Annotated in this window: 47 protein-coding genes and 7 pseudogenes (1 of these 54 only partly in view); 28 read left to right on the top strand and 26 right to left on the bottom strand. The window is 71.8% G+C overall.

Going from position 1 to position 51,171, the window contains the following annotated elements; all coding sequences use genetic code 11:
• Positions 1–228: 228 nt before the first annotated feature.
• The 3 genes from ACFVFH_RS29005 to ACFVFH_RS28995 are packed head-to-tail and all read left to right on the top strand — an operon-like array spanning position 229 to position 2,746.
• The gene (locus ACFVFH_RS29005) at positions 229–561 is read left to right on the top strand and encodes a hypothetical protein (protein ID WP_383773948.1); all 333 of its coding nucleotides are present in this window, start codon (positions 229–231) and stop codon (positions 559–561) included.
• A gap of 52 nt (positions 562–613) precedes the next feature.
• Positions 614–2,176 carry a helix-turn-helix domain-containing protein gene (locus ACFVFH_RS29000; protein WP_383773946.1) on the top strand — a complete coding sequence of 521 codons (1,563 nt, stop codon included), beginning with the start codon at positions 614–616 and terminating at the stop codon, positions 2,174–2,176.
• Complete coding sequence (locus tag ACFVFH_RS28995) at positions 2,177–2,746, top strand: transcriptional regulator (protein WP_383773944.1); 570 nt, start codon at positions 2,177–2,179, stop codon at positions 2,744–2,746. It begins immediately after the preceding gene.
• 56 nt (positions 2,747–2,802) lie between these two features.
• On the opposite strand, the gene ACFVFH_RS28990 is transcribed toward ACFVFH_RS28995, so the two are convergent.
• From ACFVFH_RS28990 to ACFVFH_RS28980, 3 genes are all read right to left on the bottom strand, one after another.
• The gene (locus ACFVFH_RS28990) at positions 2,803–3,567 is read right to left on the bottom strand and encodes an SAM-dependent methyltransferase (protein WP_383773942.1); all 765 of its coding nucleotides are present in this window, start codon (positions 3,565–3,567) and stop codon (positions 2,803–2,805) included.
• A gap of 508 nt (positions 3,568–4,075) precedes the next feature.
• Entirely contained in the window at positions 4,076–5,656 is a 1,581-nt protein-coding gene (locus tag ACFVFH_RS28985; protein ID WP_383773940.1) for a PH domain-containing protein, read from the bottom strand.
• A gap of 161 nt (positions 5,657–5,817) precedes the next feature.
• On the bottom strand, positions 5,818–6,825 hold the full coding sequence (locus tag ACFVFH_RS28980) for a GntR family transcriptional regulator (protein WP_383773938.1): 1,008 nt from the start codon (positions 6,823–6,825) through the stop codon (positions 5,818–5,820).
• A 157-nt stretch (positions 6,826–6,982) separates the two neighbouring features.
• On the opposite strand from ACFVFH_RS28980, the gene ACFVFH_RS28975 reads away from it, so the two are divergent.
• Positions 6,983–8,092, top strand: a complete 1,110-nt coding sequence (locus ACFVFH_RS28975) for an FAD-dependent monooxygenase (protein WP_383773936.1) — start codon at positions 6,983–6,985, stop codon at positions 8,090–8,092.
• A gap of 127 nt (positions 8,093–8,219) precedes the next feature.
• Here the strand turns inward: ACFVFH_RS28975 and ACFVFH_RS28970 are convergent, their stop codons facing one another.
• A complete protein-coding gene (locus tag ACFVFH_RS28970) occupies positions 8,220–9,272 on the bottom strand; it encodes a GlxA family transcriptional regulator (RefSeq protein WP_383773934.1) in 1,053 nt (350 codons plus the stop codon).
• A 160-nt stretch (positions 9,273–9,432) separates the two neighbouring features.
• Here ACFVFH_RS28970 and ACFVFH_RS28965 point away from each other — a divergent pair, with 160 nt between their 5' ends.
• Positions 9,433–10,023, top strand: a complete 591-nt coding sequence (locus ACFVFH_RS28965) for a cysteine hydrolase family protein (protein WP_383773932.1) — start codon at positions 9,433–9,435, stop codon at positions 10,021–10,023.
• Positions 10,024–10,060: 37 nt separating this feature from the next.
• On the opposite strand, the pseudogene ACFVFH_RS28960 reads toward ACFVFH_RS28965, so the two are convergent.
• The 3 genes and pseudogenes from ACFVFH_RS28960 to ACFVFH_RS28950 all read right to left on the bottom strand — a co-directional run.
• Positions 10,061–10,289 (bottom strand): annotated as a pseudogene (locus tag ACFVFH_RS28960) (LysR family transcriptional regulator); the annotation flags it as partial.
• A 364-nt stretch (positions 10,290–10,653) separates the two neighbouring features.
• On the bottom strand, positions 10,654–11,193 hold the full coding sequence (locus ACFVFH_RS28955) for a GNAT family N-acetyltransferase (RefSeq protein ID WP_383773930.1): 540 nt from the start codon (positions 11,191–11,193) through the stop codon (positions 10,654–10,656).
• 137 nt (positions 11,194–11,330) lie between these two features.
• Positions 11,331–11,674: pseudogene (locus tag ACFVFH_RS28950) on the bottom strand (LysR family transcriptional regulator); the annotation flags it as partial.
• 79 nt (positions 11,675–11,753) lie between these two features.
• Here ACFVFH_RS28950 and ACFVFH_RS28945 point away from each other — a divergent pair.
• The 4 genes from ACFVFH_RS28945 to ACFVFH_RS28930 all read left to right on the top strand — a co-directional run bounded on the left by ACFVFH_RS28945 (position 11,754) and on the right by ACFVFH_RS28930 (position 16,194).
• The gene (locus tag ACFVFH_RS28945) at positions 11,754–12,341 is read left to right on the top strand and encodes a cupin domain-containing protein (protein WP_383773928.1); all 588 of its coding nucleotides are present in this window, start codon (positions 11,754–11,756) and stop codon (positions 12,339–12,341) included.
• Between the two features lie 460 nt (positions 12,342–12,801).
• Entirely contained in the window at positions 12,802–14,061 is a 1,260-nt protein-coding gene (locus ACFVFH_RS28940) for a sensor histidine kinase (protein WP_383773926.1), read from the top strand.
• Positions 14,046–14,693, top strand: coding sequence for a LuxR C-terminal-related transcriptional regulator (locus ACFVFH_RS28935; protein ID WP_383773924.1), 648 nt, complete (start codon positions 14,046–14,048; stop codon positions 14,691–14,693). Before ACFVFH_RS28940 ends, ACFVFH_RS28935 begins: the two co-directional genes overlap by 16 nt.
• A 271-nt stretch (positions 14,694–14,964) precedes the next feature.
• On the top strand, positions 14,965–16,194 hold the full coding sequence (locus tag ACFVFH_RS28930; protein WP_383773922.1) for a PQQ-binding-like beta-propeller repeat protein: 1,230 nt from the start codon (positions 14,965–14,967) through the stop codon (positions 16,192–16,194).
• A gap of 84 nt (positions 16,195–16,278) precedes the next feature.
• Here ACFVFH_RS28930 and ACFVFH_RS28925 read toward each other — a convergent pair whose 3' ends face one another.
• Positions 16,279–17,766, bottom strand: a complete 1,488-nt coding sequence (locus ACFVFH_RS28925; RefSeq protein ID WP_383773920.1) for an alpha/beta hydrolase — start codon at positions 17,764–17,766, stop codon at positions 16,279–16,281.
• 168 nt (positions 17,767–17,934) lie between these two features.
• On the bottom strand, positions 17,935–18,429 hold the full coding sequence (locus tag ACFVFH_RS28920; RefSeq protein ID WP_383773918.1) for a DUF4190 domain-containing protein: 495 nt from the start codon (positions 18,427–18,429) through the stop codon (positions 17,935–17,937).
• 138 nt (positions 18,430–18,567) lie between these two features.
• On the opposite strand from ACFVFH_RS28920, the gene ACFVFH_RS28915 reads away from it, so the two are divergent.
• Entirely contained in the window at positions 18,568–19,872 is a 1,305-nt protein-coding gene (locus ACFVFH_RS28915; protein WP_383773916.1) for a sensor histidine kinase, read from the top strand.
• Positions 19,869–20,579 carry a response regulator gene (locus ACFVFH_RS28910; protein WP_383773914.1) on the top strand — a complete coding sequence of 237 codons (711 nt, stop codon included), beginning with the start codon at positions 19,869–19,871 and terminating at the stop codon, positions 20,577–20,579. The genes ACFVFH_RS28915 and ACFVFH_RS28910 overlap by 4 nt, the downstream gene beginning before the upstream one ends.
• An 89-nt stretch (positions 20,580–20,668) precedes the next feature.
• Here the strand turns inward: ACFVFH_RS28910 and ACFVFH_RS28905 are convergent, their stop codons facing one another.
• The 4 genes from ACFVFH_RS28905 to def form a co-directional block, all read right to left on the bottom strand.
• Positions 20,669–21,646, bottom strand: a complete 978-nt coding sequence (locus ACFVFH_RS28905) for a GNAT family N-acetyltransferase (RefSeq protein ID WP_383773912.1) — start codon at positions 21,644–21,646, stop codon at positions 20,669–20,671.
• 164 nt (positions 21,647–21,810) lie between these two features.
• The gene (locus ACFVFH_RS28900; RefSeq protein ID WP_383773910.1) at positions 21,811–22,728 is read right to left on the bottom strand and encodes an RNA polymerase sigma-70 factor; all 918 of its coding nucleotides are present in this window, start codon (positions 22,726–22,728) and stop codon (positions 21,811–21,813) included.
• Positions 22,729–22,890: 162 nt separating this feature from the next.
• Positions 22,891–23,364, bottom strand: a complete 474-nt coding sequence (locus ACFVFH_RS28895; protein ID WP_383773908.1) for a carboxymuconolactone decarboxylase family protein — start codon at positions 23,362–23,364, stop codon at positions 22,891–22,893.
• A 166-nt stretch (positions 23,365–23,530) separates the two neighbouring features.
• A complete protein-coding gene (gene def, locus ACFVFH_RS28890; protein ID WP_383773906.1) occupies positions 23,531–24,193 on the bottom strand; it encodes a peptide deformylase in 663 nt (220 codons plus the stop codon).
• Positions 24,194–24,297: 104 nt separating this feature from the next.
• Here def and ACFVFH_RS28885 point away from each other — a divergent pair, with 104 nt between their 5' ends.
• From ACFVFH_RS28885 to ACFVFH_RS28875, 3 genes are all read left to right on the top strand, one after another.
• On the top strand, positions 24,298–24,918 hold the full coding sequence (locus tag ACFVFH_RS28885; RefSeq protein ID WP_383773904.1) for a helix-turn-helix domain-containing protein: 621 nt from the start codon (positions 24,298–24,300) through the stop codon (positions 24,916–24,918).
• Between the two features lie 146 nt (positions 24,919–25,064).
• Positions 25,065–25,475: a VOC family protein gene (locus tag ACFVFH_RS28880; RefSeq protein WP_383773902.1), complete on the top strand. Its 411-nt coding sequence runs from the start codon at positions 25,065–25,067 to the stop codon at positions 25,473–25,475.
• 121 nt (positions 25,476–25,596) lie between these two features.
• Positions 25,597–26,223: a glyoxalase gene (locus tag ACFVFH_RS28875; RefSeq protein ID WP_383773900.1), complete on the top strand. Its 627-nt coding sequence runs from the start codon at positions 25,597–25,599 to the stop codon at positions 26,221–26,223.
• A 57-nt stretch (positions 26,224–26,280) separates the two neighbouring features.
• Here ACFVFH_RS28875 and ACFVFH_RS28870 read toward each other — a convergent pair whose 3' ends face one another.
• Positions 26,281–27,525 (bottom strand): MFS transporter, encoded by a 1,245-nt coding sequence (locus tag ACFVFH_RS28870; protein WP_383774095.1) that lies wholly within the window; start codon positions 27,523–27,525, stop codon positions 26,281–26,283.
• Between the two features lie 256 nt (positions 27,526–27,781).
• On the opposite strand from ACFVFH_RS28870, the gene ACFVFH_RS28865 reads away from it, so the two are divergent.
• Positions 27,782–28,489 (top strand): alpha/beta hydrolase, encoded by a 708-nt coding sequence (locus ACFVFH_RS28865; RefSeq protein WP_383773898.1) that lies wholly within the window; start codon positions 27,782–27,784, stop codon positions 28,487–28,489.
• 40 nt (positions 28,490–28,529) lie between these two features.
• Here ACFVFH_RS28865 and ACFVFH_RS28860 read toward each other — a convergent pair whose 3' ends face one another.
• Entirely contained in the window at positions 28,530–29,564 is a 1,035-nt protein-coding gene (locus tag ACFVFH_RS28860; RefSeq protein WP_383773896.1) for a hypothetical protein, read from the bottom strand.
• Positions 29,565–29,656: 92 nt separating this feature from the next.
• On the opposite strand from ACFVFH_RS28860, the pseudogene ACFVFH_RS28855 reads away from it, so the two are divergent.
• Positions 29,657–30,216 (top strand): annotated as a pseudogene (locus tag ACFVFH_RS28855) (TetR/AcrR family transcriptional regulator).
• A gap of 286 nt (positions 30,217–30,502) precedes the next feature.
• Here the strand turns inward: ACFVFH_RS28855 and ACFVFH_RS28850 are convergent.
• Positions 30,503–30,955, bottom strand: a complete 453-nt coding sequence (locus ACFVFH_RS28850; RefSeq protein ID WP_383773894.1) for a winged helix-turn-helix transcriptional regulator — start codon at positions 30,953–30,955, stop codon at positions 30,503–30,505.
• A 108-nt stretch (positions 30,956–31,063) separates the two neighbouring features.
• On the opposite strand from ACFVFH_RS28850, the pseudogene ACFVFH_RS28845 reads away from it, so the two are divergent.
• The 4 genes and pseudogenes from ACFVFH_RS28845 (at position 31,064) to ACFVFH_RS28830 (ending at position 34,236) form a co-directional block, all read left to right on the top strand.
• A pseudogene (locus ACFVFH_RS28845) lies at positions 31,064–32,303 on the top strand (MFS transporter).
• Positions 32,304–32,434: 131 nt separating this feature from the next.
• Entirely contained in the window at positions 32,435–33,202 is a 768-nt protein-coding gene (locus ACFVFH_RS28840; RefSeq protein ID WP_383773892.1) for a class I SAM-dependent methyltransferase, read from the top strand.
• 102 nt (positions 33,203–33,304) lie between these two features.
• Complete coding sequence (locus ACFVFH_RS28835) at positions 33,305–33,697, top strand: helix-turn-helix domain-containing protein (RefSeq protein WP_383773890.1); 393 nt, start codon at positions 33,305–33,307, stop codon at positions 33,695–33,697.
• A 128-nt stretch (positions 33,698–33,825) separates the two neighbouring features.
• Positions 33,826–34,236 (top strand): VOC family protein, encoded by a 411-nt coding sequence (locus ACFVFH_RS28830; protein ID WP_383773888.1) that lies wholly within the window; start codon positions 33,826–33,828, stop codon positions 34,234–34,236.
• Positions 34,237–34,562: 326 nt separating this feature from the next.
• On the opposite strand, the pseudogene ACFVFH_RS28825 reads toward ACFVFH_RS28830, so the two are convergent.
• Both ACFVFH_RS28825 and ACFVFH_RS28820 read right to left on the bottom strand, forming a co-directional pair.
• Positions 34,563–34,748, bottom strand: a pseudogene (locus ACFVFH_RS28825) (IS630 family transposase); the annotation flags it as partial.
• A gap of 58 nt (positions 34,749–34,806) precedes the next feature.
• Positions 34,807–36,150: a tetratricopeptide repeat protein gene (locus tag ACFVFH_RS28820; protein WP_383773886.1), complete on the bottom strand. Its 1,344-nt coding sequence runs from the start codon at positions 36,148–36,150 to the stop codon at positions 34,807–34,809.
• A gap of 141 nt (positions 36,151–36,291) precedes the next feature.
• Here ACFVFH_RS28820 and ACFVFH_RS28815 point away from each other — a divergent pair, with 141 nt between their 5' ends.
• The 3 genes from ACFVFH_RS28815 (at position 36,292) to ACFVFH_RS28805 (ending at position 38,188) form a co-directional block, all read left to right on the top strand.
• Complete coding sequence (locus ACFVFH_RS28815) at positions 36,292–36,495, top strand: hypothetical protein (protein ID WP_383773884.1); 204 nt, start codon at positions 36,292–36,294, stop codon at positions 36,493–36,495.
• 428 nt (positions 36,496–36,923) lie between these two features.
• A complete protein-coding gene (locus ACFVFH_RS28810; protein ID WP_383773882.1) occupies positions 36,924–37,823 on the top strand; it encodes a radical SAM protein in 900 nt (299 codons plus the stop codon).
• A 26-nt stretch (positions 37,824–37,849) separates the two neighbouring features.
• Positions 37,850–38,188, top strand: coding sequence for a hypothetical protein (locus ACFVFH_RS28805; RefSeq protein WP_383773880.1), 339 nt, complete (start codon positions 37,850–37,852; stop codon positions 38,186–38,188).
• Between the two features lie 166 nt (positions 38,189–38,354).
• On the opposite strand, the gene ACFVFH_RS28800 is transcribed toward ACFVFH_RS28805, so the two are convergent.
• Both ACFVFH_RS28800 and ACFVFH_RS28795 read right to left on the bottom strand, forming a co-directional pair.
• The gene (locus ACFVFH_RS28800; protein WP_383773878.1) at positions 38,355–38,861 is read right to left on the bottom strand and encodes a VOC family protein; all 507 of its coding nucleotides are present in this window, start codon (positions 38,859–38,861) and stop codon (positions 38,355–38,357) included.
• Positions 38,858–39,445, bottom strand: coding sequence for a DinB family protein (locus ACFVFH_RS28795; RefSeq protein ID WP_383773876.1), 588 nt, complete (start codon positions 39,443–39,445; stop codon positions 38,858–38,860). Before ACFVFH_RS28795 ends, ACFVFH_RS28800 begins: the two co-directional genes overlap by 4 nt.
• 62 nt (positions 39,446–39,507) lie before the next feature.
• Between ACFVFH_RS28795 and ACFVFH_RS28790 the strand changes: the two genes are divergently transcribed.
• Positions 39,508–40,524 carry a helix-turn-helix transcriptional regulator gene (locus ACFVFH_RS28790; RefSeq protein ID WP_383773874.1) on the top strand — a complete coding sequence of 339 codons (1,017 nt, stop codon included), beginning with the start codon at positions 39,508–39,510 and terminating at the stop codon, positions 40,522–40,524.
• A 22-nt stretch (positions 40,525–40,546) separates the two neighbouring features.
• Here the strand turns inward: ACFVFH_RS28790 and ACFVFH_RS28785 are convergent, their stop codons facing one another.
• Positions 40,547–41,296: a dienelactone hydrolase family protein gene (locus tag ACFVFH_RS28785; RefSeq protein ID WP_383773872.1), complete on the bottom strand. Its 750-nt coding sequence runs from the start codon at positions 41,294–41,296 to the stop codon at positions 40,547–40,549.
• A 195-nt stretch (positions 41,297–41,491) separates the two neighbouring features.
• Between ACFVFH_RS28785 and ACFVFH_RS28780 the strand changes: the two are divergent.
• Together ACFVFH_RS28780 and ACFVFH_RS28775 are read left to right on the top strand one after the other, a co-directional pair.
• Positions 41,492–41,692: pseudogene (locus ACFVFH_RS28780) on the top strand (DUF3626 domain-containing protein); the annotation flags it as partial.
• 162 nt (positions 41,693–41,854) lie between these two features.
• Entirely contained in the window at positions 41,855–42,568 is a 714-nt protein-coding gene (locus ACFVFH_RS28775) for a DUF3626 domain-containing protein (RefSeq protein ID WP_383773870.1), read from the top strand.
• A 241-nt stretch (positions 42,569–42,809) separates the two neighbouring features.
• On the opposite strand, the gene ACFVFH_RS28770 is transcribed toward ACFVFH_RS28775, so the two are convergent.
• The 4 genes and pseudogenes from ACFVFH_RS28770 to ACFVFH_RS28755 all read right to left on the bottom strand — a co-directional run bounded on the left by ACFVFH_RS28770 (position 42,810) and on the right by ACFVFH_RS28755 (position 48,881).
• Positions 42,810–44,024: a beta-ketoacyl-[acyl-carrier-protein] synthase family protein gene (locus tag ACFVFH_RS28770; RefSeq protein ID WP_383773868.1), complete on the bottom strand. Its 1,215-nt coding sequence runs from the start codon at positions 44,022–44,024 to the stop codon at positions 42,810–42,812.
• A 349-nt stretch (positions 44,025–44,373) separates the two neighbouring features.
• The gene (locus ACFVFH_RS28765; protein ID WP_383773866.1) at positions 44,374–46,146 is read right to left on the bottom strand and encodes an ABC transporter ATP-binding protein; all 1,773 of its coding nucleotides are present in this window, start codon (positions 46,144–46,146) and stop codon (positions 44,374–44,376) included.
• Positions 46,147–46,571: 425 nt separating this feature from the next.
• Positions 46,572–48,302 (bottom strand): annotated as a pseudogene (locus ACFVFH_RS28760) (ABC transporter transmembrane domain-containing protein); the annotation flags it as partial.
• Between the two features lie 81 nt (positions 48,303–48,383).
• Positions 48,384–48,881, bottom strand: a complete 498-nt coding sequence (locus tag ACFVFH_RS28755; RefSeq protein WP_383773864.1) for a winged helix-turn-helix transcriptional regulator — start codon at positions 48,879–48,881, stop codon at positions 48,384–48,386.
• 103 nt (positions 48,882–48,984) lie between these two features.
• On the opposite strand from ACFVFH_RS28755, the gene ACFVFH_RS28750 reads away from it, so the two are divergent.
• Complete coding sequence (locus tag ACFVFH_RS28750) at positions 48,985–49,629, top strand: dihydrofolate reductase family protein (protein WP_383773862.1); 645 nt, start codon at positions 48,985–48,987, stop codon at positions 49,627–49,629.
• A 143-nt stretch (positions 49,630–49,772) separates the two neighbouring features.
• The gene (locus ACFVFH_RS28745) at positions 49,773–50,741 is read left to right on the top strand and encodes a dimethylarginine dimethylaminohydrolase family protein (RefSeq protein WP_383773860.1); all 969 of its coding nucleotides are present in this window, start codon (positions 49,773–49,775) and stop codon (positions 50,739–50,741) included.
• Positions 50,742–50,912: 171 nt separating this feature from the next.
• On the opposite strand, the gene ACFVFH_RS28740 is transcribed toward ACFVFH_RS28745, so the two are convergent.
• A protein-coding gene (locus ACFVFH_RS28740; RefSeq protein ID WP_383773858.1) for a class I SAM-dependent DNA methyltransferase crosses the window boundary here: on the bottom strand, positions 50,913–51,171 show its final stretch. Its footprint extends 431 nt past the window's final position; 259 of the gene's 690 nt are visible here — the last part of the coding sequence; its start codon lies off the right edge, out of view; the stop codon is at positions 50,913–50,915.

The following is a 51,171-nucleotide window of genomic DNA, read 5'->3' as shown; positions in this document are numbered from 1 at the left end:
GGTGGGGGGTGGGGGGGGGGGTGGGGGGGGGGGGCGGGGCGGTGGTGGGTGGGCTGGCGGCGGGGGCGGCGGGGCCGGGCGGCGGGGGCGGCCGCGGCGGGCCCCCCCCCCCGGCCCGGCTCCTTCATGACGCGCCGAAGCGTCCACCACCGCCCGTCCCGCCCCACTCAGACGGCGTGCATGGTAACTTTCCAACAAGTTGAACAGTATTCATCAGGGGGCGGACGGGTGCTACAGATCCAGATCGGCCCCGAGCGCGCGGCACACCCGGACGACCGTCTGATGCGGACCACCCTGGGCTGGCGCCGGGGCATGAGCGAGGACGAGGCGTGGGAGGCCGGACGGGGCATCTGGAAGTTCAACGCCGACCGGGCCCTGTCGCAGGACGAGGTGCAGATCATCAACACCGAAGGCACGGTCCTCGCGGTCGCGAGGATCATCGGGATCTCCAAGCACGGTGACCGTTACGCCCTCGAAGGCGAACTCCTCCGTGCCGACCCGCGCGTCGGCCGCCCGACCAGCAGCCCGCATCTGTCCCGCAACCCCGTCTCGTACATCTGACGGCCCCCATGGCACCTCATGACACCGCCATCGCCGCGAAGGGAGCGCTCCGATGAGTGACTTCGACGCCATCGACGCACTGCTCGCGGCCGTCGGCCCGCAGGCCGAGCTTCCGCCGCCGGACGTCCGCCGGGAGCTGAGGGAGCGGGCCAGGCTCTCCAAGGCCCAGGTGGCCCGCACGCTCGGCGTGAGCCCCGGCACGGTCGGCGGATGGGAGAACGGCCGCGACCCGGCGGACGAGATCCGTACCAAGTACGCGTATCTGCTGGAGGGACTCGCCGCCAAGTTCGGCAGCGGGGCGGAACAGGACGCGGCGCCCGAGGAGCCCGTCGAATCGACGGCGCCCGAGGAACCGGCGGAGCCCGCCGGGGCCGACGACTCCACACCGCCGCCGGTGTCCGGGGCGTACGACACCGGGGACGACGTGGAGTCCCTCACCACCCCCGAGCCGTGCGTGTTGTGCGGATCACCGGCCGAGCACCGGGTGGCGGGCTTCGCCCAGCACCTGGACCCGGCCGACTGCCGACCCGCTCCCGCTGCCGCCGCCGACCCTGTCGGGACCGACACCGGCACGCGGCCCGCCCACCCGACCGGGCCCGGCACCCCACGGCCCGCCCGGAGCCCGGCCAAGCGCGCGTTCCAGGAGCGGTCCGGTCCGGGCGACCTGATCGGGCGGACGGTCCGGGCGGCGCTCGCCGAGCACCGGGGCGATGTCGACGCGGCCCTCGCGGCGCTGCTGAAGCGGGCGATCCCGGACGCGATGCGGCTGCTGGACGAGACCCGCAAGGGAGCGCGGTACGACATCGTCGCGCACCCGTGGATCCCGGACATCCTGCGCAAGCAGACCGCCAAGGGCGCGGACCGGATCTGGGAGGCACGCCCGAAGTGGACCCGCCACGAACTGCCGCCGGGCCGCCACGAGGTGACCGCGCTCGACATCAACGGCGCCTACCTCTCCGCCCTGAAGACCCACCTCCCGCTCGGCCAGCTGGAACACACCACCGGCTTCGCCCACGACCGCCGCCGCGCCGGTGTCCACCTGATCACCCCGCCCGCGTGGGAACACGAGGCGGTGCTGCCCAATCCGATCGGCAACCGCGACGAGCCCGGCCCGCTCTGGGTCACCGAACCGACGCTGCGCCTCCTGCTGCGCCTCTCCGGCCCGAAGCACGCCCTGTGCGCACCGCCGGAGATCCACGAGTCCTTCACGTCTGGTGCGACGGAGAACCTGCTGGAGAAGTTCCGGGTCGCACTCAAGGACGCCCGGGACACGGCCATCGCCGAGGACGACGAGGTGACGCTGGAGTACGTGAAGGCGATGTACTCGAAGTTCGTCTCCACGATGGGGGAGTCCAACTACAACCGGGAGCTCTACCGCCCGGACTGGATGCACATCATCCGCAGCCAGGCGTTCGCCAACCTCTGGATGAAAGCGCTCAAGGCCCACGACGAGGGCCTGACCGTCGTACGCGCTATGGGCACCGACGAGCTGCACGTCATCGGCGACTGGCACCGCGTCTTCCCCGAGGGCCGGGGCGTGACCGAGGTCAAGACGAAGGACACCTACACTGCGGGCAGCGACGACACCGAGGACCTGGCGGGGGAGGACGAGTAGATGCCCGAGAGGACCATCGACTTCGGGAAGTTCGGCGCCCGGGGCATCAAGGGCAGCGACGCCGTCGCCCGCAAGCTCGACGAGCTGTCGGGCGGCATCGTCACCCCGGTGACCGTACGGCGTGGCCTGATGGCACGCCTGCACTACCTGACCAGGACGGAACACAGCCGCAGGGCGGCCAGGGACGCCGGGCTGACCGTGACCGACCGCACGCTGAAGGCGTGGCTGGAGGAGAAGCGCCGGCCGTCCCACGCCAACCTGGCCCGCATCGACGCCGCCTACCGCCAGGTGCGCCGCCACAACGTCGCCCGCCATCTGCTGCGCCGCCTGAACGCGGGCGGGGGCACCCGCGTCGAGATCCATCCGCTGAACCAGTCGCAGGTGCCGCGCCCGCTCCAGCGGATGGTGGAGTACCGCACGATGAACGTCCGCCGCTGGGACCGCATCGTCGAGGCCTGGGAGACCGGCGACCAGCAGGGCCTGGACGACTCCTGGGAGGACGTCATCGTCGACCTCGGCTCGCAGTGGGGCCAGTACGAGTACGTCACCAACATCGGCTTCGCCGCGTAGCACGACCGCCCGGCCACCGAGGAGGGAGCAGGCCGGGGCGATCGCGTCCGGCCGGGTCAGCCCACCGGGACCAGCGTGAGGTAGGCCATGCCGAGCACTCCGCGGTAGCCCCGCAGCCAGCTCGACCGGTGCCGGTCGACGCGCTCGCGCGTCTCCCGCGCCAGCGGGTGGTCCGGATGGGCGGCCAGCCACTCCTCCGCGTCCGCCTGATAGCCGGACTCGAAGTCCTCCCACTCGTCGCCGTCGGCCGTCTCGATCCGGAGCGGACGGAACCCGGCCGAGATCGCGACGTCCACGAGTCCGGCCAGGTCATGGAACTCGTCGGCACGCGCATCCGGCCACATCGCGGCCAGTTCGGCGGAGGTGGGGGAGCGCTGCCAGAAGCCCTCGGCGAGCAGGACCCGCCCTCCGGGCGCGACCATCCCGCGCAGCGCGCGCAGGGCGGCGGCACTGTGCTCGGGCGGCTCCGCGTCGCTGAGGGCGTGACTGGCCCCGAGACACAGGACGAGGTCGGCGCTTCGGTGCGACGCCTCCTGTGCGGACCCCTCGACGAACTCCACGCGCCCGGTCAGCCCACGGGCCTCGGCATTCGCGCGCCCCCGGGCGAGGTCCTCGGCGTTGAGATCGATCCCCGTGCCGGTCGCCCCCGGCACCGCGTCGAGGACCCGGAGCATCAGCTCGCCCCAGCCGCAGCCGATGTCCAGGACCCGCGCCGGGGCGGCCCGGCGGAGCCGGTCGACGATGCGGGTGGCCCGAGCCTCGGAAAGGGGGCCGTGGAAGGTGAGCCCGGTCAGACGCGGCGGAAGATCGGCTTCGGTCATGCGGCGCACGCTAACGCGAGGGCCCCGCCATGGAAACCGGGTTTCGCTCCGGCCGCGCACCGCACCGCCCCATGCGCCCCGTACGGCTCTGCGCGTACGGCTCTGCGCCCGCGCCTCTTCGCGTACGCCCCGGCCGTTGTCCGGCGTGCGTGCCTTCGGAGCACGACCCGAGGCCGCGAACGGCCCATGAGGAGCCAGGACATGCCCGGTCGCCCGCGCACGCGTCGACACCGCAGGCCGAAACGGCGTACCCCGCACCGCTCATGACATCGCAGCGCCCCGGCACGGGGGAGTGACCGGGGCGCTGCTGTCCGTGTGCCGACGCTGCTGCGCGTGCGGGGCCCGGGGCCATTTCGTACGACGCGGTCGGCTCGACCACGTTGCCGGGTACGGCAGTTGGTCTGCCCGCAAGCTTCGGCCCCGCCACTGTCGTTCCACTGACGTCCGGCTGACGTACCGCTGACGTGCGCTCGTCAGCCCCGGCCGGCGGTGGGCCCCGGGCCGCGGCTCACCCCGCCGCCGGGCGCAGCTCGCGGATGATGCGGGTCAGGTCGGCCGGGGCGGCCGCGAGGCGGACCGGGCTGCCCGCGTCGTCGAGTTCGGCGATGTGCCAGCCGCCGGGGACGGCCTCGCCGTCGCTGCCCCGGACCCGCCGTACGCCCGTGACGGTCAGCCGCTCCACCGGGATCGGTCTCGCCGCGTATCGGCCGGGGCCGGAGTGCGGAGTCACCGCGGGCGGGCCGTCGCCGAGGACGATGTGGGTGCCGAAGAAGTGCGGGTTGTAGTCGGTCTGTTCCAGGAAACGGGCGGCCACGAACACCTCTTCTGCCGCCTCCGTCTCCCCCCGCCGCCCGGCGGACTCCGCCACCGCCCGGGGCGTACGCACCCGGGTGGCCCGCCAGGCCAGGGCGAACAGCCCCAGCGTGGCCACCGTGCCCGCGGCCGCCCAGGCGACCGTTGCCGGAGAGGTGAACGGGTCCGTGGGGTGGCGGTAGCAGAACGGCAGCAGCCACAGGGCCGTACCGACGAGCGCGCCCGCGAACGGAAGCGCCGACGGGAGCACCTCGTCGTCGGGCAGCCGACGCCCGCGCAGACGCAGCAGCACCCGGGCGCCGGGGTAGCCCGCGACCAGGGCCAGAGCGGCCGCGAGAACGGCCATCTCCCCGGCGGCGGAGACATGCTCACGCCACACGTGGTGCGCCCCGGCGACCTTCATCACCCGGCCCCGCCAGAACGTCACCTCGACCCTGTCGCCCGGCCCGAACTCTTGCGCACCCTCGCGCGAGACCGCGAGCCGCTCCAGCGGCCGGCCCTCGGCGAAGTACAGCCAACTGGACTGCTTGGGCCTGCGGACCTCGGCCTTCGCGATCACGGCGGGCACGGTGGTCAGACAGTCCTGGCGCTCCGTGGCACCCCTGCCGGACGCCGCGCCTGCCCCGGCTCCCGCGTCCGCCCCGGCCGCCGCGCACGGAACGGCCGACCGCCATGCCCGCGCGTACGCGGTGGAGCCCGGCACGGCCCACGCGGCAGCCCCCGAGGCCGCCAGCAACAGCGCGCACACGACCAACGTCCCGGTCACGGGGCGTCCGGCGGTGCGGTGCGAGATGACGGGGACGCGGTCCGAATCCGGGTTCCCGTGGCGGACGTGCAGCGCGCGGAGCGCCGCCAGCTCCGCCTCGAACTCCGCACCGTCCTCCGGCGTCCAACTGCGCGGCAGGGGCAGGGGCCGCCTACGTCCGTCGCGGAGCACCAGGGCGACCCGCCGGACCTCCGGTATCCGGTGGGTGTCCTCGTACTTCAGGAGGATCCGCAGCCCGGAAACATCGCTCCAGGGAACACTCAGGCGACGCAGCGGCGTGCGGCTGCGCACGCCGTACGCGTCGGCGCTCACCCGGGTGGTGACCACGCCGAGCGCCAGGACGCCCAGCAGGGCGAGCAGTACGCCGACGCCCAGCCACACGTCCAGGAACGTGCCCCGGTACGCCCCGCGCACCACGGCCAGCAACGCCCCGGCACCACCGAGCCCGGCCATGAACCACCAGGCACCTCTTCTACGGGGGCGGAAGATCACTTCCCGGACATCGCTCATGCCGGAATCCTGTCACCAGGCGGCCGCGCCTTCTTGTGCGCTCTCCGGCAACGCTGCCGGCCGCCACACTGCCGACCTCGCGCCGGTTCCCCGCCCAGTGCGTTTCGGGCACGACGTCCAGCTGATCCGGTGCCGGGGCCCGGGGCGGACCGGGGAGGGGTTCACAGGCCCGTGGTCTTCCGGTCGGCGGTCTCCCGGCCCTCGACGATGGGTGTCAGACCGTCCAGGAGCGCCGTGAGACCGAACTCGAACAGGGCGTCGAGACGCAGGTCGTAGCCGTCGCCGAGGGCTCCGACGATGCGGGTGAAGGCGGGAAAGCGGCCGGACTCCACCAGCTGCCGGAGGGCGGGGGCCCGGCTGTCGATCCACTCCTCGTCCGACTGGCCCGTGGCCGCCTCGGCCTGTGCCTCCCGCTCCAGGTGCACCGCCAGGCCGTGGGAGTGGCTGTAGATCAGTATGTGGATGTCGAACAGCCTGATGGGGTCGAGGCCATGGCCTTCGAGGGCGCTCAGTACCCATTCGCCGTGGACCATGAGGTTCGGCAGCGGCAACGGGCGTGAGATGGGACCGAGTTGGGCCAGCCACGGGTGCTTGCAGTACAGGGACCAGAGGGTCCGGGCCCCCAGCTCGACCCGGGGTCGCCAGCCCTCGGGCGCGTCGGCGGGATAGGACTCCTCGCCGTACGCCGCGTCGGCCATGAGCAGGACGAGGTCGTCCTTGCCGGTGACGTACCGGTAGAGCGACATGGCGGCCACTCCGAGACGGGCCGCGACGCCGCGCATGGAGAGGGCCGACAGCCCTTCGGAGTCCGCGATGTCCATGCCCGCGCGGACGATCCGTTCGAGGGTCAACTCCTGATCCTGCCCCGCCTCCTGCCCCTGCCCCGGTCCCTGCTCGGGGGAGGGAGGGGCCGGGGGCGCGGCGGCCTGCCGAGGGGTTCTGGCGACGACCGTTCCGGCCCGGGGCCGGGTCTCGACGAGCCCCTCCAGGCGCAGCGTGGTCAGGGCCTTGGTGGCGGTGGCGAGCGCGACGCCCCACTCCCGGGCGATCTGACGGGTCGAGGGAACCCGGTCCCCGGCCACGAGCCGGCCATCGGCGATGCGGCGGCGGATCGCGGCGGCGATGCGCAGATAGGGCGGCTCGGCGGATGCGGCTGTGGGCTTCGTCACGTCCTGCGGCCTTTCTGTTCTGTACTAGTGCGGAGAGGAGCGGCGGGAATGCCGTCGGGAGCCCAACTGCCCTAGTACAGGTGGTGTGTTCGGTCGGTTGAAGGGGGTGCGCGTACGTCGTACGTTCAGTTCGGTACAGCCTATCGAAGGAGTTCCCATGCAGACCGTTCTCATCTCCGGCGGCGGAATCGCCGGGACCGTGCTCGCCCACTGGCTGCACCACCACGGCTTCGCGCCCACCGTCGTCGAACGCGCCCCGGGTCCGCGCCCCGGAGGGCAGGCCGTGGACATACGCGGCGTCGCTCTCGATGTCATCGGGCGGATGGGCCTGATGGAACAGGCGCGGGAGGTGCGTACCCGGATGCGCGGCATGTCGGTCCTCGACCCCGAGGGGCACGAGATCGACCGCTCCACCGAGTCGGTCCTCAGCAGCGGCCGGCTCGACAGCGACGACATCGAACTGCTCCGCGAAGACCTGGTGCGGATGGTGCATGAGCACACGCGCGAGGATGCCGAGTACCTCTTCGGCGACAGCATCACCGCGCTCCAGGAGGACGGTGACGGTGTGCGTGCCGACTTCGTCCACGGGGCGTCCCGCACCTTCGACCTGGTGATCGGCGCCGACGGGCTGCACTCGGCCGTACGGCGTCTGGTGTTCGGCCCCGAGGAGCGTTACGCCCGTCACCTGGGCAGCTACCTCTCGGTGTTCAGCGCGGACAACTTCCTGGGGCTCGACGACTGGCAGGTGTGGCTGCGGGACGGCGAGGCGGGCTTCGGCATCATGTCCGTACGCGACAGCACGGAGCTCAGGATCGCCTTCGGTTTCGAGTCCGGTCCGCTCCCCAGCGAACTGCGCGACCAAGCCACCCTGCGGCAGCTCGTCGTCGGCAAGCTGGCATCCCTGCGCTGGGAGGGGGCCCGTCTGGCCGAGGCAGCCGCGAAGGCGCCCGACTTCTACTGCGACGCCATGGCCCAGATCCGGATGGACCGCTGGTCCCACGGCAGGGTGGCCCTGGTCGGGGACGCCGGCTACTGCCCCTCCCCGCTCACCGGGCAGGGCACCAGCCTGGCGCTCGTCGGCGCCCATGTGCTGGCCGACTGCCTCGCCCGGACGCCCGGCGACCACCGCGCCGCGTTCTCCCGTTACGAACGCCGGATGCGCCCCTTCGTCACGCTCAACCAGGGCCTGGTCGACGACAACCCCGGGGGGCCCGCCGGCGAGGCGTCGATGGCCCGCGCCAAGAACGCGCTTTCACTGGACGACTGATCCGTGGGGCCCCGCGTGCGGGGCGGAAAGGCGGGGCGGGTAGGCGGGGCGGGTAGGCGGGGCGAACCGCTCGTCGGGTCCTCGCCGTTGGGAGCGGAGCGACGGCGCCCGGGGTGCGCCACGCGCCTCAGCCCGTACGGGGCGGGGCGCTCCGGTTCCTCCGGCCCGATCCGGACGGAAGGCCCTGGGCTCCGGAGCCGGACCGGAAGCGGAGCCGGTACTCGGTGGGTGTGGTGTCGAGCTGTCGGCGGAACGCCCGCACGAGGGTGTCGGTCGTGCCGAACCCGCAGGCGGACGCGATGCGTTCGAGCGTGGCATCGGTGGATTCCAGCTGGCCGCGGGCCCTTTCGACGCGGACCGACTCGACGTAGGCACTGGGGGTCATGCCCAGTTCGGCCTTGAAGATCCGGGTGAGCTGCCGCTCGCCGACGTGCGCGTACGCGGCGAGGTCCGCGACGGTGAGCCGTTCGCCGATGGCGTCCATGATGTGGTGGCGCAGGTCCTCGATGCGCCGTGTCGTGGAGACGGGTTCCAGCGGCACGCTGAACTGGCTCTGTCCGCTCGGCCGCTTCAGGTACATCACGAGCTGCCGGGCGACGCGCAGCGCGACGGTCTCGCCGAAGTCGTCCGCGACGAGGGCGAGCGACAGATCGAGACAGGCACTGATCCCCGCGCCGGTCCACACATCGCCCTCGCGGATGAAGATCGGGTCGGCGTCGACCTCGACGGCGGGGTGGTCGGCGGCGAGCTGCTGCGCCGTCGACCAGTGGGTGGTGGCGCGCCTGCCGTCCAGCAGCCCGGCGGCGGCGAGGATGTGTGCCCCGACGCAGACGGAGGTGACCCTGCGGGTCCTGGCCGCGAGCGTCCTCACCCGGCCGACCACGGCGGGGTCGGTGAGGGCATGGACGCGGCGGTCGCCGTCGACCTCGACCGAGCCGGGCACCAGCAGGGTGTCGATGCTCCGCGTGGACACGTCGTCGAAGGTGGCGTCGGGGAGGATGCGCACACCGGCGGAGGTGGTGACGGGGTCCATGGTCTCGGCGGCGAGGACGACGGTGTAGCCGTCCGCGTCGTCCGTCTCGCGTCGCAGGAGCGCGAAGACCTCCGGCGGTCCGGTGACATCGAGCAGGTCGACGCCGTCGAAGAGGACGATGACGACGAGCCGTTCGACGCTGCTCATGGGTGGTCTCCGTCCGGTCGGCAACGGTGGGGCGATGTCGGTATCTGCATGTTAGACGGCATTGCCGACATGCTCGGCCGACCGTAGCGTTCATGGCGTCCGGCGCCCGGCATCCGGCGCCCGTCATCCACTCCAGCACCACACCTGAGGCGGTACTCCCATGGCCACGACCACCCTGCGCGCGCTCAACGGATTCGACGAGACGCCCGCGTCGCTCGCCGATTCGACCCTGATCCTGGTCGACTACCAGAACACCTACGTCGGCGGCGTGATGGAACTGGAGGGCTGGCAGGCCGCGCTGGACTCCGCCGCCGCACTGCTGGGCAGGGCCCGGGAGGCGGGCACGAAGGTCATCCATGTCGTCAACGACGGCGGCGAAGGCACCCCGTACGACATCCGGGCGGAGATCGGCCGGATCCACCCGAGCGTGGCGCCGGCCGAGGGCGAGCCCGTCGTCGTCAAGAAGGCCCCGAACGCGTTCGTCGACACCGACCTGGGCGAGCACGTCGATGCCGCCGGGAACGAGAACGTCATCGTCGCGGGGTTCATGACGCACATGTGCGTGGCGTTCACCGCGCAGGGCGCGTTCCTGCGCGGCAACCGTCCCACGGTGGTCGCCGACGCCTGCGCGACGCGTCCCCTGCGGTCGCTGGGCAGAGAACTGACGGCCGACCAGATCCACCGCAGCGCGCTCGCCACCATCACCGACCTGTACGGGGTGGTCGTCGAGTCGGGGAAGTCCCTGGTCTGAGGAGCGCTCCGCCCCGGGCGGTGCGGGCCCAGGAGCCGTAGGCGGTGATCGCGGACCGGACGAACGAGCGGATCAGCAGATTCCTGTCGCCCTTCTCCACGCCGCGACCACCCGGCTCGGCTCCATGCCGATCAGCGGGACCACGGTGAGCCCCGCCACCGGCTCGTGTTCCAGGAGGGTCATGCCGGCCGTGCCGTTCCAGAGAACGGCCTGCCGGCACTCCTGGACGGCACGCACCACCGGCCCTCACGGGGCTCGCCGCCGCTAGGCCCTGTCTTCAACCTGCGGTCGTCTTGGCCGGAGGCCGGGCCGTGCGACGCCCGGCAGACGGCAGTTTGAGTTCACACGGGTTCCTTCGTGCCGTGCCTGGTCCACAGGACGACTACGAATCCGCCGGCCGAACCCGGCTCGATCACGAGATCTGCCGTGACGAGTTCGCTCCGCGACTCGTCAAGGACTGGATGACCGAACGTCACCGCAGGTGGCCGCTGAGCACCAACCCCTACCTGATCGTCAGTCCTCGCACCGCACTGCACTGCACCGCACACCGACCGCCCGTCGCCTGGTGCGCTGTTCATGAACTTCGCCAGCGCGCCGGGCTCCGCCCTCGCAGTGCCGTCGAGCACGAGCTCAATCGGAGGACGTGACCGGGGGCCGCAGGCCGAGCCACTGCTCGGCGTCCCAGGCCTCGAACCGCTCGACCTCGGTGAACCCCAGCTTCGCCGCGAGGCGCATCGAGCCGACGTTGGCGCTCTGGGTGGTGAGAACCACCGGCTCGCCGGGAAGGACGCCGTCGAACCAGCCGAGTGCCGCCGCGCACGCCTCGGCGGCATACCCGAATCCCCACGCCCGTGGCAGGAACAGATAGCCGAGATCGGCCTTCCCCTCGGCAGCCGGGCGACAGTGCCCTGTTGCTCTCCTGAGCAGGATCTGGCCGATCATCGACCCGTCGAGATCAACGACGAAACTCCCGGGCCACCGCTCGGGAACCTCGGGTATCTCACGTTCGAGCTCGTCACGAGGGCGGGGGCCGCCGAGGTAGGTGTGCACCTCTGGCGACGCCAGCAGCTCGATGAACGCCGGACGGTCACGGGGCTCGGGCTCACGGAGCACGAGCCTCCCGGTCTTGATCGGGGCAGGTGGCCAGACGACGGATCCGAGATCAATCATGCCGGCCACCCAATCAGCAGGCTCGGCAGCGATCAAGAGCGTCACCGACTCGCCGATCCCACCCGCCCAAACACACCGACCAGCAGCGGGTTCGGCCTCAGGCAGCTTTCAGATTCTGCGAACCCGCTGGTTTTCCAGTACGACTGCCGGAGGGCGTCGGCCGGCCGGGACGCGTCGGGGTCGGTGCCGTCGCCCGGGAACCCGACGGTGAGGGTCGCGGCCCCGGCCGTCGCGGCCACGCGTACGCGTACCCGGTCGGCCCGGTCGAGCAGGGCGCGCGCCTCGTCGAGCAGCACCGCCCCCGCCGCCGTCAGCGCGACACCGGCGGGCGACCGGTCGAACAGCGCGGCACCGAGCTCGGTCTCCAGCCGCTCGATCGCCCGGCTCAGCGGCTGCCGGCTCATCACAGCCGGGCGGCGGCCCGGCCGAAGTGGAGCTCCTCGGCGACCGCGACGAAGTAGCACAGGGTGCGTAGCTCCATGCTGCGACGATATCCGTACGGTATCGGCAGCACGGAACGGGTCTTGGACTTCGGGCTGCCCAGGCAGTGGAATCGACGCATGACCGACGAATCGACGACCGGTGAATCCAGGACCGGCGAAACCAGCACCAGCGGACCGGAGGCCGGAGCGCCCGGTACCGGTACCGGAGGACCCCCGACCCGTGAGCCGGTGAACGGCCCCGCCGTATCGGTGGTCGGTCCGGGCGACGGCGAGATCATCCTTCTGGGCACCACACGCATGCGTGTCCTGGAGGACGGCAGCAACACCGGGCACCGGCTCGGCCTCGCGGAGTCCGTACTCGCGCCGCACACGCCCGGACCGCCCCAGCACCGCCACGCCCAGCACGACGAGGGCTTCTACGTCATCTCCGGGACGGTGCGGTTCACGGTCGGCGACAAGGACTACGACGCGACCGCGGGCACGCTCGTGATGGTTCCTCCCGGAGCCCCGCACACCTTCGCCAACACGACCGACCGGCCGGCCGTCATGCTGAGCACCTTCACGCCCGATCTGTACGTGCAGTACTTCCGCGACCTGGAGGAGATGTTCGCCGGTGGCCGGGCGCCGACCCCCGGGGAGAGCATCGAGGTGATGAGCCGATACGCCACCGAGCCCGCCACCGACTTCGCCCCGGAACGGGACTGACGACGCCGCCCGGCCGCCCCGGCGCCACGAAGGACCGTCCGCCCTCCCGGTGGGAGTGCGGACGGCCCGGTCCCCCGTGCGAACTCGTGAGGGAGCCCATGCGTCATCGGACCGCGGCCGTGTGCGTCGCGTGCAGCCCTTCTCGACGATGCGCGCACCCCCGCCACCTCCCCCGCGACTACCGGGCCGACGCCCTGAAACGCGTCGACAGACCCCGGGGCGCGGTGGCCGGATGACCGTACGGTGATCCGGACGGAGCGGAGCGGCGGCTCCGTCCGGCCTGCGGCCGGGACATCGGGGGCCTGGCCGTACGGGTGGGTGGGGCCAGACCCACTCCGGCGCCGATCCGTCCGGGACGGGGTCCCGGCTGGTGCAGAGTGAGCGGAACGGGCCGGATCGGCGCGCGTGGTGCGGGGTCGCACGCGCCGCGGCCGAGGCCATGAAGCGGGGAGGAACGATCATGCGACAGCTGGTGTCGTGGGTGGCGGGCGCCTGCGTGGGATTCGTACGGGCCTGTGCCGTGGTGGTCGTCACCATGCTGGTCCCGGCCGTGTGGGCCGCCGCGGTGGCGCTCGGGATCCGGTGGGGTGCGGCCAACCCGTGGTCCTGGGTGGCGCCGTTCGTGCTGGTGTGCCTGGGCACGCTCGGCCTGTCCCGGCCGGTCTGCCGGGCGGTCCGCTTCCTCGTCGCGCGATGGACCGCCACCGTCGTCCCCGCCGGATACCGGGTGGCCGGTCCGGTGACCCGGATGTCCACCGGGTACTGGTGGAACGGCTTCGGCTACGAACGCACCCGCCGCGACGCGCTCATGGACCAGAGATGGCGGATCCGGTGGACGGACCCCGCCAACTGGCGCGATCTGAGGTTCACGGTCATCGTCCCGTTCACCGCGGGCCTGGTCGCGTCCCTGCCGCCGGCCGGCCTGGCCGTGGCCGCCCTCGGACTCGGCGGGCCGGGGCCCGCCGCACGCGCCGCCGGGGCGCTCGGCCTGGCCGTGGCCGTGGGCGGAGCCCCGTACGCCTGGCGGGCCGTCGAGCCGGTGGCCGTCCGCTTCCTGCGTGCGTCGCCCGCGATGGCGCTGGCGGAGCGGGTGGCGGAGCTGACGGCGCAGCGCGCGGACACGACGATCGCGCAGGCCGCCGAGATCCGCCGGATCGAGCGGGACCTCCACGATGGGGCACAGGCCCGCCTGGTCGTGCTCGGCCTCTCCCTGGCGACGGCGGAGAAGCTGATGGAGACCGACCCCGAGCGGGCCAAGGCGCTGATGCGGGAGGCACGGGCCGGTGCCGCCACCTCGCTGGCCGAACTCCGCGACCTGGTCCGGGGAATCAACCCCCCGGTCCTGAACGACCGGGGGCTCGTCGAAGCCGTTCGCGCCTTCGCCCTGGACAGCCCGCTCGAAGCGGCCGTCACCGCCGAACCCCAGCCACGCCTGGACCCGCCGCTCGAATCCGCCGTCTACTTCGGGATCGTCGAGCTGATGACCAACGCGGTCAAGCACGCCGGCGCGACCCGGGCGCGGATCACCCTGACCCGGGACGGCACCGGCCTCGTGGCCGACGTCGAGGACGACGGCCGGGGCGGGGCCGGGATCGGCGCCGACGGCGGACTCGCGGGGCTGCGCCGCCGCCTCGCGGCCTTCGACGGCACCCTGGAGATCACCAGCCCTGTGGGCGGCCCGACCCGCGCGAGGATAGTGGTGCCATGCGAATCGTTGTAGCCGAAGACCTCTACCTCCTGCGCGACGGGATGGTCCGCCTCATCGAGGCGTACGGACACCAGGTGGTGGCCACGGCGACCACCGGGCCCGAGACGCTCGCCGCCCTGCTGGAGTGGCGGCCGGACGCGGCCGTCGTCGACGTCCGTATGCCACCGACCCAGTCGGACGAGGGGCTGCGGGCGGCCCTGGCCGCCCGCGCCGAACTCCCCGGACTGCCGGTCCTGATCCTCTCCCAGTACGTCGAACAGCTCTACGCCCGCGAACTGCTGGCGGACGGCTCCGGTGGCATCGGCTACTTCCTCAAGGAGAGCGTCTTCGACGCCGACCAGTTCATCGACGCCCTGGAACGCGTCGCGGGCGGCGGGACCGCCATGGACCCGGCCGTCATCGCCGGACTGCTGTCCAGCGGCACCTCGAACCGGCGGCTGGAAAAGCTCACCGCACGCGAACACTCGGTGCTCGGCCTCATGGCCGAGGGAATGTCCAACCAGGCCATCGGGCGGCGGCTCTTCCTCAGCGAGAGCGCCATCAGCAAGTACACCACCTCGATGTTCGGCAAACTGGGCATCACCGATGACGACGACAACAACCGCCGCGTACTCGCCGTCCTCACCTATCTGAACCGGCCCTGAACCTGCTGGAACCGGCCCTGGAAACAGCCTTGCTGACGGTGCGTCATGCGAGGTGTGCCCGGTGCTCCCACCGCCGGTGACCGTCGCGCGGCGCCGGCCGCGCCGCCACCGGGGCCGGGCGGCTCCCGACGGTTGCCCTGTGACAGGAGCTTCACGGCCGTGTCCCGACTGTGTGCCATCCGGCGTTCGGCCGAAAACCGATGGCTAGCCTGACGGCGCTCAAGGTGTCCCTGGGGGACGTCGCAACAGTCGGACGGAAGAGGGAACGAACATGGGCGGTCGTGACGCGCACATGGTCTCGCGCAGGCGGATACTCAGGCTGGCCACGGCCGGACTGGGGGTCGCCGTGGTCGGGGCCGGGGCCGTGGGATGCGGCCCCGGGGAGGACCCGGCCGCGCCCGGCGGCAACGCGAAGCCCGGCGGGAACGGGAAGGGCGGCGGTTTCACCACCCCGCCGCCGGGCACCGCGCCCGAGCCGCTGTGGCAGGCGGACGCCGCGAACACCGGTCTGGCCGGCATCGACGCGCTCGCGGTGATCGGGGGAGTGGCCCTGGTCTCGGGCGACCCGCTGGTGGGACGCGACATGGCCACCGGCAAGGAGAAGTGGTCGCGACGCGGCGTCACCACCCCGGGCGCCAAGCTCATCGTCGGCGGCGGCACGCTCTATCTCGCCAGTGCCGAGTACGACGGTGACGTGGTGGGTCTGGATCCGGCCACTGGCAAGGAGACCTGGCGCAGCCGGCTGGGCAAGAAGTTCGAGCAGCCGCGCCCGATCGCGGCCGACGACCGCCATGTGTACGTCGTCGCGGGCATCCTGGAGAAGGACTTCACGACCCCGAACAATGTGATCGCCGCCATCGACACCACCTCCGGCAGGATCGTCTGGCGGGAACAACGCGACGCGGGCACCGAGGAGTTCGGCATCACCGCCGCGGCGGTCGGCGGACGCCTGGTCTACACGGACTACCGGGAGAACGTGACCTGCCGCGACACGGCGACCGGCCGACAGGTGTGGACGAAGAAGATCAGCCGGTCCAACGACCGGCGCTTCGCCGTCCACGAGGGCCTGGTGATCGTGGCGGACGGACGGCGGCTGCGCGCGTTCGACCTGGCCGGGGGCAAGGACCGCTGGTCGCTCAGGACGGAGGAGTTCAGCTCGTTCAACGACCCGCAGGTCCTGGACGGGGTGCTCTACGCCTCCGACAGCGTGCGCGGCATGTGGGCCGTGGACCCCCGTACGGGCAAGCGGATCTGGCACAACGAGGAACTGCTGGACTCGGCGACGCAGGCATGGCAGTTCGCCAAGGTGAACGGCACCGTGTACGGCGCGACCGAGTTCGACGAGGACGGCGGCGTACACGCCTTCGACGCGGCGACCGGGAAGCTGCGCTGGACCTACAACGACAAGAGCGGCGACATCCAGCAGTGGTACGTGGTGGCGGCGGCCGACCGGCTGGCCGTGATGCACGGGAAGCGGCTCTACGCGCTGCCCGCCGTGTGATCCGGACACCCGGCCGTACGGACGGTACTCGTACGGCTGCCCCTCACCGTCCCGCGCGGGACGGTGAGGGGCAGCCGGGGCTTCCTACTTCCGGCCGGACGGCGTCCGGCAGGTCAGGTCCTCGGCCGGGAGCCTGCCCGTGGTCAGATACGCCGTGGCGCTCTTGTCCGCACAGGATCCGTCGAGGCCGTAGACACCGTGCCCCTCGCCCCCGGCGACGGTGACCATCCGGGAGCCGTGCAGCGCCCGGTGCATGCCCCGCGCGCCGGTCAGGGGCGTCTGGGGGTCCCACTGGTTCTGGAGGATCAGCACGTCGGCCTTGTTGTTCACCGTCGTCGTGGGCTCGCTGCCCTGCTTCCAGAAGGCACACGGCTTGATGGTGGACGCGAAATCGCCGTACAGCGGATAGCGGGCCTTGTCGCGGATCGCGTCGCGGCGGTACTGCTCGGGGTCCCGTGGCCAGGTACGGGAGTCGGCGCACAGGACGGCCCAGGCGCTCGCGGCGTTGTTGTCCGGCGGGACGTCATGGGCGGACGCCGACGCGCCGGGATCCGGGGCCGCCTCGGTCGTGACGGCCGGGGCCGGCTTCCCGCCCTCGGCCGCCTTCTTCAGCTCGGCGACCCGTTCGGCGGCGCTCCGGGCGTGCGGGAACATGCCGCGCAGCTCGGAGCGGATGCCGGCACCGCTCAGGCTGCTCCCGCCGGAGTCGACGGGATCGCGGTCGGCTCGGGCGACCAGCTTCCAGAAGGTCTCGCGGACCTCGGCCGGGGTGGCGCCCAGGTGGTACGTCGTGTGGCGTCGGGCGGTCCATTCGGTCCAGCGTGTGAAGGTGTGCTCGGCCCCCTCCGCCATCCCCTGGAACATGCCCCGCCAGACCCACGCGGGGTCGGTCGCGCTGTCCAGCACGAACCGGTCGGCCCGCCGGGGGAACATCTGGGTGTAGACGGCGCCGAGGTAGGTGCCGTAGGAGTACCCCAGGTACGAGATCTTCCGCTCGCCCAGCACGGCACGGATGACGTCCATGTCGCGGGCGGTGTTGCGGGTGGTGAGATGCCGCAGCGTGTCACCCATCGTGGCCCGGCACTTGTCGGCCACCGTACGTGCCCACGCCACGTCCTTCGCGAAGGTCGCGGCCTTGTACGGGCGTTCGTCGTTCTGCTCGTCGTCGGTCAGACCGCAGCCGGCGGGAGAGCTCTGCCCGATGCCCCTCGGGTCGAACCCGATGAGGTCGTAGCGTCCCTTCACTTCCCGGGGAAGGGACAGATTCGGGTCCACGGGCAGGCCCAGGCCCGGCCCGCCGGGGCCGCCGGGGTTGAGCAGCAGCACCCCGCGCCGCTTCTCCGGGCTGCTCGCCCTCAGCCGGGACACCGCGATGTCGATCTTCCTGCCACCGGGATCGCTGTAGTCCAGCGGCACCTTGAGCGTCGCGCACTGGAAGCCGGCCGGGCTCTCGGCGTCGCAGCGCTGCCATCGGAGGCTCTGCTGGGTGTACTGCCGCAGCGGGTCCCCGGCCCCGGGGGCCGGGGACGCGGAGAAGGCCGGCACGGGTGTGAGCGCCGACAGGAGAGTCACCGCGGTACCGGTGGTCAGAAGGGTCGCTATGGATCTTTTTCGCACGGTGTCGCCCGTTCTTGCTGGAGAGAGGTGTTCGGTTCGTCTGCCCTTGCGCGCACGGGAGTCCGGCGGCCCGGCCGCCCGGACGCCCCGCGCCCGACGGCACCGCCGGGGCGCCGGGACCGGTCAGTCCCCGGTGAGCTGCTCGTGGACGCACTGCCGGTACTGCTGGAAGCTGTCGGGCCGGTAGCACTTCTGCGTGTTGTCGGCGTACCAGGCCAGGAGTACGGCGACCAGGACGGACACGACGATCGCGAGGAACGACGCCAGCACGCCGGTGACGGACATGCCCCGGCCGGTGCCGGTGCGCCTGGCCTTGACCAGGGCGACGACGCCCAGGACCAGGCCGATGACGCCGAGCGGGCCACCGACGAAGAAGATCGAGGTGACCAGGCTGATGATGCCGAGCACCATGGCGGCCACGGCCGTACCGTTCTTGCCGGTACCTGCACCACCGGCCGGAGGCCGCGTCCCGGGGCCCTGCGGATACGGGGTGCCGGCGGCCGCCCCGGAGGCTCCGGCCGATGCCGTCCCCGGCAGCGGCGGCGCCGTCCCGTTCGACGCGGCCCCGGCCGGTGTGGCCGTGCGGTGCGGCGGGGTCCCCGTTCCTTGCGTGTTCATCATCAGTCCTTCCGTGAGCTGGGCAGGACACGATCTTGGTGCGAGGGACACCCGCGGCACATCGCGGGAAGGCGGGAAATCGGCCTCCCCCGATCGAGGGAGGCCGCGGGGGGACCATCCGGTCATACTGGCCGCATCATGTTCAGGGGAATCCGGCCGCTGCTGCGCGGCTCCACGTATGCGGGCGCGCTCTTCGCCCATGGCGGTGCCTTCGCGAGCATCCCACTGCTGGTCCTGGCCCTGCTGCCGGTGCTGGAATGGCGGTCCGCCCCCTACGGCGTGCGGGCCGCCCTGGTCCTGGTGGTCTGGGCGGCGCTGATCGGCGCGGTCGGGCTGGCCCGCCCCACGCGACGGGTGCTGATCGTGTGTGCCCGGAGGCTGCTGCATGTGCCCCTGCCGGATCCGGTCGCCGTGCGCCGGTCCCCGAGCCGGTCCGGTGCGGGAACGGCTCCCCCCGGGGCGGCCCCCGCCTCACCCGCCCCCGCCGCGCCGTCCGGCGCCGACCGCGGGCGGACCGCGGTCTGGCTGCTGCTCCATGTGGCCCTGGGATGGGCGGGCGGTCTGGCGAGCGGTGTGCTCCTCCTCGCGGGCCTGACCCTGCCGGGAAACTGGCTCGGGGCCGAGGCGGGGGTGAGCCTGTTCGGCTGGACGCTGCGGGCGAGGGGCGGCTGGGGCAGCTGGGCGGCGGCCCTCGGCTGCCTGCTGCTGGCGGCGGTCGTGTGCGTGGCGGTGACGGGCGCCCTGCGGTGGCTGGCGCCGAGGCTGCTGGGGCCGTCGTCGGCCGAGCGGCTCGCGCTTGCGGCGGAACGGGAGCTGCTGCTGGCGGAGCGCAACCGGCTGGCCCACGAGTTGCACGACTCGATCGGGCACACGCTGACGGCGGCCACGATCCAGGCGGCGGTGGCGGGCGAGGTGCTCTCTGCGGACCCGGTGGCCGCGCGGGCCGCCCTGCGTAGCATCGAGGAGTCGGCACGGGCCGCGCTGGAGGACCTGGACTACGTGCTGGGCGTGCTGCGCGAGGAGAAGTCGGGGACGGCGCCGACCCGTACCCTGGCCGACCTGCCCGAGCTGCTGGACCGGCTGCGGCACGCGGGGGCGGAGGTGGTGCCCGAGCTGACCGGCGAGCCCGCGCAGGTGCAGGGGACGCTGTCCCGGGCCGCGTACCGGATCCTCCAGGAGGGGCTGACCAACGCGCTGCGGCACGGGGCGGGTGGCCCGATCGAGGTCCGGGTGGCCGCCGCGCCGGACGGACTGGAGCTGGGCGTGGTCAACCGCACCGGGGCGGGCACGGGCCGGAGCCCGGGTGCCTTCCCGACGTCCGGGCACGGTCTGCCCGGACTGGCCGAGCGCGTACGGCTGCTGCACGGCGAGTTCGAGGCCGGGCCGGACGGGCCCTACCACTGGCGGCTGACGGTGCGGCTCCCCGTACGGTTGCCCGCATGACCGGTCCCGCCACCACCCCGAGCGCCGCCACCGCCCCCGGCCCCACCGCCGCCCCCGTCACCCTGCTGATCGCGGACGACGACGAGGTGACCCGCAGCGGTCTGCGCACCCTGCTCACGGCGCAGCCGGGGATCACGGTGATCGGGGAGGCCGCCGACGGCGTCGAGGCGGTCGAGCGGGCACGGGACCTGCGGCCGGACGTGGTGCTGATGGATGTGCGGATGCCGCGCCGCAACGGGATCGAGGCCACCCGGCAGCTGCTGGCCGAGTCGGCCGCGCCGCCGAAGGTCGTGGTCATCACCACCTTCGAGAACGACGGCTATGTCACCGCCGCGCTCAGCGCCGGGGCCAGTGGGTTCGTCCTCAAGCGGCGCCCGGTCCGGGAGATCGCGGAGGCGGTGCGCGTGGTGGCGGCGGGAGAGGCGGTCCTCTTCCCGGCGGCCCTGCGCCGGATGGTCGCCGCCCGCCCGCTGGGCTCCGCGGAGGCACTGCCGAAGGCGGCGCTGACGGGACGGGAGGAGGAGGTGCTGCGCTCGATGGCCACCGGCCTGTCCAACCCGGAGATCGCAGAATCCCTCACGGTGAGCCTGGAGACGGTGAAGACCCACGTCGGGAACGTACTGACCAAGCTCGGCGCACAGAACCGGACCCATGCGGTGGTCATCGCGTACGAGTCCGGTCTGGTGGTGCCGGGCTTCGCCGGCTGACCCGCCCGGCCGCGGCCGGGGCGGCCCGTGCCGCACGGCGCCGGGCCGTACGGCCGCGCTCCTACTTCTCGCCGTCTACTTCTCGCCGTCTACTTTTCGTCGTCCCAGGCCATCGAGCTCATCCGCCAGCCGGCCGGCGTCCGCAGGAACTGGGTGGTCTTGCGGCCCGCGCCCTCGAACCACGTGCCGTCGAGGTAACCGGACTTCCGGTACTCGCTGAACCGGTGTGCGACGGACCCGAAGATCTCCGTCCGCTCGGCGACCTCCCACTCGGAGAACTCCGTCACCGTCCCGTCGGTGAGCACCTTCTCCCGGGGCTCGATGAACGAGTCGAGATCGTGGATCACGGGCTCGTCCCCGACGTTCGAGACGATCGTCCCCTGCGGAATGAACACCTCACGGACGACCTGGAGGTTCGGCCGGCCGCCGCCGAGGGTGGCGAACGCGCCGAGGAAGGCGTGCATCAGCCGGTCGAGCTCGGCCTTGACGTCGGATACGGACTCCTCCCGCCCTGTCCTCTCGCCCCCGGGCGGCCATTCCCCGGCGAGGACCGACCAGACCTCGCTGTCGTGCCGCACCCCCTGGTGCGGGAAGCGCTGCCGCAGTACGCCGTCGAGGGTCATCCCGAGCCGTCGCGCGACGTCGCCGCTGCGGGTGTTGCCCGGCGACGCCCACCACTCGACCCGGCTCATCCCACGCTCCGCGAAGGCCCAGTCGATCAGCGCCCGGCAGGCCCGTGTCACCAGCCCCCTGCCCTGCCCGGCCTCCTCCAGCCAGCAGCCGATCTCGCACACACCGGAGGCGCGGTCGAAGCGGGTGAACATGACGCCACCGACCAGCGTGCCGTCCAGCCAGATCCCGAGGATCCGGCCGGAGTCCTCGGCCTGCTTGTCGGCGTAACGCCGGAGTACGGCCGTGGCGGAGGCGAGGTCGGTGCTGAGGGACGCCCACGGTATCCACGGATCCACGGAGGGCCGCGCGCGCTCGATGTGAGCGAGGAACTCCTGGGCGTGCCAGGGCTCCAGAGGACGGAGCCGAGCAGTGTGACCCAGCGGCAGTGCGAACATGGATACCTCGTCCCGGGGTGCGTGCAGGGTGTTCGGTACGTACGTAGGCCAGCAGCATGCCGCCCGCACCCGGAGACCGTGAAGACCGGGGTGCGTTACGGGAGGCGCCCCCGCCGCCGCACGCCGCGTCCGCCTCGCTCCCCCCCCCGAAAGCCGGGTTCGGTTCATCCCCGACGGGCCCGCTTCACCTCGCGACCGATGGCCCAGGCGTCGGCGACCGGCCCGAGATGGCCGAGCTTGTCGGGGTTGAGCACCCCGCGGACGGTCTGAATCCTCCCGTCGAGCACATCGAGGACCAGGGCGTGCAGGACCCTGCCTTCCTGGTCGTGGAAGACCGCGCCCGGCTGGCCGTTGACCTCGCACGGTTCGTACGTCACACCGATCCGGAGCAGCTGGGGGAAGGCCGCGCCCAGCAACCGGGCCACGTTCTCCGCGCCCACGACGGTCCTGGCGAGCTGCGGGGCCTTGCCGCCGCCGTCCCCGACCAGCTGCACATCGGCGGCCAGCAGGTCCCGCAACCCGTCCGTGTCCCCGTTCGCCAGCGCGTCGAAGAACCGCGTCGACAGCTCCCGCCGCTCCCGGGAGTCCGCCGCGAACCGCGGCCGCCCGGCCTCCATGTGCCGCCGCGCCCGTACCAGCAACTGCCGGCACGCCGCCTCCGAACGCCCCACCGCCGAGGCGATCTCGTCGAACCCGAAGGCGAACACCTCGCGCAGCAGGAAGACCGCCCGCTCCAGCGGGCTGAGCCGCTCCATCAGCAGCAGCGCCGCCATCGACACCGAGTCGGCCAGCTCCGCCGACCGCGCGGGATCCTGATACGGGTCGTTCAGCAGCGGCTCGGGGAACCACGGCCCGACGTACGCCTCCCGCCGCACCCGCGCCGAGCGCAGCACATCGACCGAGATCCGGGTCACCGCCGTCGACAGAAATGCCTTGGTCGACGTGGGCCGGGTCGCCGAGGCGTCGAAGCGCAGCCAGGTCTCCTGCACCGCGTCCTCGGCCTCGCTCACACTGCCCAGAATCCGGTAGGCGATCGAGAACAGCAGTGGCCGCAGTTCCTCGAAGTCCTCGACCTTGCTCACACCGAATCAGCTCCCCTGGTGTCTTCCCGCCAGCGCCTTCCCGCCCGGCCGTACGCATGGTGACAGGCGGCTTCTTCCGGCCGTTCCCGGAAACCGGCCGGACCACCGGCGGGCCGGGACGATTCTCCCGGACCCGGCCGGCGGCTCATCGGCCGGTGCCGTTCAGTGGAACTGACCGGGCTCGTAACCACCGGCCGGCTGCTGGGCGATGACGTTCAGCCGGTTCGCCGTGTTCATGAAGGAGACCAGGACCACCAGGGCGTTGAGCTGCTCCTCGTCGTAGTGCTTGGCGGCAGCGGCCCATGCCTCGTCGGTGACCCCACCGGCCCCGTCCGCGATCCGGGTCCCCTGCTCCGCCAGCTCCAGCGCGGCACGCTCCGCCTCGGTGAAGACCGTGGCCTCGCGCCAGGCCGCCACCAGGTGCAGCCGCACCGAGGTCTCTCCGGCGGCCGCGGCGTCCTTGGTGTGCATGTCGATGCAGAAGGCGCAGCCGTTGATCTGGCTCACCCGCAGCGCCACCAGCTCCTGGGTCGCGGCGGGCAGCGTCGATTCCTTGATCACCTTGCCCGCCGACATGAGGTGCTTGAAGGCCCTGCCCGCGGTCGGGCTGGCGAAGTAGTTCAGTCGCGCGTCCATGGTGTGCTCCTCCGTGGTCGTCAATCGCTACACCCTTGGGACGAGACAGCCCGGCCCCCTGTGACATGGACGGGCGCCTGATCTGCCGCCGACACCTCCTTCGCCCCTTCGGCCTCTTCGCACCGTGGCGCCACCGGGACCGGCCGCCCCGGCCGCCCCGGCCGGGTCAGTGCTTGCCCAGCTTCGCGGCCACGGCGGCGCGCCGGGCGAACGTCTCGTCCTGGGCCCCGGCCATCTCGCGCAGGGCCGCCTTCCGTTCGCGCCGGGCGAGCCGGTCCAGATAGAGGTGGCCGTCGAGGTGGTCCGTCTCGTGCTGCAGGCACCGGGCGAAGTAGCCCCGGCCCTCGATCACCAGTGGTGCGCCGTCCTTGTCACGGCCCCGTACGACGGCACGGTCGAGGCGGGGCACCACGCGGTACGGGCCGGGAACGGACAGGCACCCCTCGGACTCCTCGGCCAGGCTGCGGTGTTCGGCGGGCACCTCGTCCAGGACGGGATTGGCGATGTGCCCGACATGGCGCACCCCCCATTCGTCCGTGATGTCCCACACGAACAGCCGCAGATCCACGTCCACCTGATTGGCGGCGAGCCCCGCCCCCTCCGCCACCTGGTTCGTGGCGAACATGTCGTCGATCAGCCGTGAGAGTTCCGGTGTGCCGAACCGGGTGACGTCCTGGCACCGGCGGTGCAGGATCTCCTCGCCGACGACGGTGATGCGGCGCACCGCACCCCGTTCCACCTCCGGTGCGAGCCGGGGGAAGGAGTCGACGGGCACGCCCTGCACGCGTACCCGGCGGTCGTCCGAGGTGTCGTCGGACCGAACAGCCATGGATCATCAACGCCTTCCGTACGTGCCCGAACCGGCCGGGGCCGAACCCCGGTCGGCGGCAACCCAGTTGACCGAATGCTTTGCAAAGTAGCATCCTTTGCAAAGTGAGTGATGACAACCGTCGAACAGCATCCGAGGGACCGCCGTCGCGGCGTGCCCGGCAGTCCCTCCCGGACCATCCCGTACGTGTCGCCCTGCTGGACCTGCTCGCCGAGGTCGGCACCGTCACGTCCACGCAGGCGGCGGCCCGTCTCGGCCACAGCTCCGGCCTCTGCTCGTTCCATCTGCGCCAGCTCGCCCGGCACGGCCTCATCGAAGAGGCGCCGCACGAGGGCGGGCGGGCCCGGCCGTGGCGGCTCCGCTGGGACTCCCCCCACCGGCCCGGCGAGGAGGCGGCGGAAGAGTTCGACGTGCTCGCCCGTGGGCTGGAGGACGAGAGCTACCGGCACTGGCTGGACCACCGGGACCAGGCACCGGCCGAGTGGCGGCACGACGAGTCCTTCTCCGCCGTCGTCCACCTCACGGCGGCGGAGACGGCCGAGCTCGCCGCCTCCATCCGCCGCCTGCTGGCGGGGTACCGCGAACGGGACCGGGACCCGGCCGCACGACCGGCGGGAGCCGTCGCCGTGGCCGCGGTCACCAGGCTGTTCCCCCTGCCGGCCGAGAACCCCGGACCGCCGCCGCTGCCCGCCCCGCGCCGGGGCGTCGGCGGGTCGACCGATTGAGGCCGCCGGTGGAGCCGGTGGCCGGCGGGGGTTTCGTCGGGCCTCGGCTCCGGCCCCGGCCCCGACCGGGGCGGAGGCCGGGAATGTGTCCATCGAGCGGGATTCAGCGAGGTGCGGGGCGCGAAACCGTGCCTAGCATGATCTTTATGGACATCACCATTCACACGAGCTTCCTCCCGCACGACGACCCGGAGGAGTCCCTGGTCTTCTACCGCGACGTCCTCGGCTTCGAGGTCCGCAGCGACGTCGGGCAGGGCAAGATGCGCTGGATCACGGTCGGCCCGGTGGGCCAGCCCAGCACGTCCATCCTGCTGGCGCCGCCGGTCTCCGACCCCGGGGTCACCGAGGACGAGCGCCGCACCATCGCCGAGATGATGGCCAAGGGCACCTACGGCTGGATCCTGCTGGCCACCCGGGATCTCGACGACACCTTCGGCCAGGTGCAGTCCGGGGGCGCCGAGGTCGTCCAGGAGCCGACCGAGCAGCCGTACGGCATCCGCGACTGCGCCTTCCGCGACCCTGCGGGCAACCTGGTCCGCATCCAGGAACTGCGCTGAGCCGTCCGGCCGCGGCCGGTGCCCGCGGCCCCGGCGGACCACCGGGTGCGGCGGAGCGGGCGACAGGACTCGTCAGGAATCGAGAAGCACCGGCCGCCGAGCCGCACCTAGCGTGACGGACATGGCATCCATCGAAAGCGTCACCCTCGAAGTCGCGGACCCCACGGCCGCCCGACAGTTCTGCACCACCGCCTTCGGCCTGGACACCCAGGTGCGACTGCGGGCCTCGGACGCGCCCACGACCGGCTTCCGCGGGTTCACGCTCGCACTCACGGTGTCCCAGCCGGGCACCGTCGACACCCTCATCGGCGCCGCCCTCGACGCGGGCGCGACCTCGCTGAAGCCCGCCGCGAAGTCCTTCTGGGGCTACGGCGGCGTCGTACGGGCCCCGGACGGGACGATCTGGAAGGTCGCGACCTCCGCGAAGAAGGACACCGGCCCCGCGACCCGACGGATCGACGAGATCGTGCTCCTGCTGGGAGTCGCGGACGTGGTCGCGAGCAAGCGGTTCTACGTCGACCAGGGGCTTGCCGTGGCGAAGAGCTTCAGCCGGGTGTACGTCGAGTTCGCCGCCGGGGCGAGCCCCGTCAAGCTGGCGCTCTACAGGCGCCGTGCCCTTGCCAAGGACGTCGGTGTCCCGCCCGAGGGCACCGGATCGCACGGGCTCGTGATCGGCGGCGACGCCGGGCCCTTCACCGACCCGGACGGGTACGCCTGGGAGGCCGCGTCGCCCGCGCTCGCACCGTGACACGCGCACGCACCGGCGGACCGGCTGCGGCCCGCGAGGGGGGCGGGCCGTGGTGCCTCAGGAGTGGCTGCGGGACAGCTCCGGTCCGTGCGGCGAGGTCCGGCCCTGCCGGGGGAGCAGGGCCGGGGTGGCGAGGATGAGCAGCCCCGCGGCCATGAGGGCGGTACGTGGGCCGGTGGCATCGGCGAGCAGCCCGCCCAGCGCGGTGAGGACGGCGATGGACACCTGCTGCCCGATCGACCAGGCCGACAGGGTGCGGGTGACGAGATGCCTGGGAGTGTGTTCGAGCCGGTAGGTGGCGAGCACCGGTCCGTACAGGCTCATGTTGATGATGATTGCCAGCTCGACGGCCATCACGGTGGCGAGACCGACGACGCCGGGACGGACGAGGACCAGGCCGATCAGCCAGACGGCACGCAGGGTGCCGACGGTCCGGAAGACCCGGTCCCGGCCGAAGCGGGCCACGACCCGGCGGGCCAGCCGGGAGCCGATGAGCCCGCCGAGGCAGGGGGCGGCGAAGGCGAGGGCGTACTGCCAGGGCGGGAACCCGAGCTGACGAAGCAGGAGCACGGCCAGCAGTGGCTCGGTGGCCATGATCAGACCGCCGACGAGTATGTGGTTGAGGTAGAGCGGCCGCAGACCGGGGTGACCCATGATGTGTCGCCAGCCGTCGAGCAGTGCGCCGTTGGTCCGGGCCGGGTTCCCGTCGCTCGTCCGCGGTGCTTCTTCCTGGCCGCGGATCGCGGTGATGCCCAAGGCGGAGAGCAGATAGCTGAGCGCGTCGGCCACCACCGTGACGACCGGCCCGAACAGACCGATCGCCGCCCCGCCCAGCGGTGGCCCCACCGCGATGGAGCTCCAGTTCGTGGACTCGAACCGCGCGTTGGCGACGAGCAGGTCATCCGGTCGGACGAGGGCCTTGAGGTAGGCGCCGCCGGCCGCGTTGAAGGCGATCTTGGCTGCGGCGACCACGGCCGAGACCACGAGCAGCTGGACGAAACCGAGCCACCCGAAGGCGTAGGCGACGGGGATCGTCACCATGGCCGCGAACCGGACCAGGTCCATCATGATCATGACCGGGCGCTTGCGCCGGAACTCCACCCACGGCGCGAGCCGCAGCGCGATCAGCGCACCCACCGCGGGCCCCACCGCCGACAGCGCGGACACCTCGGCGGGCCCGGCGTGCAACACCGTCACGGCGATCAGCGGCAGAGCCCCGAACCCCAGCCCGGACCCGTACGCGCTCACCGCGTACGACGCCCACAGCCAGCCGAACCGCCGTCCCAGCCGTCTCCTGCCCATCGTGCTCAACGCGCTCCCCTCGACCCTCGACGTCCCGCCCGAACGAACCGACGCCGAGCGATGAGAGACAAGCGGGAAGGACAACAGCAGGTCAAACAACTGACCTGCCGACGATCCACAACCATCGGTTGTTCACCGAGGTGGGTCGGGGTGGATCCGGAATCGTGTGGAGCCCTGGTGCGGGGCGAGGGCGATACGTGTTCGCCGTCAGCCGATCCGGTCGCGAACGCCCGCGGTGCGGGGACAGGATGCCCCCATGGAGCCGATGCGACCGATCTACGTCCTTGTGCACAGCCCGTCGGTGGGTCCCGCCACCTGGCACCCGGTGGCGGACCACCTGAGTGCCGCCGGACACCAGGTGCGCGTACCGTCGTTGTCGGGCGTGGGCGACGGCGAACCACCGTTCTGGCCCCGGGCCGCCGAAGCCGTCCGGGACGGCCTCGCGGACGTCCCGGTGGAGCGGCCGCTCGTCCTGGTGGCACACAGCAACGCGGGTCTTTTCCTGCCGTCGATCAGGGCAGGGCTCGATCACCCGGTGACCGGCTCGGTCTTCGTCGACGCACCCCTGCCGGCCCACACCGGAGCGACCCCCGTCGCCACCCCCGAATTCCTGGAGTTCCTCCGCCCCTTGGCCGAGCACGGCAGACTGCCGCGCTGGACCGACTGGTGGGACGAGGCCGACATCGCGCCCATGTTCTCCGATCCGGTGATGCGTGAGCGGGTCATCGCCGAGCAGCCCAGGCTGCCGCTGTCCTACTACGAACAGCGGATCCCCGTCCCGGACGGCTGGGACGACCACCCCTGCTCCTACCTGCTGTTCGGCGCCCCCTACGACGACATGGCCGCCGACGCGCGCGCACGTGGATGGCGGACCGCCCATCTGCCCGGCGAGCACCTGCACCAGATCGTCGACCCCGTCGGCGCCGCCCGGCAGATCCTCGAACTCGCCACCGGCGGAGCCTGACGGTCACGACGACCCCGCGCCCGCGCCATGGCCGGGCCCGTCACCTCGTACGGGCCCGGCCGAACTCCGCCAGGACGTGGAAGGCGGCCTTGGGCTCCCAGCCCAGCTCCGCGTACGGGCCTTCGGCCAAGCCGTGCGGCAGGACCCGGACCACGCCGAAGGAGGCGGTGTCGAAGTCGTGCTCCGGGTCGTGCCGGGCCGTGGTCGCCAGGTCCCGGCGGGAGAAGGTGTAGACGAACGCGGCGTCGACGCCCGCCGCGTCGTAGAGGCCGAGCATCTCCCGTATGCAGGAGGCCTGTTCCTGCTCGTCGCGCACCGTTCCGGCGGCCAGCCGCACCGGCCGCGCGTCCTCGCCCCACTCGACGACCGAGTCCCCGCGCCCGCCCAGAGCGGCGGCGCCGCGGAAGGACCCGCAGCCGAACTCGGTGACCCCGAACGGCTTGCCCGACGCCACCTGCGCGCGCAGCGCCCGCGGGAACGCGTCCGCGTTGGTCGCGTCGCGATAGCCCGCGTCGGTGGCGACGATGTCGAACGGTGTCCAGTCCACCCCCTCGAAGGCGACCGACGCATAGCCGACCGGGCCGCCGAAGCGGGCGCGGACCTCGGTGAGGACCCGGGCGAGGAACGTGTTGACCGCGAGGTGCAGCCGGGGCAGCAGGGCGCGGAACGCGGCGGGGTCGGCCAGATTCGCCGACCGCTCCCGGAACGTGCCGCCCGGCAGGAACCCCTCGGTGAACAGGGTGATCTCGGACCCGGTGAGGAACACGACACGCGCGCCGTCACGGCGCAGGCGCTCGGCGCGTTCGGCCGCGTCGGTGAGGAACGCCAGAAGTCCGTCCTGGGTCAGGCCGTTGGTGAACGGGCAGTACCAGACCTCCAGACCCGCGTCGGCGGCGGCGCGCGCCGCGATCTCCAGACGGTCGGGGCGGCCGCCGGTGATGCGGACCGCGTCGCAGCGCAGCTCCGTACGGATCACCCGCATCTCGCGCTGGACAATGTCCGGGAGGAACGGCTCATGGGTGGTGGTCCCGCCGGAGGTGAAACCGGTGTCGTAGTTGATACCGAAGGCGCGCATCGCTGCTCCGAATTCTTCCGTGCTCCGATTCTTCCGTTCCATGAACGAATTTAGGGTACGGAGCGTACCTTACGAGTGAGGGGAGAGCCGCGATGGCACCCGACCAGCAGCGCGGCGCCGCGACCCGGCGCCGGGGCGCGGCGCTGGAGGACGCGATCCTGCGGGCGGCAGCCGAGGAGCTGCGGACCGCCGGATACGCGAGCATGACGATGGACCGTGTCGCCCGGCGCGCGGGCACCAACAAGAACGCGATCTACCGGCGCTGGCCCGCCCGCGCGGCGCTGGGGGTCGCCGCCTACTGCCGCTTGGCCGACGCGGAGTTGCGGGTCCCGGACACGGGGACGCTGCGCGGCGACGCGCTGGCCCTGCTGCGCGCGGCGAACGCGTCGTGGTCGTCGCCGCAGGGGGCCGTGCTGCGCGATCTGCTCGCGGCGGCGTGGACACGGCCTGGCGGACACTGCTCGAACGCGCCGTGGCCCGGGGCGAGGCGGCGGCCGGTGCGGTGCATCCGCGCGTGGCGTCGGTGCCGATGACGCTGCTGCGTGGCGAATACGCCCTGCGCGGTCTGCCCGAGGTGCCCGACGAGGTGCTGACGGAGATCGTGGACGAGGTCTTCCTGCCCCTGGTACGCGGCCGCGCGACCGACGCCTGACCGGCGCCGGGGAGTCCGGGCACGGAGGCGTCGGCGGCCGGAGGCATCGGCGGCCGGGGGCGCAGGGACACCGGCGATCGGCACGCGGCGCGCGGCGCGCCGGCAGTCGACGCGGAGGCGTCGGGGGGCGGCATCGGGGCGCCGGCACATCGGCACCGGGGTCTCGACGGTGGGCGCCGGGGCCCGGCAGTTGCCGCGGCCCCTCGGGTCCGGCGTCACCGGCTCCCGACGGCCGGACGGCGCGATGACGGAACGGCAGGCCGTTTCGCCGGGCGCCGGGAGCCGGTCACTCGGTGGGGACCTTGTGGACGACGGTGTCGTCGGGGTCCAGCAGCCGTCCGTCCGCCGACCGGACCTCCAGCGCGCGAAGGGGCTCCCCCCGCCTGCGGTCGACCAGTTGTGAGTGCGGTTCGCCGGGGGCGAAGAAGTTCGCCTCGCCCCACTGCCGCAGCGCCACGACGACGGGGAAGAGCGCCCGCCCCTTCGCGGTCAGTGCGTACTCGCGGTAGGCGCTGCCGTCCGAGGCGGGAACGGATTCGAGGACGCCGCCGGCGACCAGGGTGCGCAGCCGCGCGGTGAGGATGTTCTTCGCCACGCCGAGACTGCGCTGGAACTCCCCGAAGCGGCGGCTGCCGTCGAAGGCGTCCCGCACGATCAGCAGGGACCACCAGTCGCCGATCGCGTCCACCGACCGTGCGACGGGACAGTCGCTGTCGTCGAACCGCGTCCTTGTCACCATGCCGTCCTCCGCCTCCGTCCCCGCCCCACATCTGGTTGCAACATGCTACCAGAAGGGGCTACCGTGCCGTGCTGGTAGCAATATGAAACCAGATGTGAGGGGTGCTGCATGTCCGGCAACTGTGAGGCCACGACACCACGGGTCGCGACCCGGAGCGGCGGCGGCTCCGCCTTCGTCCTGACCCGAGGCATCGTCATGCTGTTCGCCGTCGCCTGCGGAACGGCGGTGGCCAACGTCTACTTCGCCCAGCCGCTCCTGGCGACCGTGGGCCACGACCTCGACATGAGCCCGGCACTCGTCGGCAGCGTCGTCACCTTCACCCACATCGGATACGGACTGGGGCTCTTCTTCCTCGTACCGCTGGGCGACATGGTCGACCGCAGACGGCTCGTCGTGGCCCAACTGCTGCTCCTGGTGGCGGCGCTGACCGTGGTCGCGGTCGCCCACGACGCGGCGTTCCTGCTCATGGGCATGGCCGTGACGGGGCTGCTCGCGGTCGTCACACAGACGCTGGTGGCCTTCGCGGCATCGCTCGCGCCGCCCGCCGGACGCGGACGCGTCGTCGGCCTGGTGACCAGCGGCGTGGTCATCGGAATCCTGCTCGCCCGCACCGCGTCCGGTCTCATGGCCGACCTCGCGGGCTGGCGCTCCGTCTACCTCGCCTCGGCGGCGCTCACCGCTCTGCTCGCCCTGGTCCTGCACCGGGTGCTGCCGCCCCGCGGCGCGGTACCGCCCGCCACCCTGCGCTACGGACAGCTCCTGCGCTCCACGGTCACGCTGTTCGCACGGGAGAGGCTGCTGAGGCACCGGGCGCTGCTCGGCCTGCTGATCTTCGCCGCGTTCAGCACGCTGTGGAGCAGCATCGCGTTGCCGCTCAGCGAGGCACCGTACTCCCCTCTCCCACACCGCGATCGGGGCGTTGGGGCTGATCGGCGCCGCGGGCGCCCTGGCCGCGACGGTGGCGGGCCGCCTGAACGACCGCGGACTCTCCCGGTGGACCACCGGCACCGCCCTGGTGCTGCTCGCCCTCTCGTGGCTGCCCCTGGCCTTCACCCGCAGTTCGCTCTGGGCCCTGGTCGCCGGGGTGGTCCTCCTCGACCTCGCCGTGCAGGCGGTGCACGTCACCAACCAGACCCTGATCCACGCGCGGCACCCGGACGCGGGCAGCCGGCTGATCGGCGGGTACATGGTCTTCTACTCGATCGGCAGCGCCACCGGCGCCCTCGCCGCGACCTCCCTCTACGCGGCCTTCGGCTGGGGCGCTGTCTGCGTGCTGGGCGCCGCGATCAGCTGCCTCGCGCTGGCGCTGTGGGCACTGACGCAGACACGTAACGCCCGGGACCTCTAAGCCCGGTCTTCGAACTGCCGTCTGCCGTGCGGCGACAGGACCTAGGTGTGTTGTTCGGGCCGGACGGCTCCGGCCAACCGCCCCGGTCAACCGGCCCGACCCGCGCCGCGGTTCGTGCCAGGATGCTCGGCATGTCTGATCGTGCGTTGAGTTTCGGAGCGATGGCAGAGGCGTACGAACGGTTCCGGCCGGGGTACCCCGGGGAGCTCTTCGACCTGGTGGCGGCGTACGCGGGCCGGCCGCTCCGGACCGCCCTGGAGATCGGCGCCGGGACGGGCAAGGCGACCCGCCTGTTCGCTGGACGAGGGGTCGCGGTCACCGCGACCGAGCCCGACGGGGCCATGCTCGCCGAGCTGCGCGAGCACGTACCGGAGAGCGTCAGAACCGTGCGGGCCGCCTTCGAGGAGCTGCGGCCGGGTGAGCGGTACGGGCTGGTCTACGCGGCGGCGGCGCTGCACTGGACGGCCCCGGAGGACCGGTGGCCACGCATGGCCGCGCTGCTGGAGCCGGGCGGTGTGTTCGCCTCGATGGGCGGGCCGGTCCGGTTGGCCGACCCGGCGGTGGAGGAAGCGGTGCGCGCGGCGCGGGCGCCGTTCCTGGAGAGCGACGACGTGCCGTCCCCGGACGGGACACCGCCGGGACACGACATGCAGTGGCCGGGTACGGAGCTGCGGCGGTCCGAGTGGTTCACCGACGTACGACAGACCGTGATCGAACAGCGCCTGACGATGAGTGCCTCCGACTACCTCGGTCATCTCTCGACCGTCTCGGCCTATCTCGTACGGCCCGCCCGGGAGCAGGAGCAGATCTTCGGGGCGATCGGGCGGGCGCTGCCCGGGACGGTCGTGATCGCCGCCGACATCACCGTCCATCTCGCGCGGCGGCGCCAAGAGCGGTAACACCCGCCAACCACCCGCCCGCCGCCCGCCCGCCGACCGTCGACCAGCCGTCCGCCGGACCGGACGTGCCGGTGGTTGACGGGCCCGTGATGGGATGGCGGCGTGAGCCGAGCCGCCGAAGAGACCAACCGCCGGATGCTCCGGGCCAGGGACGCGATGGACCGCGACTACGCGCAGTCGTTGGACGTCCCGTCCCTGGCCCGCATCGCGCATGTGTCGGAGGCACACTTCTCGCGTACCTTCCGGGCCGTGTTCGGTGAGACACCGCACCGCTACCTGCAACGCCGCCGCGTGGAGCGGGCGATGTTCCTGCTGCGGGAGACCGACCACAGCGTGACGGACATCTGCTACGAGGTCGGCTTCGGCAGTCCGGGCACCTTCAGCCGCACCTTCCACGACATCGTCGGCCGTTCGCCACGCACCTACCGCAAGGAATCGACGGCCGTGGGCGTTCCGACCTGCTTCACGATGGCGTGGACGCGACCGAGCTCCTGACCACCGCCCACCGTGTCGCACCGCACGCCGCACGCCGCACGCCGCGTGCCACCGGTCGGCGATCGGCGGTCGGCGGTCGAGCAGTTTTGGATAAGTTCTGGTCCGCGCTGCTCGGTAGCGTGAGGGACATGTTCAACGCCATCACACAGTCACAGATCTACGTCCTCGACCAGGACGCGGCCCTCGACTTCTACGTCGGCAAGCTCGGCCTGGAGGTCAGCGCCGATGTGCCCCTGGGGTTCATGCGCTGGCTGACCGTCAGCGTCCCGGGCCACCCCGAGCGGCAGATCCTTCTGGAGGAGCCGGGCTCCCCGGCGATGTCGGAGGAGACGGCGGAGCAGGTGCGCGAGCTGGTGACCAAGGGAGCGATGGGCGGCTGGCTCATCTTCACCACGGACGACTGCCGCAAGACCTACGAGACGCTGCTGGCACGGGGCGTGGAGTTCACCGAGGGACCCACCGAGCGCCCGTACGGGATCGACTGCGGCCTGCGCGACCCGTTCGGCAACCGCATCCGCTTCACCCAGCCGAAGGACTGACCCCGCCCGGCACACCACCACCGTCCCGGCCCCCCCACCTCCCCGCAACCATGCGCACCGGGGGAGTCGAGGGGCCGGACCGCTTCAGTCCAGGCAGAATTCATTGCGCGGCACCCGTGGCGGATGGCGGACGCCGGACACCCGTCGCGTGACTTCATCATGCGCGGAGAGCTGGACCCCGCAGCGGAAGCGCTCGCAGGTGAAGTCACGGAGCTGGAATCCGAAGCGCGCGGAGACTCCCCGACCCCGGGCGCGAGGGTACGTCCGGTCGAGCCCGTGCGCGAATTGCTGAGGTTGAACTCGTAATGTCGCATGGTTACGCAGGTGGGGAGGAAGGTCAGTCCGGTCTCTGCGAGGCAGCCGTCTATGAGGTCGCTGCGGTACTGGATGTGCCGTAGGTCGCGGCGGATGCGCTGGACGAGGTGTTCAGGGGTAATGAAGGCGACGTCGGAGAGCCGGCCGCGCCGCAGGAGGGACCGGATCCCTTCGACGGGGTTGAGGCCGGGTGCGTATCCCCAGGGAAGTGCCGGGCCCTTTTTCGTTTAACCGACTATCGCAGCCGGCTGTCAGTCAGCAGGGCATGAGTCGCGGCGGGGTCACTAGCCGCGCCTGCTCAAAAAGGTCTCGTACAGTGTGGTTTTTGAGGTATGGCCTAATTCGGCTGTGCATGGTCTTGATGCGGTCGTCCGCCCGGCCCGATTGGAGACTCGGGTAGTCATCCAATGCGAGCATCCATGTCGCGCACGCTGCCTCAAGGTGGCCTAGGTCGAGCTGCCTTTCAGCGAGGGTGCAGCGGTGCCGGACGCGGGCGCGCCGATAGACACTCTGGCGGATCTTGTCTGACTGCTGCATTGCTGCGATTGATCCGGCGACGTCGCCCAACTCGAATCGCACTTGGCTGGTGTGGTAGAGCAGGGAGGAAGGGTCGTACGAGCCAAACGCCTTGGATCGCGACTCGGCCTTTTCCATGGCCACTTCGGCTTCCTTGAGGTACGCCTGCGCAGCGACTCGCGCCCCCGTTTGTGCTGCCGCATGAGCCTGCTGCCCGGCCAGGAAGGCGCGCATTCGAGGACCCGCTTTCGGGGAGGCAGCAGCAGCGGCATCCGCAAGTCGCATTGCCTCCGCACCATGCCCCAAGTCGACGGCTTGAACACTCATGCCACGCAGAGTCGTGCAGAACGTGAGGTGATCCTCGGAAGCCCCGGCAAGTTCAAGTGCCTTGAGGTAATATCGCTGCGCCAATCCATGCAGCCCCTCGTCCACAGCCATGTAGCCCGTGAGGTAGCAGAGATCCGAGACGGCGCCCATCATTGCCTTGCGCACGCTGTCAGGTGCGTCCGCGCGCAGGTACGGGGCTGCTGTGTTCACGAGGAAGGCGGCAGCCATGGGGCGCGCAGTCCGCCCACCGAACTGGTCGTCAAGGTCAGAGATCCGCTCGGTCATGGCTGCGACGGTTTGAACATCCGCCATTCCTATGCGCTGGACGTGGCTCTTCTGAACGGCTTCCATTCGACCGATAACATCGGGCCAGTTGGGAATTGTCAGCGCGACGGAGAAAAGGCCAACCCCAAGAACGCTCCGGCGGGATGGGTCCATGTCTTGCCTCCCCAGGTCTAACAACCCTTCCACCGTGCCGGGGTGGTCGGCTTGCTGATCTCCAGGCGCCGGGGGGAATCCTGCCTCGCTGGCCGTCACGGGGCGGCGCAACCTGCGGGCGAGTGCTTCCAGGATCAGTGGTCGAACGGTCTCTTTCGGCAGGTGGCCCTTTAGCCACTGGTGTACCGAGGGTTCCCGGTACCGCAGAGGTGTTCCGCGCTCTGTGCCTAAGCGGTTGACCTCCTGCGCGAACTGCCGCAGGGTCCATCGGCTCTCGTGGTACAGGCGTTCAAGCCCGCTGTACGGCTGCGGTGTCACTGGCCCCCAACTCCCGTGCCATGGACTCTTAAAACTCTTAAGTCCTGCCCTTTTCCCAACGGTACCGCTGTGCGTGGTCGAGCGGTTGTCTAGTGCGAGCACCACCACCGCGAGGGATGGCACCGCAAGGAGAGTCCGGGCATGGAGAAGCACGCGCAGACGGTCATGGGAAACCCCGTAAACCTCCCGCTGAGACTGGACGCCGCCCCACGGTCGGTACCGGGGTGCGCGCACTGCGACAAGGTCGCCATGGACCGCGACCACGCCAAGGCCAACGGTGACGGCAGCCGTGTGAGTGACTGCAACCTGCGGCTGAGTCGGCATCTCGCGGAAGCTCACCAGTGACCGCCGCTCCGGCGCGGCGTCAGGGGCGTCCCACATGGCCCATGCCGCCCCCACGGTCCGTGGGCCTAGATGTGGACCCGGACGGGCCGTACGCGGGCTCTCCGGTCGACTGGTGGTCGCAGTACGGCGGAGCGGTCAGCGGTTCCGGCGTGATCCACCTGCCTGGCCCGACACACCCGCCGAACCAGCGTCACAACGACTGCCCCAACTGCGTGCCGCTCAGGGAAGCCGAGTGGTACGTACGCCGGTGTGGACAGTCCGTGTTCGTCTTCGTCGTCGCCGCTCTGGCAACTGCGATTCCCACGCTGGCCGCTACTGGCCGCCTTTGAACTCCCGCCCCTGCCGAAAGCATCCGAATTCGTTCCCCCACGCGTTCGAAATCCCGGCAGGGGCGGGGCACCACAAACCAACGGTCGCAAGGAGATGCAATGAGGACTGTCGGAAACCGTCTCTTATTCGCATGGCTTGAGATCACCGGACTCTGCAACGAGTTCTGTGATCACTACTACGCGGACAGCGGGCCCAAGGGCACGCACGGCACCATGACCGTGCAGGACTGGTTGAACGTAATCGACCAGCTTGCCGACATGGGCACCTTGGACGTTCAGTTCATCGGGGGTGAGCCGACGCTCTACCCGAGCCTGCCCGCGCTGATCAAACACGCCCACGGGCGGGGCCTCGGGACCGAGGTGTTCTCGAACATGACCCGCATCCGTCCGCCACTGTGGGACACGTTCACGGAGTACGGCGTGAAGCTGGCTACGTCGTACTACTCGGACACCGCCGAGGAACACGACCAGGTGACGCAACTGCGCGGATCGCACAGGAAGACTCGCGCCAATGTCCAGAAGGCACTGGAACTCGGCATCCCGCTGCGCGGCGGAGTCGTCGCCGTACAGGCCGGCCAGCGCGTACAGGAAGCCGCACAAGACCTTACGGCGCTCGGCGTCGGCACAGTGGGCGGGGACCGGACGCGTGCATTCGGTCGTGCGAGCAACGGCGCAGCGCCGACCATCGCTGATCTGTGCGGGCACTGCGCCCACGAGAAATGTGCCATCGGTCCGACCGGCGACGTGTGGCCGTGCGTCCTCGGTCGATTCCTGACCATCGGCAATGTGCTGGAAAAGCCGATCTCCGATATCTGGGGCGGCGCGCAGATGACCGGCGTCACGGCCGAGATCGCAGCGGTTCACGGGGATGGTGTCCAGTCGTGCACTCCTCCGCAGTTCCTACCCATGTGCGGCCCCTGTGGCCCGTGCGTTCCTTCGGTCGGGCACTGCGACCCCAGGGAAGCGGGCACCGCCGCTACGATCGCCGCACCGGCATAGCCCGTTGGATGCAAGGGAGCACACAAATGGACGATCACGGGGACGACTTCGGCCCATGGGGGTGGGAGGAGGACGGCAACGCCGTCCAGCGGACCGAGGGTGAATGGCTCACCATCGCTCGATACGTCCGACACGCGGCCAACAAGCTCGGGCCGGAACTCCCGCTGTGTCTCCCCGGTGAACCGCAGGAATGCGGGCGGACCGCTCAACAGCATGTGATCGCTTGGGCCGCTCACCTCAAGGCGGTCTCCCATCACCTGATCGAACAGGCCACGCCCAGCGAGGCCAGGGGCGCACACGCCATCGGACCTATGTACCAGCGGCGTCTCGCCGATCTGCGCGCGTCCACTCCCGCCTCGCACTGACCGACCACACACCCGTACGGGCCCCGTCCGCGTGCCTCCCCCGTGGCGCACGGACGGGGCTACTGCGCGTCCTGGACGCTGCCACACGCGGACGCGACTACCCGTACAGCTAGCCGGGCGCCCCGTTCACGCCCGCCCCGCACAGAAAGCGAAACGCCGCGTTCGGTCAAGTGCCGGTCGGGGCTCTGTCGTTGGTACTGACCTGCGGATACTTTTGGAACTGGTAGTTGGATGTGTCGGGGTCGGTCATCACGATGAACCCGGCACTCAGCGGGGGAGCGGGCTCGTCGCGGCGCACCCGCTTCGCCCCCAGCGCGACCAGCCGGTCGCACTCGGCCTCCAGCGCCGCCATCCGCTCCTCGCCGTGCAGCCCGGGAGCGGCTCGGACATCGAGGTGGACGCGGTTCTTGGCGGCCTTGCCCTCCGGCACCTGCTGGAAGAAGACGCGCGGGCCCCGCCCCTCCGGGTCCTCGATGGCCGATCGCGAGTTGCGCTGCCCCTCCGGTACGCCGATCCGGGCGAGGAACCCGTCCCAGGCCACCAGCGGATCCGCGCCCTCGGGCAGCTCCACCCCGGGCGGGCCCGGGTGGAAGTAACGGAGTGCGTCGCACCAGAAGGACGACAGCGCACGCGGGTCGTGGGCGTCGAAGGTGACCTGGACGTGTCGGCTCATCGGGCGACCCCGTTCGCGGCGGGGCGGGTGTCACGGTGGAGGTCGCGCAGCAGGCAGACCTCCGACAGATGGTGGATCAGCTCGCGGTGGATGTGCAGCACAAGATCGGCCATCGACACCTCGGGGAAGGGCTCCTTCTCACCGACCGGGACCCGGAGTCCGGCCTCGCCGAGGCCGCTCACCCCTTCCAGCCAGACATCGAGCTGGGTCCTGAGCTGGTCGAGCGCAGTGGCCGCGCTTCCGGCGTACTCCCAGGTCTCGTACGACGCGGCCGGTGCGCCGAAGTGCGCCGCGTTGCGCGCGGCGAGCACACCGACGATGACATGACCGAGCCGCCAGGCGATCGTTGTGAACGGCGGGGGGACCGGCTGCGGAAAGGCGAAGTCGATCGTGAAGTCCCCGGTGCCGGCCTGCATGGGCGCCGCCGAGCTGCCGCGCGGCCGCACGCTCCAGGAGTCCGGCACCGGCGACCAGAAGTACTCGTCGTCGGTGAGGTCTTCGAGCCGGGCTCGGAGCTGGTGGTTCCAGTGGAACTCCCACTGCTCGCGCAGCGTTCGGTTCCAGTCGGGTTCGTCTGCGTTCATGGAGCCACCCTGACACCCGAGGCGGACAGGATCGGTCCGCCATCTCTGACAGGGTGGACGACATGGACACGGAGAACGGTGCGGAGCGGGGCACGACGGAGCGGGTACTCACCCTGCTCGGGCTGCTTCAGCAACGCCAGACCTGGACCGGTCCGGAGCTCGCCGCCCGGCTCGGGGTCACCTCGCGCACGGTACGGCGCGATGTCGAACGGCTGCGCACGCTCGGCTATCCGGTGCACGCCGGACAGGGCGTCGGCGGCGGCTACCGGCTCGGACCGGGGCAGGAGCTGCCGCCGCTGCTCCTCGACGACGAGGAGGCGATCGCCACCGCGGTCTCCCTGCTCGTCGGCGCGGGAGGCACGGGCGGCGGTGCGGTCGCCGGGGCCGGTGACGCCGCGCTGCGGGCGCTGACCAAGCTCGACCAAGTGCTGCCCGCCCGGCTGCGGCACGAGGTGCGCGCGCTCTCCGGATCGGTGGAGTCCTTCGGCGGGGGCCGTACGCCGGTCGTCCCCGAGGTGCTCATGACGCTGGCACGGGCCTGTCGCGACGAGGTCGAGGCCGGTTTCGACTACCCGTCGGGGAACGGGACACGACGGCGCCGGGTCGAGCCCTACCGCCTGGTCGCCTCGGACCGGCGCTGGTACCTCCTCGCCTACGACCTGGACCGTGACGACTGGCGCAGCTTCCGCGTCGACCGGATGACCGAGGTGGCCGCACGGACCTGGCGCTTCCGTCCACGCGAGGCGCCCGACGCGGCGACATACGTACAGGAGGGGGTGGCGAGCCGGGTCTATCCGCACCGGGCGCGCTTCCTCGTGCACGCGCCCGCCGACGAGGTGCGCGCGCAGATCCCGGGATCGGCGGCCGTCGTGAGCGAGCGTGGCGCCGGGCACTGCGAGGTGCTCAGCGGCGCCGCCGGTCTCGACTTCCTGATCATGCACGTACTCCTGCTGGGCCATGAATTCGAGGCGCTCGACCCTCCCGAACTCGGCCCGCGCTGCCGCGCACTGGCACGCAGGCTGCTGGCGGCCGGAGCCGCTCTCCCGCCGCTGCCGGACGAGCCGGAGCCGGAGCCATGAGCCGCGCCCCCGCTCCGGTACGTCAGTCGCCGGGCAGGGCGCGGCCGAGGAGGGGGAACAGCCGGTCCCAGTGGCGTTGCAGCGCGGAGGGGTCGAAGGCATCGGTGTCGGCCATGGTGTAGCCGTGCACGGTGCCGGCGTAGACCTCGGTGGTGTGGCCGACGCCCGTGGCGTCCAGGGCCCGGTCGAGCTCGCCGATGACCTCGGGCGTCATGTCGTTCTCGGCGGGGGCGAGGTAGACCTCGGCGGTGAGCCCGGAGAGGTGCAGGTGCGGGCTGTCGGGCGCGTCGGTGACCAGACGGCCGGGGTGGAATCCGGCGACGGCGGCCACCCTGCCGGGGTGGGCCGCCGCGGTGCGCATGGCCAGGACGGCGCCCATGCAGTAGCCGACCGTGGCGATCGGTCCGGCGTCGACCTCGGGCTGGGCGGTGAGGAACGCGACATAGGCGTCGGCGTCGCGCAGGGCGCGTTCGCTGGTGTGCGCCTCGATCAGGGGCATCAACTGGGCGAAGAGCGCGGGCCGGTCCTCCTGCCCGATGTGCTCGGGAAGGGCGACCACGGGGGCGGGGCCGTGCCGGTAGAAGACGTTGGGAACGAGTACGTAGTAACCGTGCCCGGCCAGTTCGAGGGCCATCGCCTCCAGTACCGACCGCAGTCCGAAGGCGTCCATGTACAGCAGCACCCCCGGGTGCCGCTCGCCGTCGTCGGGGAAGGCGGCGAACGCGTCGGCCCGGCCGTCCGCCGTGGGAATCTGCACTGTCTTGACGGGCAAGATCGTCCTTCCTCGGGTTGGTGCCGGCGCTCAGCCGCGACCGGGGAGCGGAGCCAACGCTACACATCCCGCCGCGCCCCGGGACGTTTCCGCCACTCTGCACCGGGCCGCGACCGCGACCGCTCGGGTCCGGCCCCGGACGGCCGCGACGGAATACGGGTGCGTCGGCCGAGCGACCCGGGAGACACTGCGCGGATGAGCTCCGAAGCCGCGACCCACCGGACACCGAGGGAATGGGCCCTTCGTCATGTCGCGGCACTGGCGTCGGGCCCTCCGCTGGATCCCGCGCTGCGCGTGACCCTCAACTTCCACCCCGACCGCCTGCTCCACGGCAGACCGATCCTGGCCGCCCTGGCGGAGGACGGCCAGTACCTCTCGCAGTTCGTCACGGGTACCAGGCCCTGTCTTCACACTGCCGTCTGCCGTGCGACGCCCGGCACGCACGCTCGCCGTGTTGTCGGGATCACCCCGATACATCCAGTATCGGGGTGACCCTCCGCCTTGCGATCGCACGCACCGGACGCCGCACGGCCCGGCCTCCGGCCGGACGACCGCAGTGTGAAGACAGGGCCTGGCAACGGCGGGCTGACCGCGCACCCCGGCGGAGACCGTTGGCGCTGGGAGAGTCGCATCTTCGACGGGGCGTACGACGGAGCGCCCGCTCATGAGCGGCCCGTCTACGGGGCGTTGAACTTCCGCCGCAAACCGGTCGGCGGGGCGCCGCGTTTCGGCTCCGCCCACTTCCGGCTGACCGCCCGGACCGCCGCGCGGACCACGTACTGCTACCCGGACAGCTTCTTCGAGCCCTCGGAGTTCGGGGTCGCCGCGCGCATGGGGCTCATGGCGTCCGCACTGGCCGACACCAGGGACGACCTCGACGACTACATCGAGGCCCAGGTGCACGGCCCGGTCCGGCCGGACCGCGACGTGGAGGCACTGGTTCTGGACCCCTGCTACCGGGGCACCGCCGTCGAGACCGCGGCCGCGCGCCTGGGCTGCCCCGTGGAGTGGCACCCCGGTTTCCGGCTCGGGATCGAGGAACTCCGCCGTCACCCCGGCTACCGGGGCCAGGAGTACGTGGACCTGGGCGCGGAGATCGCCGTGGGCGGCGTACTCGACCCCCGCGTGGTCGGAGACGCGGTACGAGCCGGTCGCCACGACCCCGGGGCGGTCAAGAAGGTGTGGCACTGCCTGGCGCGCTTCGGGGCACCCGAGAGGGCCGACGCGGCGCCGTGCGACCAGGGTGCCCTTCCGGGGTCGGCGGACCGCTGACCTGGTGGCGCCGCCGGACGCCCGCGTCCGTGGGCCGCTTCATCGGCCCCCGGCCCTCGGCCCCCGGCCCCGGCCCTCGGCCCCCGGCCCCGGCCCCGGCCCCCGGCCCCCGGCCCCCGGCCCCCGGCCCCCGGCCCCCGGCCCCCGGCCCCCGGCCCCCGGCCCTGAGCCCACCGGCCCGAGCCCCCCGGTCCCGAACCCACCGGCCCCAGCCCCGATCCGCAGGCGGGTCCGGCCGCCGTCACCGGGTGAGGACGAGACTGACGTTGTGCCCGCCGAACCCGAACGAGTTGGCCAGCGCGGCGGTCCACCGGCCGGTGCGCGGCTCGCTGCGTACCACGTCCAGTTCCACGCGCGGGTCGAGTTCGTCGAGGTTACGGGTGGCGGGCACCGTGCCGTCCCTGAGGGCGAGCAGGGCGGCCAGGGCGCCGACCGTTCCGGACGCGCCCAGCATGTGACCGGTCATCGACTTCGTCGCCGTCACCACCGCGTGGCCGCCGACCACCCGGCCGATCGCCTCGGCCTCCGCCAGGTCGCCGGACTCCGTCGAGGTGGCGTGGGCGTGCACGACACCGATGTCCGCGGCGGCCGCGCCCGCGTCGCGCAGCGCCAGTTCCATGGCGAAGACCTGGCCTTCCGCGTCGGAGGCCGTGATGTGATTCGCGCTCGAACCCACCGCGCTCCCGGCCAGGGCGCCGTGGACACGCGCTCCGCGTGCGCGGGCGAACTCGGGGCGTTCGAGCACCATCATCCCCACGCCCTCGCCCATGACGAACCCGGACCGCCGGACGTCGAACGGGCGGGACACGGTCTCCGGGTCCACGGACTGCGTCGACAGGGCCTTCATCTGCGCGAACGCCGCGATGGTGAAGGGGTGCAGGCATGCTTCCACGCCGCCGGCGACGACCACGTCCGCCCGTCCATGGCGGATCAGGTCCTGCCCCAGGGCGAGGGCTTCCGCCCCGGACGCGCAGGCGCTCACCACCGTCCTGGCGCCTCCCTTCGCGCCCAGGTCCATGCTGACCCGGGCGGCGGGGCCGTTGGGCATCAGCATGGGGACGGTGAACGGTGACAGCCGCCGGATTCCGTCACGTTCGAAGATGTCGTCCTGCCCCAGCGTGGTGAGGACACCACCGGTCCCGGTGCCGATGACGACGGCGAGCCGTTCCGGTTCGACCTCCGGGGCACCGGCGTCCTGCCAGGCCTCGCGCGCCCCGAGGACGGCGATCTGCTCGCCGCGGTCCAGCCGCCTGGCCTCGGTCCTCGGAAGCAGGGAAGCGGGATCGACCGTGAGCCCGGCCGCGACGTGCACGGGCAGGTCCTCGGCCCACTCCTCCTCCAGGAGGCGCACCCCCGACCTGCCGTCCAGCAGCCCCGCCCACGACGACGGCGCATCGGCTCCCAACGGAGTCATCGCACCGATGCCCGTCACCAGCACCTGACCAATACGGGTCACAGCAACCTCCCTGAATTATATGGAACCTACATGGCGCCTGACTGGCCATGATGGAGATCATTCCAGTGTTGGCAGGGGAAAACAGGGGATCGGGTGACCGATTCGCGGGTGGGGAATTGTGAAGTCCCAACAATTGGACGGCTCCCTTGTCCGGTCCTGCCGGGCGCGTGCGCAACCCGCCCCGGGCGTCGGATCAGGTGACGGGAGGCGGGTTCAGGCTGCGGGAGGCGGGTTCAGGCTGCGGGAGGCGGGAGGCGGGAGGCGGGAGGCGGGAGGCGGGAGGCGGGAGGCGGGAGGCGGGAGGCGGGGGCAGGCGGCGGGGCGCCGGATCAGGTGACGGGTCGTCGGGTCAGGTGACGGGCGGCCGTTCGCCGTGCCAGGAGCGCCAGAGCGCGGCATACGCCCCACCGGCCGCCACGAGGTCGTCGTGCGTGCCCAGTTCGGTGATCCGGCCGTCCTCCATCACCACCACCCGGTCGGCGTCGTGAGCCGTATGCAGCCGGTGCGCGACCGCGACGACGGTCCGGCCCTCCAGGACGGCGGCCAGCGCCCGCTCCGTGTGCCGGGCGGTCCTCGGATCGAGGAGCGCGGTGGCCTCGTCGAGTATCAGCGTGTGCGGGTCGGCGAGCACGACGCGCGCCAGGGCGAGCTGCTGCGCGCGGGCCCCGTCCGGCCGGTGCGCCCCGTGGCCCAGATCGGTGTCCAGGCCGTCCGGCAGCTCGTCGGCCCAGTCGGCACCCACCGCCGCGAGCGCCGCGCGCAGTTCGGTGTCGGTGGCGTCGGCCGAGGCGATCCTCAGATTGTCCCGGACCGTGCCGAGGAAGACGTGGTGCTCCTGGGTGACGAGGACGACGTGCCGGCGCAGCCGGTCGGGGTCCAGGCCGGCGACCGGGACCCGCCCGACCGTCACCGAGCCGGTTCGCGGCGCGTCCATTCCGGCCAGCAGTCTGCCCAGGGTCGTCTTGCCCGCGCCGGACGGACCGACGATCACCAGCCGTTCGCCGGGCAGGACCGTCAGGTCGACACCGTGCAGTACGTCGCTCCCGGCGTCGTAGGCATAGCGCGCACCGACCACGTCGATCCGGTCGTCGGCCGGTACGGGGGCGGCGGCCGGCGCTGCTTGGGGAGCCAGGGCGAGGCCCTCCACCCTGGCGAAGGAGGCGCTGCTGCTCTGGAGTTGTTCCAGCCGCTGGAGGATGGCGTCCAGGGGCTGGGAGAGCTGCCGCAGATACAGGGCCGAGGCGACGACCGCGCCGAGGCTCACCGAGCCGTGGGCGTGCAGTACGCCGCCGACCAGCAGGACACCGGCCACGGGAACGACGTAGGAGATGTCCACGGCCGGGAAGAGCACACTGCGGAGGAACAGCGTCCGGGTCCGGGTCTCCTGGCACCGCTCGATCGCCTCCTGGCAGGCCGCGATGCGCAGCTGCTGAAGTCCGAGGGCTTCGACGGTCCGGGCACCGGCGGCGGTGGCCGCGAGCTGCTCCGCGAGGGCCGAGTTGGCGGCGCCCTCGGCCAGGTACGCGGTGAGCGCCCGGCGCAGATACCAGCGGGCGGCGAACCAGATCCCGAGCAGGCCCAGCACCCCGCACGCACCGAGCAGCGGATCGAGTGCGAAGACCGCGCCGAGGACGAACAGCGCCTGGACCGCGGAGATCAGCACCTCGGGCCCGGCGTCCCGCAAAGTCGTGCCGACCGCGGCGACATCGGTGGTGCCGCGGGTCATCAGGTCTCCCGTACCGGCCCGCTCGACCACGGCGGTGGGCAGCGCCAGCGCCCGGTCGGTGAACTGCTCACGGATACGGGCCAGGGTGCGTTCGCCGAAGCGGTGTCCGACGTAACCGGCGCAACGGACCAGGAGGAGCTGGGCCAGGGCGAAGGCGAGGATGGCGAGCGCGAGGCGGTCCACCGCGGCCGCCCCGCCACCGGCCCCGACCTCGTCGACGATGCGGCCGAGCAGCCACGGGCCGACGAGCCCGGCACCCGCGGCCAGCGCGTTGAGAGCGATCACGGCGGCGAAGGCGCGGGCGTCCGCACGGATCAGCCGGAGTGCCGCCCGGCGGATCCGGGAGGGTTCGGCAACGGGCAGGGTCCGGGCCGCCGACCGGGAACCGGCGGTCATCGCACGGTCTCCTGGCACGGCGGGACGGTCCCTTCGTCCGGACACACGCGGCCCTCGGCGGCGGTGTCGCGGTCTTCGTCGGTCGTGTCGGGTGACCTGCCGGCGGCGTCGCGGTCTTCGTCGGTCGTGTGGGGGGTCGTGTTGGTGGTGCCGTGGTTTTCGTCGGTCGTGTGGGGGGTCGTGTCGGCGGTGCCGTGGTTTCCGTCGGTCGTGTGGGGTGACTCGTCGGCGGCGTCGCGGTCTTCGTCGGCGGCGCCGGGTCTCTCGTCTCTCGTGCAGGTTTCCTCTTCGGCCGTGCCGGGTTCCCCGTGGGGCGCGCCGGGTTTCCCGTCCGTCGCGCCGTGTACTCCGTCCGTCGTACCAGCCTCCCCGTCCGTCGTACCGGCCTCCCCGTCCGTCGTACCGGCCTCCCCGTCCGTCGTACCGGCCTCCCCGTCCGTCGTACCGGCCTCCCCGTCCGTCGTGCCGCGGGACACCAGGAGGCGGTAGCCCGGCTGGCGGTCCAGGAGTTCACGGTGGCTGCCGACGGCCGCCACGGACCCGTCGACCAGGTAGTACACGGTGTCCGCCCGGCCCAGCACCAGCGGTGACGTGCTGGTGACCACCGTGGTGCGGCCGGTCCGTGCGGCGCGCAGCCGGGCCGAGACGGCCGCCTCGGTGTGGGCGTCGACCGCCGAGGTGGGCTCGACCGCGAGGAGCACCTCGGGATCGGCGAGCAGCGCCCTGGCCAGCCGGAGGCGCTGGCGCTGGCCCCCGGAGAGATTGCGGCCCTGCGCGTCGACGGGCGAGTCGAGTCCGTCCGGCAGACCGCGCACGACGTCCTGCGCCGCGGCCGCGTACAGGGCCCGGCCGATGGCCTCCTCGTCCCGGTCGCGGGCGCCGCGGATCACCTCGCGCAGCGGACCGGCGAAGAGGTCGGCCTCGTTGTCCGCGACGAGGATCCTCCGGCGGATCTGCGTCAGGTCGATCTCGTCGAGGCGTACCCCGCCCCAGGTCGCCGCCGACCCGGTGAACCGGCCGAGACGGTCGACCACCGCCGCGGACTCCGACGGCCGGGCGCTGACCAGCGCGGTCAGCCTTCCGGGCACCACCTCGACGCCGGACTCCGGATCGTGGAGCGTGGACGGCGCCCCGGGGCCGTCCGATGTCGCGTTCCGGTCGGCGGAATCCGGCTCCAGGGCCAGGAAACGTATGACCCGGCGGGTGGCGACCAGGGCGCGGCTCACGTCGTAGCCGCCCTCGATGAAGAACGAGACCGGCACCACGAGCACCGCCGCGTACCCGTAGACCGCGATCAACTCACCCGTACTGATGGTCCCTTGGGCGGCCATCCGGGCCGCGAGCCAGGTCACGGCCCCGAGGAAGAGCGTGGGCAGGCCGACGCCGAGCGCCTGGATCCAGCTGGTCACCGCGCCGACCCGGTACCCCTCCGCCTGCAACGTCCGCGAGCCGTTCCGGTACGCCTCGGCGTAGGCGCCCTTGCCGCCGATGCCGTTGAGGACGCGCAGGCCCCCGACCATGTCCTCGAACCGGGCGGCAAGCCTGCCCTGCTGCTCCCGGTACGCCGACTCGACGCCCTGCAACCGTCCCAGCAGCGGACCGACCAGCACCACGAGCAGCGGCACTCCGAGCAGTACCACCGCGGCGAGCAGCGGAGAAACGCTCAGCAGCAGCACGGCCACCACGGCGCAGGAGAGGACCGCCCCGACACCGGGGCCCGTGATGGTGAGCGCGCCGGCGATCACGGCGACGTCGCCGAACCCGATCGTGACGACCTCCCCGGCGGTGACCCGGCGCGGCAGCGCCCCGCCCAGCCGGGTCGCCTGCGCGACCACGACCCGTACGGAACGGAAGGCGGCGTCCTGCCTCACCCTGGTCATCGTGCGGTGCCGCATGATGACCAGCCACGCGTTGAGCACCCCCACACCCAGCAACGCCGCGACCCAGCCGGTCAGCGCCGACCACCGCCCCGGTTCCAGCCCGTCGTCGATGGCGCGGGACAGCAGGTACGGCGGCAGTGTCAGGCCGACCATCCAGGCGCTGCCGAGCAGCGATCCGGCGGCGATCCGGCGCCGTTGGCTGGTGATCAGCCACCACAAGTACCGCGGGGCGCTGCGGATGTCCGGAGTGCCCGGGTCGTTCTGCGGATCCGTCATCCGCCACGGGTCGGTGATCGCGGACCGATTCATTCGAACATTGTTTCAGAAGGCGCCCGTTGGGTCCGTGCGGAGGCGTGGTCAGTGTGCTTCCGTGAGCGCCTGCTCGTAGGCTGCCCGGAGCAGTTCGGAGGCCCGGGGGCGGTCGGGGTCCGGGCGGGGAATCCCCAGGTGAGCCTCGCGGAGTTCGTCCATGAGGTCCTCCCGGAGACGTGGGCCGCCGTCCTCCAGGAGGCGGGCGCGGACGCTGAGTTCGGGTGTGGTCGGGCGGTGCCGCAGGCCCCAGGAGCCGAGCGCGACCATCAAGGGGACCGTCTGGATGCCCGCTTCTGTGAGGCTGTAGGTCGCCCGTTGTCCTCGTCCGGCCTGCTCCTGCGTGAGGAGACCGGCGGCGACGAGGGCCTTGAGGCGGCTGCTGAGGATGTTCGACGCGATCCCCTCCTCGGAGTGGCTGAGCAACTCGCGGAAGTGTCGGCGCCCGCCGAACACCATGTCGCGCAGGACGATCAGGCTCCACTGGTCCCCGAGTGCCTCCACCGCCGCGTTGATCGCACACCCGGACCGCGGTTCGTCTCGCATGTCCACCTCCAGTGATTGCATTTTGCCATCACCGAGCTTAGGGTCACTCACGGCTAGTGATTGCAATGCGCAACCACATCGCAACGAGGACAGGAGCCGTGCAATGTCCCGCGTGAGGGTCCACAACTTCTCCGTATCCCTGGACGGATTCGCCACTGGTGAAGGTCAGAGTCTCGACAGCCCGTTCGGCCACGCCGGAACGCGGCTCCACGAGTGGTTCTTCCCGACCAGGACCTTCCAGCAGATGCTGGGCAAGCAGGACGGGAGTGTTGGGGTCGACGACGCCATCGCCGGCACCTGGGACGTCGGCATCGGAGCGGAGATCATGGGCCGCAACAAGTTCGGCCCCCAGCGTGGACCGTGGGAGAACGAGGACTGGAACGGCTGGTGGGGGGCCAACCCGCCTTTCCACACACCGGTGTTCGTGCTGACCCACCACCCCCGCCCCTCGGTGGAGATGGAGGGCGGCACCACGTTCCACTTCATCGACGCCACGCCGCAGGAGGCACTCCGCCAGGCGCGCGAGGCCGCGGGCGATCTGGACGTGAGAATCGGTGGCGGGCCGACCACGATCCGCGAGTTCCTCGCCGCAGACCTCGTCGACCATCTGCACATCGTCGTCGTCCCGATCGTCCTGGGCCGTGGTGAGCGGCTGTGGGACGGTCTCGAAGAAATCGAGAAGCGTTTCCGGACCGAGTTCGTCACGACCTCCAGCGGTGTCACGCACATGACCTTCACCCGGGCGTAGCGACCGCCCGTACGGACGCCGTCGCCCGCGCGGACGTCATCGGCGTTGTGATCCGCCGTCATCGCCATCCGCGAATATCGGGTATTTGGCGATATCGTCGCAAAAGATGCGTGCGGATCGGCTGAAAACAGGAGGAGCGTGCGGTGTCCGAGGTGTATGTGGAGAGCGAGTTCGCTCCGTTGCGGACCGTGGTGCTGGCCCGGAGCGAGGTGTCCATTCCCGCCTCGGCCATCTCGTCGGACGACCTGCGCTTCCTCCCTGCGGAGAGCCGTAAGGAAATCGCCGTCGGCGGCGACATGAAGGACTTCGCCCCGGAACGGCAGGCCCGCTGGGAGGGCGAGCGGGAAGCATTCCGCGCGGTTCTGGAGCGCCATGGGATCCAGGTCCACAGACCTCGGCCGCTCACCCCGGCGGAGAAGGCGGCCGCCGGCGACGGCTACGCCAACTTCTTCGCCCGGGATCCGTTCTTCACTGTCGGGAACCAGGTCGTCGAGGCGTCCATGCGCCTCCTGCACCGCCGCAGGGAGGTGCTGCCGCTGCGGGAGGTGATGCGTGATCACGTGTATCCGAGCGACTGCGCGTACGTCGCGGTGCCCATGCCGGAGGTCGCCGCCCCGGACGACCCCACCCTCGGCCCCGGCCCTTTCCTCGAAGGCGGCGACGTCCTGGTACTCGGCACGAAGGTCTTCGTGGGGACCTCGGGCCTGGCCTCGAACGCACTGGGAATCCAGTGGCTGGCCAAGTTCTTGGCGCCGTACGGCTACACGGTCGAAAAGGTGCGCCTGCACCAGCGCATTCTGCATCTGGACTGCGCGCTGGGGTTCATCAGGGAGGGGCTTCTGGTCGCCTGCGAAGAGGCATTGCTCGACGGAATTCCCGACTCGCTCAAGGAGTGGGAGAGAATCACCGTCGACCTCGATCAGGCCACTTCGCTCGCCACCAATGGCCTCCCTCTCGGCCCGGACGTGTACGTGACGGATCCCGAGTTCTCGTTCCTGGGCCAGAAGATCGAAGAATTCGGTGTCCGCGTCGAATACGTGGACTTCTCCATCACCCGTTCCCTGGGGGGTTCGTTCCGGTGCAGCACACAACCGCTGCTGAGGAAATTCTGAGGCCGGTGACGCGCGGTCGGTGACGTGTGGCTGGCGGCGCGTGGCGGGTGGCGGTCGGTCGGGCGGTCGGTGGCGCGTGGCGGGTGGCGGTCGGTCGGGCGGTCGGTGGCGCGTGGCCGGTGGCGTGCGGTCGGCTCCGCTCCGCCATCGGCCCGCCACCGGCCCGCCATGTCAATCGGTGTCGGCCGGGGACGGCCCGGGACGCTCGGCCATGACGACCAGGCCCGGCCCGCTGTACTCCGTCGGAGGAAGACGGAGTTCGGCCACCGGGCGCAGCCCGGCCCGCTCGATCAGGTCCACGAGTTGTTCCGGCCGCCATTTGTGTGTCGTCCAGCGCACGGGTACACCGCCGTAGGCCTCGGTGCGCAGCTGGTCCTCGTCGCCGGCGTGCGTCGCGGTGATGAAGTGCCCGCCCGGTTTCAGGGCACGC

Origin of the sequence: Streptomyces sp. NPDC057697 (assembly GCF_042799335.1) — a bacterium.
Lineage (GTDB): Bacteria > Actinomycetota > Actinomycetes > Streptomycetales > Streptomycetaceae > Streptomyces.
This window is presented reverse-complemented; position numbering and strand designations above follow the sequence as displayed.

What these genes read in the sequence shown, in the direction of transcription:
- ACFVFH_RS28765 (WP_383773866.1), bottom strand. Translation starts at nt 46,146, where the DNA reads ATGACCGCCGGTTCCCGGTCGGCGGCCCGGACCCTGCCCGTTGCCGAA.
- ACFVFH_RS28870 (WP_383774095.1), bottom strand. Translation starts at nt 27,525, where the DNA reads ATGGGCAGGAGACGGCTGGGACGGCGGTTCGGCTGGCTGTGGGCGTCG.
- ACFVFH_RS28990 (WP_383773942.1), bottom strand. Translation starts at nt 3,567, where the DNA reads ATGACCGAAGCCGATCTTCCGCCGCGTCTGACCGGGCTCACCTTCCAC.
- ACFVFH_RS28970 (WP_383773934.1), bottom strand. Translation starts at nt 9,272, where the DNA reads ATGAGCAGCGTCGAACGGCTCGTCGTCATCGTCCTCTTCGACGGCGTC.
- ACFVFH_RS28985 (WP_383773940.1), bottom strand. Translation starts at nt 5,656, where the DNA reads ATGAGCGATGTCCGGGAAGTGATCTTCCGCCCCCGTAGAAGAGGTGCC.
- ACFVFH_RS28930 (WP_383773922.1), top strand. Translation starts at nt 14,965, where the DNA reads ATGGGCGGTCGTGACGCGCACATGGTCTCGCGCAGGCGGATACTCAGG.
- ACFVFH_RS29000 (WP_383773946.1), top strand. Translation starts at nt 614, where the DNA reads ATGAGTGACTTCGACGCCATCGACGCACTGCTCGCGGCCGTCGGCCCG.
- ACFVFH_RS28935 (WP_383773924.1), top strand. Translation starts at nt 14,046, where the DNA reads ATGCGAATCGTTGTAGCCGAAGACCTCTACCTCCTGCGCGACGGGATG.
- ACFVFH_RS28750 (WP_383773862.1), top strand. Translation starts at nt 48,985, where the DNA reads ATGTCCCGCGTGAGGGTCCACAACTTCTCCGTATCCCTGGACGGATTC.
- ACFVFH_RS28830 (WP_383773888.1), top strand. Translation starts at nt 33,826, where the DNA reads ATGTTCAACGCCATCACACAGTCACAGATCTACGTCCTCGACCAGGAC.
- ACFVFH_RS28895 (WP_383773908.1), bottom strand. Translation starts at nt 23,364, where the DNA reads ATGGACGCGCGACTGAACTACTTCGCCAGCCCGACCGCGGGCAGGGCC.
- ACFVFH_RS28975 (WP_383773936.1), top strand. Translation starts at nt 6,983, where the DNA reads ATGCAGACCGTTCTCATCTCCGGCGGCGGAATCGCCGGGACCGTGCTC.
- ACFVFH_RS28905 (WP_383773912.1), bottom strand. Translation starts at nt 21,646, where the DNA reads ATGTTCGCACTGCCGCTGGGTCACACTGCTCGGCTCCGTCCTCTGGAG.
- ACFVFH_RS28795 (WP_383773876.1), bottom strand. Translation starts at nt 39,445, where the DNA reads ATGAACGCAGACGAACCCGACTGGAACCGAACGCTGCGCGAGCAGTGG.
- ACFVFH_RS28875 (WP_383773900.1), top strand. Translation starts at nt 25,597, where the DNA reads ATGGCATCCATCGAAAGCGTCACCCTCGAAGTCGCGGACCCCACGGCC.
- ACFVFH_RS28815 (WP_383773884.1), top strand. Translation starts at nt 36,292, where the DNA reads ATGGAGAAGCACGCGCAGACGGTCATGGGAAACCCCGTAAACCTCCCG.
- ACFVFH_RS28860 (WP_383773896.1), bottom strand. Translation starts at nt 29,564, where the DNA reads ATGCGCGCCTTCGGTATCAACTACGACACCGGTTTCACCTCCGGCGGG.
- ACFVFH_RS28840 (WP_383773892.1), top strand. Translation starts at nt 32,435, where the DNA reads ATGTCTGATCGTGCGTTGAGTTTCGGAGCGATGGCAGAGGCGTACGAA.
- ACFVFH_RS28865 (WP_383773898.1), top strand. Translation starts at nt 27,782, where the DNA reads ATGGAGCCGATGCGACCGATCTACGTCCTTGTGCACAGCCCGTCGGTG.
- ACFVFH_RS28945 (WP_383773928.1), top strand. Translation starts at nt 11,754, where the DNA reads ATGACCGACGAATCGACGACCGGTGAATCCAGGACCGGCGAAACCAGC.
- ACFVFH_RS28915 (WP_383773916.1), top strand. Translation starts at nt 18,568, where the DNA reads ATGTTCAGGGGAATCCGGCCGCTGCTGCGCGGCTCCACGTATGCGGGC.
- ACFVFH_RS28955 (WP_383773930.1), bottom strand. Translation starts at nt 11,193, where the DNA reads ATGATTGATCTCGGATCCGTCGTCTGGCCACCTGCCCCGATCAAGACC.
- ACFVFH_RS28965 (WP_383773932.1), top strand. Translation starts at nt 9,433, where the DNA reads ATGGCCACGACCACCCTGCGCGCGCTCAACGGATTCGACGAGACGCCC.
- ACFVFH_RS28790 (WP_383773874.1), top strand. Translation starts at nt 39,508, where the DNA reads ATGGACACGGAGAACGGTGCGGAGCGGGGCACGACGGAGCGGGTACTC.
- ACFVFH_RS28880 (WP_383773902.1), top strand. Translation starts at nt 25,065, where the DNA reads ATGGACATCACCATTCACACGAGCTTCCTCCCGCACGACGACCCGGAG.
- ACFVFH_RS28850 (WP_383773894.1), bottom strand. Translation starts at nt 30,955, where the DNA reads ATGGTGACAAGGACGCGGTTCGACGACAGCGACTGTCCCGTCGCACGG.
- ACFVFH_RS28755 (WP_383773864.1), bottom strand. Translation starts at nt 48,881, where the DNA reads ATGCGAGACGAACCGCGGTCCGGGTGTGCGATCAACGCGGCGGTGGAG.
- ACFVFH_RS28940 (WP_383773926.1), top strand. Translation starts at nt 12,802, where the DNA reads ATGCGACAGCTGGTGTCGTGGGTGGCGGGCGCCTGCGTGGGATTCGTA.
- ACFVFH_RS28800 (WP_383773878.1), bottom strand. Translation starts at nt 38,861, where the DNA reads ATGAGCCGACACGTCCAGGTCACCTTCGACGCCCACGACCCGCGTGCG.
- ACFVFH_RS28995 (WP_383773944.1), top strand. Translation starts at nt 2,177, where the DNA reads ATGCCCGAGAGGACCATCGACTTCGGGAAGTTCGGCGCCCGGGGCATC.
- ACFVFH_RS28910 (WP_383773914.1), top strand. Translation starts at nt 19,869, where the DNA reads ATGACCGGTCCCGCCACCACCCCGAGCGCCGCCACCGCCCCCGGCCCC.
- ACFVFH_RS28810 (WP_383773882.1), top strand. Translation starts at nt 36,924, where the DNA reads ATGAGGACTGTCGGAAACCGTCTCTTATTCGCATGGCTTGAGATCACC.
- ACFVFH_RS28805 (WP_383773880.1), top strand. Translation starts at nt 37,850, where the DNA reads ATGGACGATCACGGGGACGACTTCGGCCCATGGGGGTGGGAGGAGGAC.
- ACFVFH_RS28920 (WP_383773918.1), bottom strand. Translation starts at nt 18,429, where the DNA reads ATGAACACGCAAGGAACGGGGACCCCGCCGCACCGCACGGCCACACCG.
- def (WP_383773906.1), bottom strand. Translation starts at nt 24,193, where the DNA reads ATGGCTGTTCGGTCCGACGACACCTCGGACGACCGCCGGGTACGCGTG.